Below are 56,855 nucleotides of genomic sequence, written 5' to 3'. Positions count from 1 at the left end.
GAAATTTATCCGGATAATCCCTTGGCGCATGGCTGGGCGATTTTCTCCTGGGAAGAGATTTGACAAAGCCAAGCCTTGTTTCCATAGTAGGTCAACGCAAACGTTTGCGATCCGATAAAAAACACAAGATTCGGAGTCATATCAATGAAACTGCCGTTCCCCGGTCGTCTGCTGACCCTCGCTGTCGCCTCCACGCTTTGTTTTGCTCTGCCCCTCGCTGCCCACGCCGAAGAAAAACCCAAGGTCGCCCTGGTGATGAAATCCCTCGCCAATGAATTCTTCCGCACCATGGAAGACGGCGCCAAGGACTACCAGAAGCAGCACGCCGCCGACTTCGACCTGGTGGCCAACGGCATCAAGGACGAGTCCGACACCAGCAACCAGATCAAGATCGTCGAGCAGATGATCGCCACCGGCGCCAACGCCCTGGTCATCGCCCCAGCCGACTCCAAGGCGCTGGTGCCGGTGATCAAGAAGGCCATGGACGCCGGCATCACCGTGGTCAACATCGACAACCGCCTCGACCCCGACGTGCTCAAGAGCAAGAACCTCAGCGTGCCCTTCGTCGGCCCTGACAACCGCAAGGGCGCACGCCTGGTCGGCGACTACCTGGCCAAGGAAAAGCTCAAGGCCGGTGATCAGGTCGGCATTATCGAAGGCGTGCCGACCACGACCAACGCCCAGCAACGCACCGCCGGCTTCAAGGACGCGATGGACGCTGCGCAGATGAAGGTCGTCTCGGTGCAGTCAGGCAACTGGGAAATCGACAAAGGCAATGCCGTGGCCGCCGCCATGCTCAACGAATACCCCGAGCTCAAGGCGCTGCTGGCCGGCAACGACAGCATGGCCCTCGGTGCGGTATCGGCCGTGCGCGCCGCCGGCAAGACCGGCCAGGTACAGGTAGTGGGCTACGACAACATCAATGCCATCAAACCGATGCTCAAGGATGGCCGGGTGCTCGCCAGCCTCGACCAGGACGCCAAGAAGCAGGCGGTGTATGGCATTCAGGCGGCGCTGCAGATGATCAAGGGCGAAAAGACCGACGTCGATGCCGACAACGTCATCCAGACCCCGGTCGAATTGATCACCAAGCCTTAAGCCTGCGCAGGAGAACCGGCCATGTCCGCATCGGCCAATACCACCGTGCTCGCCGTCAGCGGGCTGGGCAAGACCTACGCCCAGCCGGTGCTGGGCGATGTCAGCCTGAGCCTGCACGCCGGTGAAGTGCTGGCCCTGACCGGCGAGAACGGTGCTGGCAAAAGCACCTTGTCCAAGCTGATCAGCGGCCTCGAGATTGCCACCACCGGTCATATGACCTACCTCGGTCAGGCCTACGCCCCGGGCAATCGCAGCGAGGCCGAGCGGCTCGGCGTGCGCATGGTCATGCAGGAGCTGAACCTGCTGCCGACCCTGACCGTCGCCGAGAACCTGTTCCTCGACAACCTGCCCAGCCGCTTTGGCTGGATCAACCACAAGCGCCTGCGCCAGTTGGCAATGGCAGCGATGGCGCAGGTCGGCCTCGACGCGATCGACCCGGATACGCCGGTCGGCGAACTCGGTATCGGCCATCAGCAGATGGTCGAAATCGCCCGCAACCTGATCGGCGACTGCCGGGTGCTGATCTTCGATGAGCCCACGGCAATGCTCACCGCCCGTGAGGTGGAGCTGCTGTTTACCCAGATCGAGCGGCTGCGCCAGCGTGGCGTGGCCATTGTCTACATCTCCCATCGTCTCGAAGAGCTGCAGCGTGTTGCCCAACGCATCGCCGTATTGCGCGATGGCAAGCTGGTCTGCGCCGAGCCCATTCAGCGCTACAACAGCGCGCAACTGGTCAACCTCATGGTCGGCCGGGAGCTGGGTGAGCATATCGACCTGGGGCGCCGCGAAATCGGCGGACCACTGCTCAAGGTCGACAAGCTCAGCCGCGGCGACAAGGTTCGCGAGATTTCGTTTGAAGTGAGGGCAGGGGAGATCTTTGGTATCTCCGGCCTGATCGGTGCTGGCCGTACCGAGCTACTGCGCCTGATCTACGGCGCCGACCGTGCCGACAGCGGCAGCATTGCCCTCGGCCAGCCGCCAGTGGCGGTGACCATCGACTCGCCCAAGGCCGCCGTGCGTGCTGGCATCGCCCTGATCACCGAGGACCGCAAGGGCGAAGGCCTGCTGCTGACGCAATCGATCAGTGCCAATATCGCCCTGGGCAATCTGGCCGCCGTGTCCCGGGTCGGCGTGCTCGACGCCGCCGCCGAAAAAGCCCTCGCCGAGCGCCAGATCAACGCCATGCGCATCCGCAGCGCGAGCCCCGCCCAAGCGGTCGGCGAGCTGTCCGGCGGTAACCAGCAGAAAGTAGTGATCGGCCGCTGGCTCGAGCGCGACTGCCAGGTGCTGCTGTTCGACGAGCCCACCCGCGGCATCGACGTTGGCGCCAAGTTCGACATCTATGGCCTGCTCGCCGAGCTGGCGCGCCAGGGCAAGGCGTTGGTGGTGGTGTCGAGCGACCTGCGCGAGTTGATGCTGATCTGCGACCGCATCGCCGTGCTCTCTGCTGGTCGCCTGATCGACACCTTCGAGCGAGACGCCTGGAGCCAGGACCAATTGCTCGCCGCTGCCTTCGCCGGCTACCAGAAACGTGACGCATTGCTGCACGACGCAGCTCCCAGGACGGATGCATGAAGACCACCCCTCTCGAAACACCCGTGCGCCGCGGCGGCAGCTACCTTGGCCTGGGTACCTACCTCGGCCTGGCCGGCGCCTTGCTGGCGATGATCGTGCTGTTCTCGTTGCTCAGCAGCCACTTTCTCTCCTACGCGACCTTCAGCACCCTGGCCAACCAGATCCCCGACCTGATGGTGCTGGCGGTGGGCATGACCTTTATCCTGATCATCGGTGGCATCGACCTATCGGTCGGCTCGGTGCTGGCCCTGGCCGCGTCGGCGGTCAGCGTGGCCATTCTCGGCTGGGGCTGGAGCGTACTGCCGGCAGCCTTGCTGGGCATGGCCGTAGCAGCCTTGGCAGGGAGTATCACCGGCAGCATCACCGTCGCCTGGCGCATTCCATCGTTCATCGTCTCGCTCGGCGTGCTGGAGATGGCGCGCGGCCTGGCCTACCAGTTCACCGACTCGCGTACCGCCTACATCGGCGATGCCTACGCCTGGTTCTCCAACCCGATTGCCTACGGCATTTCACCGGCGTTCATCATTGCCTTGCTGGTGATCATCGTTGCGCAACTGGTGCTGACCCGCACCGTGTTCGGCCGCTACCTGATCGGCATCGGCACCAATGAAGAAGCCGTGCGCCTGGCCGGTATCGACCCGCGTCCGTACAAGATCCTGGTGTTCACCCTGATGGGCCTGCTCGCCGGGCTGGCCGCGTTGTTCCAGATCTCGCGCCTGGAGGCGGCCGACCCCAATGCGGGCTCCGGCCTCGAGCTGCAGGTGATCGCCGCCGTGGTGATCGGCGGCACCAGCCTGATGGGCGGGCGCGGTTCGGTCATCAGTACCTTCTTTGGCGTGCTGATCATCTCTGTGCTCGCTGCCGGCCTGGCGCAGATTGGCGCTTCGGAACCGACCAAACGCATCATCACCGGGGCGGTCATCGTCGTCGCCGTGGTGCTCGACACTTATCGCAGCCGGCGCGCGAGCCGGCGGAACTGAAACCATGGCAACCATCAAAGATGTCGCGGCATTGGCGGGTATTTCCTACACCACCGTGTCGCATGTACTGAACAAGACCCGCCCGGTCAGCGAGCAGGTACGGCTCAAGGTCGAGGCTGCCATCATCGAGCTCGACTACGTGCCCAGCGCCGTGGCCCGCTCGCTCAAGGCGCGCAGCACGGCGACCATCGGCTTGCTGGTGCCCAACAGCGTCAACCCGTACTTTGCCGAGCTGGCCCGTGGCATCGAGGACGGTTGCGAGCGCAACGGCTACTGCGTGATCCTGTGCAACTCCGATGACAACCCGCAAAAGCAGCGCAGCTACCTGCGGGTGCTGCTGGAAAAGCGCATCGACGGCCTGGTGGTCGCCTCGGTGGGCGAAGACAGCGACCTGCTGCAAAGCCTGGCCTGCGTACGGACGCCGATGGTCATCGTCGACCGCGCCCTTGAGGGGGTTAACGCCGATATCGTGCGCATTGACCACGAACAGGGCGCCTACCTCGCCACCCAGCACTTGCTGGAGTTGGGCCATCGCGACATCGCCTACATCGGCGGCCCGGCCGACACCGGCGTTACGCAACTGCGCCTCACCGGCTATCGCCGAGCGATGGCCGAAGCGGGCGCCACCATCGTCGACAACCGCGTGCTGCACTGTGACTTCACCAGCCCCGGTGGCCATGCTGCCGCAGCACAGCTGCTCGACGGCTCGCGCCCCACGGCGATTTTTGCCGGCAACGACATGATCGGCTTCGGCGTATTGCGCGCCGCCGCCGAGCGCAATATCAGCGTGCCTGGCGAGCTGTCGGTGATCGGTTTTGACGATATCGAGCTGAGCCGTTACGTCTACCCGCCACTGACCACCGTCGGCCAGTCGATCCGCGAGCTGGGCGAAAGCGCCGCTGAGCTGCTGCTGTCGCGCATCGCCCAGCCCCGGCAGGAGGCGGTCGCGGCCGAGCAGCGCATCGTCGCCCCGCGCATTGTCATGCGCGAATCCACCGGGCCGCGCCCAGACTTGTTCAATGATTACCGCTAAGGAATTCCCATGCATGCCAAGGTCGTAGTGGTCGGCAGCCTCAACATGGACCTCGTCGCCCGCGCGCAGCGCTTGCCGCGGGGTGGTGAGACGCTCGCCGGCGACAGCTTTTTCACCGTGCCGGGGGGCAAGGGTGCCAACCAGGCAGTGGCGGTGGCGCGCTTGGGCGCAAGCGTGGCGATGATCGGTAACGTCGGTGATGATGCTTATGGCCAGCAGTTGCGCCAGGCGTTGCAGGTCGAGGGAGTCGATTGCCAGGCGGTCAGCGTGTGCGAAGGCGTGTCCAGCGGTGTCGCCCTGATTGTGGTGGATGCAGCGAGCCAGAACGCCATCGTGATTATCCCTGGTGGCAATGGATTGCTGACGGCGCAGTCGGTCGAGCGCTTCGATGCGTTATTGCAGGCCGCAGACATCGTCATCTGCCAGCTGGAAGTGCCGCTGCCTACCGTCGCCTGGACCCTGGCCCGCGCCCGCGAGCTGGGCAAGACCGTGATTCTCAACCCGGCACCGGCCACCGGCCCGTTGCCCGCTGAGTGGTTTGCCCATATCGACTACCTGACTCCCAATGAAAGTGAAGCGGAAGCCCTGACCGGCCTTCCGGTGACTGATCAGGCCAGTGCGCTGCGTGCGGCTGAGCAGTTGCTTGCCTTTGGTGTGAGCAAGGTGATCGTCACCTTGGGGGCGCAAGGGGCGTTGTTTGTCAGTGCGCAGGGCAGTCAGCACTTCCTCGCGCCGCAGGTCAAACCGCTGGACACCACCGCGGCCGGTGACACCTTTATTGGCGGCTTTGCCGCAGCGCTGTCGCGTGGGTTGGGCGAGGCTGAGGCGATTGCTTTTGGTCAGCGAGCTGCCGCGCTGTCGGTGACGCGTGCTGGCGCGCAGCCTTCGATTCCTTATCTGGCGGAGTTGCAGTCGTGAAGAAGACAGCGTTGTTGAATATCGCTCTGTCGCGCACGATTGCCGGGCTGGGTCACGGCGATATCCTGCTGATCGGCGATGCCGGGCTGCCCGTGCCGGCGGGGGTTGAGCTGATAGACCTGGCAGTGACGCCAGGCTTGCCGGATTTCGCCAGCGTGTTGCGGGTGGTGGTCAGCGAGATGCAGGTTGAGCGGCATGTGTTGGCTGAAGAAATATTCCAGGTAGTACCGCCAGGGCTGGCCGAGGTCGAAGCGTTGTTTGACCAGAGCCTGCTCGGTACCCGCGAGCGGCTGCCGCACAGCGAGTTCAAGGTATTAAGCCGACAGGCAAAAGTCATCGTACGCACCGGAGAGTGCCAGCCCTACAGCAATATCGCGCTGATCGCTGGCGTCACCTTCTGACCCCGTCCAGCATCCCCGCAACCCTGTAGGAGCGGGCTTGTCCCGCGAACACCGGCGAAGCCGGTGCCATCCACCATCATTCATCATTGCCTGGGCCGGCCTCTTCGCGGGGCAAGCCCGCTCCTACAGGGACGGAGGAGGGCTTGATTCTACTTTTCTAACAAGGCACAGGAGTGCCCCCATGCTCAAACGTCTGCTTCAAGGAGTCATCCTCATGTCCGCCATCGCCACTAGCGCCCTGCAGGCCGCCCCGCGCGACCTGATCATCGACACCGACCCCGGCGCCGATGACCTGGTGGCGCTGTTCCTGGCCATGGCCTCACCCAACGAACTGAACATCCGCGCCATCACTACAGTCGCCGGCAACGTGCGCCTTGAAAAGACCTCGCGCAACGCCCGCCTGGCGCGCGAATGGGCTGGCCGCGAAGATATCCCGGTGTACGCCGGCGCCGGCCGGCCGCTGGTGCGCGCACCGATCTACGCCGCCGAGGTGCACGGTGAAGAAGGCCTCACCGGCGTCGCCGTCCACGAACCGAAGCAACCGCTGGCTCAAGGCAATGCAGTCCAGTACCTGATCGACACCCTGGCCACTGCTGAACCCCACAGCATCACCATCGCCATGCTCGGCCCACAGACCAACCTGGCGCTGGCGCTGATCCAGCAGCCGGGCATCAGCCAAGGCATCAAGGAAGTGGTGGTCATGGGCGGCGCCCACTTCAACGGCGGCAATATCACCCCGGCCGCCGAGTTCAACCTGTACGCCGACCCACACGCCGCCGAAGTGGTCCTGGCCAGCGGTGTAAAACTCACCTATCTACCGCTCGACGTTACCCACAAGCTGCTGACCAGCGACGCTCGCTTGCAGCAGCTGGCCGCCGTCAACAACCGCGCCAGCAAGCAAGTGGTGGATATTCTCAACGCTTACATCAAGCACGACATGGACCTGTACGGCATGCCTGGAGGCCCGGTGCACGACGCCAGCGTCATCGCCTACCTGCTCAAGCCTGAGCTGTTCAGCGGCCGCCAGGTGCACATCAGCATCGACAGCCGCGAAGGCCCAAGCTTTGGCCAGACCCTCGCCGACTGGTACGGCGTGCTCAAGCAGCCGGCCAATGTGCTGTGGATCAATGAGGGTAATGCCCAGGGCTTGTTCGACCTGCTCAGCGAGCGCTTGGCTCGATTGCAATAGCCGCCTGCGGCGCGTAGCGCTCGAGCACCTGCTCGATAAAGCTGCGCGTCGCCTCGCTGCCGCGGTCGCGCACCAGCAGGTCGACCGCAATCAGCAGCAACTCCTCTGGTGTGCCAGGGCTGTACGCGCTCTGGCCTTCGGCCCATTTGACCTTGATATCGGCATCGATGGTGTGGCTGCTCATGGAGAATTCTCGTTACGGCTCGGGCTTGTGAGGCGAACACCTGACCCTGGTATTCGTAGGGAGGCATAGTGCGCTCCACTTATTGCAGTAAATCATGCCTGCGCGTCAAGAGCCCTGCGACTTAGGCATAACAGGCCCGTCACGGCAAACTATCGGTGCGATGCAAAATCCGGTCACGATTGCCGATTCGCTTCAAGTGGTTGATTCAGGCAGACTCGGACGGTTTTGCAACGAATATTGCGTGGAACTGTCGCATTAAGCAGTTCCCATGATGATTAGGAGGATTCATGTTCCGTACCCGTGCTTCCCTGGCAACCCTGCTGGTGGCTGTAGTCCTGACAGGTTGCAGCACTGGCGGTTCTTCGGGCGGTGGCAGCAGTGCCCCGGCTGCGTCGGCTGATAATGATGGCCGTTGCCAGGCCAGCGGTGCTGATTTTGCGGTGGGCAAGCCGGGCACTCCGGCGCTGCTCGAGCAGGCGCGCACAGCCAGTGGGTCGCAGATGGCGCGCATCCTTACCCCGCATGATGTGGTGACCCTGGAGTATCGCTCCGAGCGTTTGAACCTGAATGTTGACGAACAGGGCAAGGTGGTTCGCGTCAACTGCGGTTGAGCAGTTGATTGGGGAGGGTGGGTGTCAGGGCCGGCCTCTTCGCGGGGCAAGCCCGCTCCTACAGGATCACCGCAATTCCTGCAGATCAACGCAATCCCTGCAGGATCACCGCAATCCCTGCGGGATTACCGCAATACCTGCAGGATCACCGCAATCCCTACGGGGTTACGCAACCCCTGTAGGAGCGGGCTTGCCCCGCGAAGAGGCCCTCCCAGTCACCACAAAAGCCAAATCCCAGGCATAAAAAAACCCGCCACAAGGGCGGGTTTTTTTAGACTATCCGAATTACTCCGGACGAACCTGTGCAGCCTGCATACCCTTCTGGCCGCGCTCGGCGACGAAGGAAACAGTCTGACCTTCTTTCAGGCTCTTGAAGCCGTCGGATTCGATGGCTTTGAAGTGTACGAACAGGTCGTCGCCGCCGCCTTGAGGAGTGATGAAGCCGAAGCCTTTTTCATCGTTGAACCACTTGACGGTACCGGTTTGGCGATTGGACATGGGGTGAATCTCCAGAAACATGATTTTTTATCGGTGCTGATGCGGCCGAAGCTACGAGCGCCTGGTACATCATAGTCTAATTCTGCGGATGTCGCGCCTTTTACATTCGGTTTCTGCTGATCCAACGCAAATAAAAATGCCGCAGCCCGCAAAATCGCCGGTTTACTTGGCCTTGCAGGCCGTCTGAACCACGCTTTGCGCCTTCTGCATCAGCTTGGCGTCGACCCCATCCTTGCTATCGAGGTCCTTGATTTCCTCGTCAGTGAAATTTTTCTTGATGGCCGTTGCACCGCAGGTGCAGTGATTTTTCGCCGTGGCGGCGTCTACGCCCTGGCCGGTAGCCACCTGCTGGCATTGAGTCATATAGGCAGCTTCCTTGCCGGCCGGGAAATCGCCAGCGGTCGCGGCCAGGGGCAGCAGCAGGGCGCCAGCGGCAGTCAGGGCCAGAAGAGACGGAAATCGCATAACCAGACACTCCTTGGGTTAGGTGTCATAAAGAGTAGGATGCCTCAGAAAGTCTGATAGGCATTTTTCCGCACAAGTTCACCCGCAAAACGCACAGGCCAAATATTTCTGCCTGGGGTGCAACCCGCGTGCTAGCATGCTCGGCTTGCGATTGGCCGTGTACGGCCCGCATCCGCTTTTTATTTCCAGCACTTTTATTTCCAGTCACTCTGGTTCGTCCCTGGCAAGCCGAAAGGCTTCTGCCACTGTGAGGCAGGCTTCTCCCGCGGGAAGGCAGGTCGGATCTTGTACTGGCTCATCCCAACCCACGTGACCTTTGGTAGGGGTCACCACTAGGAGAGGAGGCGCCATGCCCACCATTACTCTTCCCGATGGCAGTCAACGTTCGTTCGATCACGCCGTATCCGTAGCCGAAGTCGCTGCTTCTATTGGCGCAGGCCTGGCCAAAGCCACCCTGGCCGGTAAAGTCGACGGCAAACTGGTCGATGCGTGTGATCTGATCACCCACGATGCCACCCTGCAGATCATCACCCCTAAAGATGAAGAGGGACTGGAGATCATCCGTCACTCGTGCGCCCACCTGATCGGCCACGCGGTGAAGCAGCTGTATCCGACCGCCAAGATGGTCATCGGCCCGGTGATCGACGAAGGCTTCTATTACGACATCGCCTACGAGCGTCCCTTCACCCCGGACGACCTCGCCGCCATCGAAAAGCGCATGCAGCAGCTGATCGAGAAGGACTACGACGTCGTCAAGAAGATGACCCCGCGCGCCGAAGTCATCGACGTGTTCCAGAACCGTGGCGAAGACTACAAGCTGCGCCTGGTCGAAGACATGCCGGATGAACAGGCCATGGGCCTGTACTACCACGAAGAATACGTCGACATGTGCCGCGGCCCGCACGTGCCGAACACCCGCTTCCTCAAGGCATTCAAGCTGACCAAGCTGTCCGGCGCCTACTGGCGCGGCGATGCCAAGAACGAGCAGCTGCAACGTGTGTACGGCACCGCCTGGGCTGACAAGAAGCAGCTGGCGGCCTACATCCAGCGCATCGAAGAAGCCGAAAAACGCGACCACCGCAAGATCGGCAAGCAGCTCGACCTGTTCCACCTTCAGGAAGAAGCGCCAGGCATGGTCTTCTGGCACCCGAACGGCTGGACGGTCTACCAGGTGCTCGAGCAGTACATGCGCACCATTCAGCGCATCAACGGCTACCTCGAGATCAAGACCCCGCAAGTCGTCGACCGCATCCTCTGGGAGCGCTCCGGCCACTGGTCGAACTACGCCGAAAACATGTTCACCACCTCGTCGGAAAGCCGTGACTACGCGGTCAAGCCGATGAACTGCCCGTGCCACGTGCAGGTGTTCAACCAGGGCCTGAAGTCGTACCGCGACCTGCCACTGCGCCTTGCCGAGTTCGGTGCCTGCCACCGTAACGAGCCGTCCGGCGCCTTGCACGGCATCATGCGCGTGCGTGGCTTCGTCCAGGACGACGCGCACATCTTCTGCACCGAAGATCAGGTCAAGAAAGAAGCCGCCGACTTCATCAAGCTGACCCTCGACGTCTATAAAGACTTCGGTTTCACTGATGTCGCCATGAAGCTGTCGACCCGTCCGGCCAAGCGCGTAGGCTCCGAAGAGCTGTGGGACCGCGCCGAAACCGCCCTGGCCGACGCCCTCAACGAGTCGGGCCTGGAGTGGGAATACCAGCCGGGCGAGGGCGCCTTCTACGGTCCGAAGATCGAATTCACCCTGCGTGACTGCCTCGGCCGTAACTGGCAGTGTGGTACCCTGCAGTACGATCCGAACCTGCCTGAGCGTCTGGACGCCAGCTACATTGCCGAAGACAACGCCCGCAAGCGTCCGGTAATGCTGCACCGCGCCATCCTCGGTTCGTTCGAACGTTTCATCGGCATGCTCATCGAGCACTACGCCGGTGTGTTCCCAGCTTGGCTGGCGCCAACCCAGGCGGTGATCATGAATATCACCGACAAACAGGCCGATTTTGCCCTCGAGGTGGAAAAAAACCTGACCAATAGCGGTTTCCGTGCCAAGTCCGACTTGAGAAATGAGAAGATCGGCTTTAAAATCCGCGAGCATACTTTGCTCAAGGTCCCGTTCCTTTTGGTTATAGGGGACCGTGAAGTCGAAACGCAAACCGTCGCTGTGCGTACTCGCGAAGGCGCAGACCTGGGCTCCATGCCCGTCGCCCAATTTGCTGAGCTCCTCGCGCATGCGGTTTCCCGGCGTGGTCGCCAAGAATCGGAGTAATGACTATTAAGCGTGATATGAGAAACGATAAACGAGCTGCACCGAAGGCCCCGATCAACGAGAATATCTCGGCACGCGAGGTTCGGTTAATTGGTGCTGACGGTGAGCAGCTGGGCATCGTCTCGATCGAAGAAGCGCTTCGTATCGCTGAAGAAGCGAAGCTGGATCTGGTAGAGATTTCTGCTGACGCTGTACCCCCTGTCTGCAAGGTCTTGGACTACGGCAAAAGCCTGTTCGAGAAGAAAAAGCAGCAGGCTGCGGCGAAGAAGAACCAGAAGATCATCCAGATCAAAGAAATCAAGTTTCGTCCAGGGACGGAGGATGGGGATTATCAGGTAAAACTACGCAACCTGATACGTTTCCTTAGTGATGGGGACAAGGCCAAGATCTCTCTGAGATTCCGTGGTCGTGAGATGGCCCACCAGGAGCTGGGCATGGAGCTGTTGAAGCGGGTTGAAGCTGACCTGATTGAATACGGCACCGTTGAACAGCATCCGAAGATGGAAGGACGCCAGCTTATGATGGTCATCGCCCCCAAGAAGAAGAAATAACTACCAGGGCACGGCAGGCCTTGCAGTTATGTTTATCCACCCAATGCGGAGTTCCGAACATGCCAAAAATGAAAACCAAGAGCGGTGCAGCGAAGCGTTTCCTGAAAACTGCTTCCGGCTTCAAGCACAAGCACGCTTTCAAGAGCCACATCCTGACCAAAATGTCGACTAAGCGTAAGCGTCAACTGCGTGGTAGCAGCCTGCTGCACCCGTCTGACGTGGCAAAAGTCGCGCGCATGCTGCGCGTTCGTTAATTCTGGTCTAGATAGAGGAAATTACTCATGGCTCGTGTAAAGCGCGGCGTAATCGCTCGTAAGCGTCACAAGAAAATTCTGAAACTGGCCAAAGGCTACTACGGTGCACGTTCGCGCGTATTCCGTGTTGCCAAGCAGGCTGTCATCAAGGCTGGTCAATACGCCTACCGTGACCGTCGCCAGAAAAAACGTCAGTTCCGCGCTCTGTGGATCGCTCGTATCAACGCTGGTGCTCGCGTCAACGGTCTGTCGTACAGCCGCCTGATCGCTGGCCTGAAAAAAGCGTCGATCGAAATCGACCGCAAAGTTCTGGCTGACCTGGCAGTGAACGAAAAAGCGGCGTTTGCTGCGATTGTCGAGAAAGCTAAAGCCGTTCTGGCTTAAGTACCCACGACAATCATCCGGCGGCGCTCGCGCCGCTGGGTGTTGAACGTCATCGATAGGGGAAGAGCCTTCAAAGCTCTTCCCCTATTTTCGTATCTGGAGTCTGTACATGGAAAACCTGGATGCGCTGGTCTCCCAAGCCCTGGAAGCCGTGGAGCGCGCTGAAGACATCAATGCCCTGGAACAGATCCGGGTTCAATTTCTCGGCAAGAAGGGCGAGCTGACCCAGGTGATGAAGACCCTGGGCAACCTGCCAGCCGAAGAGCGCCCCAAGGTCGGTGCGCTGATCAACGACGCCAAGGAACGCGTCACCGTAGTGCTCAACGCACGCAAGGCAGCCTTTGAAGAGGCCGAGCTCAGCGCTCGCCTGGCCGCCGAATGCATTGATGTGACCCTCCCAGGTCGTGGCCAGACCACCGGTGGCCTGCACCCGATCACCCGTACTCTCGAGCGCATCGAGCAGTTCTTCACCCACATCGGCTACGGCATCGCCGAAGGCCCTGAGGTCGAAGACGACTACCACAACTTCGAAGCGCTCAACATCCCCGGCCACCACCCGGCCCGGGCGATGCACGACACCTTCTACTTCAATGCCAACATGCTGCTGCGTACCCACACCTCGCCGGTACAGGTACGGACCATGGAGTCGACCCAGCCGCCGATCCGCATTGTCTGCCCGGGCCGCGTCTACCGCTGCGACTCGGATATCACCCACTCGCCGATGTTCCACCAGGTCGAAGGCCTGCTGATCGATCGCGATATCAACTTTGCCGACCTCAAGGGCACCATCGAAGAATTCCTGCGGGTGTTCTTCGAGAAGCAACTGGACGTGCGTTTCCGTCCATCGTTCTTCCCCTTCACCGAGCCGTCCGCTGAAGTCGATATCCAGTGCGTGATGTGTTCCGGCAAGGGCTGTCGCGTCTGCAAGCAGACCGGCTGGCTCGAAGTCATGGGCTGCGGCATGGTCCACCCGAACGTGCTGCGCATGTCCGGCATCGACCCTGAAGAGTTCCAAGGCTTCGCCTTCGGCATGGGCGCCGAGCGCCTGGCCATGCTGCGCTACGGCGTCAACGATTTGCGTCTGTTCTTCGACAACGACCTGCGGTTCCTGGCGCAATTCCGCTAGGCCACACCTCGACGCAATTTTCAGGAGAACAGCATGAAATTCAGTGAACAGTGGCTGCGCGGTTGGGTCAACCCGCAAGTCTCCCGTGACGAGCTGGTCGCTCGTCTGTCCATGGCCGGCCTCGAAGTCGACAGCGTCACCCCGGCGGCTGGCCAGTTCAGCGGCATCGTCGTTGGCGAAGTCCTGAGCACCGAGCAGCACCCCGACGCCGACAAGCTGCGCGTCTGCCAGGTCAGCAACGGCCAGGAGACCTTCCAGGTCGTCTGCGGCGCCCCCAATGCGCGCCCGGGCATCAAGATCCCGTTCGCCATGATCGGCGCCGAACTGCCCGGCGACTTCAAGATCAAGAAGGCCAAGCTGCGCGGCGTCGAGTCGTTCGGCATGCTCTGCTCGGCGGCTGAACTGCAGATCAGCGAAGAAAACGACGGCCTGCTCGAACTGGCTGCCGACGCCCCGGTAGGCGAAGACATTCGCCAGTACCTCAATCTCGACGACGCCAGCATCGAGATCGGCCTGACCCCGAACCGCGGCGATTGCCTGTCGCTGGCCGGCCTGGCCCGCGATGTCAGCGCCCTGTACGACGTCCCGGTCACTCGCCCGGTCGTACCGGCCGTGCCGGCTGCGCATGACGAAGTGCGCTCGGTCGAAGTCTCCGCTCCGGCCGCGTGCCCACGCTACCTCGGCCGCGTGATCCGCAACGTCGACCTGTCCAAGCCAAGCCCGCTATGGCTGGTCGAGCGCCTGCGCCGCTCCGACGTGCGCAGCATCGACGCCGCCGTCGACATCACCAACTACGTGATGCTCGAGCTCGGCCAGCCGATGCACGCCTTCGACCTCGCCGAAATCAACGGCGGCATCCGCGTGCGGATGGCCGAAGAGGGCGAGAAGATCGTCCTGCTCGACGGTCAGGAAGTCGCCCTGCGTGACGACACCCTGGTCATCGCCGACCACACCCGCGCCCTGGCCATCGCCGGCGTGATGGGTGGCGAGCACAGCGGCGTCAACACCGAGAAGACCCGCGACCTGTTCCTTGAGAGCGCCTTCTTCGAGCCGATTTCTGTCGCTGGCAAGGCCCGTTCCTACGGCCTGCACACCGACGCCTCGCACCGCTACGAGCGCGGCGTCGACGCCCACCTGGCCCGCGAAGCCATGGAGCGCGCAACCGCCCTGGTGCTGGAGATTGTCGGCGGCGAAGCTGGCCCGATCATCGAGAGCGTCAGCGAGCAGCACCTGCCGAAGATCGAACCGATCACCCTGCGCGCCGAACGCATCACCCAGATGCTCGGCATGGAGATGGACCCAGCCCAGGTCGAGCAACTGCTCAACGCCCTCGAGCTGACCACCACCCGCAGTGGTGAAGGGCAGTGGACCGTCACCGTCCCAAGCCACCGCTTCGACATCAGCCTCGAAGTCGACCTGATCGAAGAGCTGGCCCGCCTGTACGGCTACAACCACCTGCCGGTTCGCTACCCGCAAGCCCGCCTGGCGCCGAAAGCCGCCCCGGAAGCCCGCGGCGAGCTGCCGACCCTGCGCCGCCTGCTGGTGGCCCGTGGTTACCAGGAAGCCATCACCTACAGCTTCATCGACCCGAAACTGTTCGAGCTGTTCAGCCCTGGCGTCGAGCCGCTGCTGCTGGCCAACCCGATCTCCAGCGACATGGCCGCCATGCGCGCCTCGCTGTGGCCGGGCCTGGTCAAAGCCCTGCAGCACAACCTCAACCGCCAGCAGGACCGCGTCCGCCTGTTCGAGAGCGGCCAGCGCTTCGTCGGCCAACTCGGCAACCTCAAGCAGCAGCCGATGATCGCCGGCGTCGTCACCGGCACCCGCCTGCCGGAAGGCTGGGCCAACGCCCGTGATGGCATCGACTTCTTCGACGTCAAGGCAGATGTGGAAGCACTGCTTGGCTACTCCGGCGCCCTCAACGAATTCACCTTCGTTGCCGGCAAGCACCCAGCCCTGCACCCCGGCCAGACCGCCCGCATCGAGCGCAACGGTAAGGAAGTCGGCTACCTCGGCGCCCTCCACCCAGAGCTCGCCAAGACCCTCGACCTGGACCGCCCGGTATTCGTGTTCGAGTTGGTACTCGAAGACGTCGTCGAAGGCAGCCTGCCGAAGTTCAGCGAACTGTCCAAGTTCCCCGAAACGCGACGTGACCTGGCGTTGATCGCAGGCCGTGATGTCGCGTCGAGTGCGGTGCTTGAATTAATTCGTGACAATGCAGGCGAATGGCTCACAGACCTCAGGCTGTTTGATGTCTACCAGGGTAAAGGCATTGATCCTGATAGAAAAAGCCTGGCGGTCGGCTTGACCTGGCAGCATCCATCGCGCACTCTTAATGACGATGAGGTGAATGCCACCCTGCAATTGATCCTCACCTCGCTCGAACAAAGGTTGAACACCACGTTAAGGAAATAACGGCATGGGTGCTCTGACGAAAGCTGAGATGGCCGAAAGGCTGTACGAGGAGCTGGGGCTCAACAAGCGAGAGGCGAAGGAACTCGTCGAGTTGTTTTTCGAAGAGATCCGCCACGCGCTTGAAGACAACGAGCAGGTCAAGTTGTCCGGTTTCGGCAACTTCGACCTTCGCGACAAACGCCAGCGGCCGGGCCGCAACCCCAAGACAGGGGAAGAGATCCCGATCACCGCACGCCGCGTCGTCACCTTTCGTCCAGGGCAGAAGCTGAAAGCCCGGGTAGAGGCCTATGCTGGAACCAAGCCATAACGACGAGCTGCCCCCCATACCGGGCAAACGCTACTTCACCATTGGTGAAGTCAGCGAGCTTTGTGCAGTAAAACCGCACGTGTTGCGGTATTGGGAGCAAGAGTTTCCTCAGCTCAACCCGGTCAAGCGGCGGGGCAATCGGCGGTATTATCAGCGGCAAGACGTGCTGATGATCCGCCAGATTCGTGCGCTGCTGTATGACCAGGGGTTCACCATTGGCGGGGCGCGGTTGCGGCTCTCCAGTGATGAGGTGAAGGATGAGTCAAGCCAGTACAAGCAGATGATTCGGCAGATGATTGTCGAGTTGGAGGATGTGCTGGTGGTGTTGAAGAAGTGAGCTGATCCGACGAGTGGAAAGTTTTTTGAAAAAAAGCTTTCATTAATCAAAAGGTTAGGGTAAATTCTTCAACGTTCTCGGCAAGATTGAGAACATGCTTCAAAGCCCAGTCGGGGCGTAGCGCAGCCCGGTAGCGCACTTGCATGGGGTGCAAGGGGTCGAGTGTTCGAATCACTCCGTCCCGACCATTATTTGAACGACTAAGCCACCTTCGGGTGGTTTTGTTGTTTCTGGGGTTTGAGGTTTTAGGAATAACTCGAGTTTCTGCACTTGTGGATGAGATAAGAAAGCCCGAGAGGGCTAAATCTCTGAAATCCCTACTAGCTGATCAATCTGACGCCCATCAAGAGCCTGGCGGGTCTAGGGTGTTAGTTGCGCGCGTGTCTCTAGGATGGAATGCTTAACTGGCCTGGATGTGTGCTTTTACTTTTGGAATCCATCACGTGCCGGGGTAATTTGAATCCGCTTAGTATGTTGATTCATAAGATTAATATCGATTTTTATTTTTGGTTGGAATACCAATTGGAATACTGCGCTCCACTTGGCCCCCCATTCAATCTGCCCAGCACGCTTCGTTACCCTGATTGGCAGTGAACTGCCCTCTGCGCTTAGCTAAAACGTGCTACCCCCACTAAATCTCAGAAATGGGTTAAGTTTTTCTTCTGTCACTGCTGTGGTCCAGCTGCAATGCGGTCATCGCCGCTCTAGGTTTTGTACGAAAAGTATTACAGCATACGACGTAGGCTACAGGCCAGCGTGATCATGGCTGCAAAGCTCCTGGCCAGCTTGTCGTAGCGAGTCGCTATTCTGCGGTTCTCTTTTTTGCCAGCCAAATATCCGCTCAATGATGTTCCGCTGCCGATACTTAGGACGATCAAAGAGTCGGGGCAAGCCTGGCCGGGGGTTGCCTGGCATGGCGCGTAGCGGAATCACCGGCTGCATTCGGTAACGATCACAGTAGTGGCGCAGGTGTTCTGCGTCATAGCCTTTGTCTGCCAGTAACCTAAGACTGCGTTTGCGTGGTCGCCCCGGCTTGCCGGGAATTCGTACCTGATCCAGTAACGGCTGGGCGTGGGTGATATCGCTGGCTTGTCCGGGTGACAGGATGAAGCGTAAGGGAACGCCATTGGCGTCGCAGACCATGTGAATCTTGGTTGTCAGGCGGCCTCGACTGCGACCTAGGGCATGGTCTAGCGGTTCTTCAGGCCGCCCTTTTTACCGGCGCCTGAAGAGGCTCGGGTTGCACGTACCGCCGTGGAATCGATCATCCAGGTGTCCAGATCGATCAGCCCTTCCTGGTTCAGCCGAATGTGTAAGCGATCAAGCATTTGGCTGAACGTGCCGTCGTCGCGCCAGTCACGAAAAACGCTGATACACCGTTGACCAAGGCCCAAAGCGTTCCGGCAGGTCACGCCATGCAGCGCCCGAGCACAGAGTCCACAGGATTCCATGCAGTACCAGACGATCATCACTGTGTGGGCGACCCATTTCTGTTCTGGAGAAGCAAGATCTTTGATCAATCCCCACGATGCGTCGGAGAGTTCGTAACGCTTTGTCATGCGGGCCTCCAGCCAATCATGGCGGCAATTCTACCCGCACCGACAAACCTAGTAGTTCCGCTGTCACCATACGCGATACGATCTTGTTCGAGGCTATCGGGTTATCATGTGTCAGGCCGTGGCCGGCACGAAGGTTGAAGCACTCAAGTGGCCTAGTCATCATCCGCAAAATCAACGGCTTAATTCGCCGTACTCGTTCATACGCGATCTGGACAGTGGTAAATCATGAATGCAGTAGAAATTGAGTCCGCTATTTCGGACCTGGCCCTTGAGCCCTTTGACGCGGTGGAATTTCCGTTTGTCTTCCTGGCCGCTTTTGGCAATAAGGAAACAGCCCTCAAACGCTTGCGTGCCGGCAACAACAACGCTTCCGACGTGCCTGGCGGCGTGCTACTGCGCAACAACATTCATATCGCCGCATGCGAATCTGGTAGCGTGGGCGAAACGCTCAAGGCATTGCGCGCCAGCCCGGCTACCACAAAGGGCAAAGCAAAGTTCATCCTTGCCACAGACGGGCAAACGCTGGAGTCCGAAGAGCTCATTACGGGTGAAACCATCGCCTGCGACTACCCGGACTTTCCCAACCATTTCGGCTTCCTGTTGCCCTTGGCCGGTATCTCCACCATTAAGGAGATCAAGGACAACCCCATCGACGTGCGCGCTACCAGCCGCCTGAATAAGCTATACGTCGAGTTGCTGAACGAGAACCCTTACTGGGCTAAAGACGAACGCCGTGCCGACATGAACCATTTTATGGCGCGGCTGGTGTTCTGCTTTTTTGCTGAAGATACCGACATTTTTAACGGCGATGGCCTGTTTACCAAAACGGTTGAGCAGTACAGCGAGCGCGATGGCTCCAATACCCATCAGGTGCTGTCTGAAATTTTCCGCGCTATGAATATCAAGCTGGCCGAGCGAGCCACTGTTCAGCCTCGCTTGCCCAACTGGGCCAACAGCTTCCCCTACGTGAATGGCGGCCTGTTTTCAGGCAGTACCGAGGCACCGCGTTTCACACGCATGGCACGCACTTACTTGTTTCACGCCGGCAAACTGAACTGGAAAAAAATCAACCCAGACATATTCGGCAGCATGATCCAAGCCGTAGCCGACGATGAGGAGCGCGGCTCACTGGGCATGCACTACACCAGCGTACCCAACATCCTCAAGGTGCTGAATCCGCTGTTCCTTGATGACTTGCGTGCTCAGCTCGATGTGGCAGGAGACAACAAAGTCAAGCTGCTCAACCTCCGCAAACGTATGGCGCGTATCCGCGTATTTGACCCAGCCTGCGGCTCCGGGAACTTCTTAGTCATCGCCTATAAGCAGATGCGCGAGATCGAGGCAGAGATCAATCGCCGCCGAGGGGAGGCCAACAACAGGTCTGAAATTCCGTTGACCAACTTTCGGGGTATTGAGTTGCGCGACTTTCCGGCAGAGATTGCCCGCTTGGCGCTGATCATCGCCGAGTTCCAATGTGATGTGCTTTATCGCGGCCAGCAGGATGCTCTGGCGGAGTTTTTACCGCTGAATGCGCAGAACTGGATTGTTTGTGGCAACGCGCTGCGAATGGATTGGTTGAGTGTATGTCGGCCTACAGGTACGGCGGTCAAGATAATTGCGGATGACTTATTTGGCACGCCACTAAATCAGGCGGAAATCGATTTCGAGAACGAAGGTGGCGAGACCTACATATGTGGTAATCCGCCTTATCTTGGTTCAACTTGGCAGACTGATGAGCAGAAGGCAGATTTGGAAGCCATCTTTGCCTCCCGCACAAAAAACTGGAAATCGCTAGACTATGTGGCGGGCTGGTTTATGAAAGCTGCCGACTATGGTGTCAAAACCAAGGCAAAAGCTGCTTTTGTATCTACCAACTCCATTTGTCAGGGTCAGCAAGTACCGATTCTCTGGCCGTTAATTTTTGCAAAAAACTACCAGATCGTATTTTCATACACCTCATTTAAGTGGGAAAATCTTGCAAGTCACAATGCAGGTGTGACCGTTGTGATTGTCTGTATTTCAAACGACCCTGAGAGGAGTCGGCGGATATATTCGACCAATAGCAATGGAGAGGTGGCGGTTAAAGAAGTCGATAGAATCAATGCTTATTTGGTATCCGGCGCAGACATCATAGTCGAAAAACAAACGTACCCCGCCGATGAAAGAAGCCAGATGGATGCCGGTGGTAAGCCGGTCGAAGGTGGGAATTTGCTTTTCGCAGAGGAGGAAAAGCAAAGGCTAGTAGAAGGTAATGTGGATGTGGTTAAATTTCTTAAGCGCGTATATGGTGCAAGTGAGTATATTCGAGGTGAAGTTCGTTTCTGCTTGTGGATTTCTGACAGCCAAGAGCAAGAAGCTAAGTCTAATCGTGACATCAGTTGCAAACTAAATGCGGTTGCTGCTTTTCGATCAAAAAGCCCAAAGGCTGCTACTAAGAAAGGTGCCGCATGGCCTCACAAGTTTGAAGAGGTTAAACAAGTAGGCAATGAAGTCGTAACGATTGTTCCGAAGGTTTCGTCGGAGTCCCGTGAATATCTTCCCGTTGGATTACTTCCCAGAGGGTCAATCGTCACAGACTTAGCCTTTGCTCTTTACGATGCTCCTATTTGGAATATGGCCCTTATCGCTTCCCGTTTGCACCTGGTTTGGATCGGTACTGTTTGTGGCAAAATGAAAACAGACTTTCGCTACTCCAACACCCTCGGTTGGAATACCTTCCCGATCCCCCCGCTCACAGAGCAAAACAAGGCCGACTTAACCGCCTGCGCTGAAAACATCCTGTTGGCCCGAGAGGCGCACTTCCCCGCCACCATTGCCGATCTGTACAACCCCGACAGCATGCCGGACAACCTACGCCGTGCCCACGAGCGCAACGATGAAGTGCTGGAGCGCATCTATATTGGTCGTCGCTTCAAGAACGACACCGAGCGGCTGGAAAAGCTGTTTGACCTCTACACCAAGATGGCGGAAAACGCAGCGAAGGCCGCGCCGAAAAAGCCACGAGGGATAAAGGCATGAGCGACACCCCTGTTAGCCTGAGCATGCCACCCGAAGGCTACGGCGACTGGCTGGCCGACCTTAAAGGCCGCATCCATAATGCTCAGCAGCGCGCCACGCTGGCGGTGAACCGCGAACTGGTGCTGCTCTACTGGCAGATCGGTCACGATATTTTGACCCGTCAAGCACAACAGGGCTGGGGTGCCAAGGTAATCGAGCGCTTGGCGCAGGATTTGCACGCAGCCTTTCCCGATATGAAAGGGTTTTCGCCACGCAACCTCAAGTACATGCGCGCCTTTGCCGAGGCGTGGCCGGATGCGGAATTTGTGCAGCAGGCTGCTGCACAATTGCCTTGGGGTCACAATCTGGTGCTGCTAGACAAACTGCCTGGCCCCGAAACCCGCCGCTGGTATGCCGCCAAGGCCATCGAGCACAACTGGTCGCGCAACATTCTGGTAATGCAGATCGAGACTCGTCTGCTGGAGCGCAGTGGCAAGGCAGTCAGTAACTTCGAGAACCACCTGCCCAAACCGCAGTCCGACCTGGCCCGCGAGTCGCTGAAGGATCCTTACCGCTTCGACTTCCTCGGCCTGACCTTTGATGCGCAGGAGCGTGAGATCGAAAACGCTCTGGTCAAGCATGTCACCGAGTTCCTGCTGGAACTGGGCGCAGGTTTTGCCTTCGTTGGCCAGCAAGTGTTGCTGGATGTGGGCGGTGACGAGTTCTTCATCGACCTACTGTTCTATCACCTCAAGCTGCGCTGCTATGTGGTGATCGAACTCAAGGCCGGCAAGTTCAAGCCCGAGCACCTGGGCCAGTTAAGTTTTTACCTCACCGCAGTGGATGCCCAGCTCAAGCACCCACAGGACGGTCCCACCATCGGCCTGCTGCTGTGCAAGAGTAAGAACAAGGTAGTGGCCGAATACGCCCTGCGTGATAACGCCCGCCCCATCGGTGTGGCCGAATACCAATTGGTGGAGTCCCTGCCGGCAGAGCTGCAAACCAGCCTGCCCAGCATCGAACAGATCGAGCGCGAGCTGGCAAGTGATGACGCATCCATGGACGACGACTCGCAATGACCGAACAGAACCACAACCCAACCAACACTTACACGGTGCCATCGGTATCCATCACCACGGCGCACACCGGGGCTTCCAGCAAAGCCAATGAGCTGGGCATGCGTACCATGCAGGAGCGCGCCTATACCAAGCGCGGCGAACAGTACCTGCTGATCAAGTCGCCCCCTGCATCAGGTAAGTCCCGCGCCCTGATGTTTATCGCGCTGGACAAGCTGCATAACCAGGGCTTGCAACAGGTAATTGTCGTGGTGCCGGAGCGCTCCATTGGCGGCAGCTTCGCCGATGAGCCGCTGAGCAAGTTTGGTTTTTACTGGGACTGGCAAGTGGCTCCGCAGTGGAACCTATGTAATGCTCCTGGCATCGATGAGCCGCGCGTGGCCAAATCTAAGGTGGAAGCCGTACGCGCTTTCCTGAAAAGCACCGACAAGACACTGGTATGCACCCATGCCACCTTCCGTTTCGCCGTAGAAGAGCTAGGTATCGAAGCTTTCGACAACCGCCTAATCGCCATCGACGAATTCCACCACGTTTCCGCCAACCCGGACAACAAGTTGGGCGGCCAACTGAGTGCGTTTATCGGCCGCGATAAGGTGCATTTGGTGGCCATGACCGGCTCTTATTTCCGTGGCGACAGCGAGGCCGTGCTGGCCCCGGCGGAAGAAGCCAAGTTTGAGACGGTGACTTACACCTACTACGAGCAGCTCAACGGCTACCGCTGGCTCAAGTCGCTGGACATCGGGTACTTCTTCTATACCGGCAAGTATGTGGATGCCGTCGCCAAGGTGCTGGACCCAGCACTGAAAACCATCATCCATATCCCCAATGTGAATGCCCGCGAAAGCCTCAAAGACAAGGAGCGCGAGGTCAACGAAATCATGAGTGCGCTGGGCGATTGGCAGGGTGTCGACCCGGCCACCGGCTTCCACCTCATCAAAGCCAAGGACGGTCGCACGCTGAAAGTGGCAGACCTGGTGGATGACAGCGACACGTCCAGGCGCTCCAAAGTGCTCAGTGCACTGAAAGACCCTGCGCAGAAGAACAACCGCGACAACGTGGATGTGATCATCGCACTGGGCATGGCGAAGGAAGGCTTCGACTGGATCTGGTGCGAGCATGCGCTGACCATCGGCTACCGTTCGAGCCTGACCGAAATTGTACAAATCATTGGCCGCGCAACGCGTGATGCCGAGGGCAAGGAGCGCTCGCGCTTCACCAACCTGATCGCTGAGCCTATGGCCGACCAAGTGGCTGTAGCCGAGGCAGTGAACGATATGCTTAAGGCCATTTCCGCCAGTCTGCTGATGGAACAGGTGCTCGCCCCGCGCTATGAGTTCAGTCCGAAAGATACCGGGCCGAAAGACGGTTTCATTTACAACGGTGGCGAGGGCTATCAATCAGGTGGCACCAATCTGGGCGTGAATGAAGCCACAGGCCAGTACCATGTCGAAATCAACGGTCTGACCACGCCGCAAAGCACAGAAGCCTCGCGCATCTGCAAAGAAGATTTGAACGAAGTGGTAACCAGCTTCCTGCAGGACAAAACCGTGCTGGAACGCGGCCTATTCGACAAGGAAAACACCCTACCCGAAGAGCTGACCCAAATGCGCATGGGCAAGATCGTGCGCGAGCGTTACCCCGACTTGAGCGACGTCGACCAGGAAGCAATCCGTCAGCATGCCATCGCAGCCATGAACATTACCCAACAGGCCAAATTGATGTTGGCTCAGGCCGATGCCAGCGAAAGTGACAGCTCACAAGGCAGTACGGCCCTGCTGGAAGGCGTGCGCAAATTCGTTAACGTGCGCGAGCTAGACATTGATCTGATCGACCGCATTAACCCCTTTGATGCCGCCTATGCGGTGCTGGCGAAGGCGATGGATGAAAAGTCCCTGCGCCAGGTGCAGGCCAGTATTGCAGCCAAGAAGGTGAGCATTCCTGAAAACGAAGCACGAGACCTGGCAATGCGCGCCCTGCAGTTCAAAAGCGAGCGCGGCCGGCTGCCAGACATCAACTCCGCCGATGCCTGGGAGAAACGAATGGCTGAAGGCGTGGTTGCGTTCGCACGTTACCGCGCCCAAGCTAAAGCGGCGCAGGGAGAATCCGCCAATGGCTGAAATGAATGATGATGACCTGCTAAATGCGCTAGGGGTAGAAGTACCCTCGCTTAAAACAGCCACTCGAACCCCTCGCGAAGAACGCATCATCGCTGGCTTCGAGGACATTCAGCGCTTCTATCAGACCCATGGCCGCGCCCCACTACATGGCGAAGACGGCGATATCTTCGAGCGTTTGTACGCCGTGCGCCTGGATCAGCTTCGCAAGTTACCGGAAATACAAGCCCTACTGGCAGGCTTGGAGAGTCACGACTTACTGTCAGGTGCTGCGGTAGCCATGGTAAATGTGGATGACCTGGATGAGGACGCCTTGCTCGCCGAGCTGGGCATCGGCAGTGAGTCCGTCGACCAGGACGACATCACCGTGCTGCGGCATGTGCGTTCCAGTGCGGCAATAAAGGCGGCAGAAGAAATTGCCGCCCGGAACCCATGTAAAGACTTCGAGAGATTTAAGCCACTGTTTGATGAGGTGCAAGCAGGCCTCAAACAAAAACTATGGGTAACCAAGCCCTTTGGCAAGAACGCCAGCATCGAAGTCGGGGACTTCTTCATTCTGAGCGGACTCATTGCCTATGTCGCCGAGGTGGGAGACACCTACAAGACGCCGAATGCGGAGACGAATGGGCGTTTGCGCGTCATCTACTCCAATGAGACAGAAAGCGATCTGCTATTACGATCCTTGCAGCGGGCGCTCTACAAAGACAGTGACGGGCATGCAGGGTCTCGGATCATCAAGGTGGATTCCGGCCCACTGTTCAGCGACATAACCGAACCGGATGACATCGAGACTGGCACCATTTATGTGTTACGCAGCCTGTCCAACCATCCCTACGTAGCCGAGCACCGCGAGCTGATCCACAAGATCGGCGTAACCGGCGGCCGAGTGGAAACTCGCATCGCGGCCGCGGCGAAAGATGCCACCTACCTGCTGGCCGATGTGGAAGTGGTCGCAACTTACAGACTTCACAACCTGAACCGCACCCGGCTGGAAAACATCTTCCATCGCCTGTTCGGCGCAGCGCAGCTGGACTTGACCATCGAAGACCGCTTCGGCCATCCAGTCAAACCTAGGGAGTGGTTCCTGGTGCCGCTGCATGTGATCGATGAAGCGGTTGAGCGCATTCGGGATGGGTCGATTACCGATGTGGTTTACGATCCCCACTCGGCTCGCCTGGTCAGCTAAAGACACTGATGAGGTAAACGATGACTAGGTCGTTGTCTCGCGCTTGCACGCGACATCGATCTAGTCTGATCCCGAAACTCCTCTGGGCGTCCGCTAAATTGTTCTGCTTACTGCAAGTGGCGCTACTGCCGATGTCAGTATGGTATGCACGATATCTACAGATCCCGGCTTTCATGCTGCCGCTCGTTCTGCTTTACGTTTTCTCTTCCTGAGCTTTTGCCTACGACGTTACGTAAGCGTCCGGCGAACTCACCTTCCGAACTCCAGCTTTAAGGGCGATGGTGTCCGCGTATTTTTAAGCGGACGCGATCGCCCTTATCGCCAGGATTTCCATGCGCCAACGAAGCTCTTATCCGAAACCATTTAAAGCCCAAGTCGTTCGGGAATCCCTGCAACCTGGCGCAACGGTGTCCAGTGTCGCCATCAGCCACGGCATCAATGCCAACGTCATCCGCAAATGGATGCCGCTCTATCGAGACCAATCCGCAGCAACCTCGCTACCGGCATTTGTTCCGTTAAAGGCCGCACCTAAAACGGCCAGCCGAAGCGTCAGTGATCATTGAGGTGCCCGTGGCCGGGCAATTGATAACGGTGAAATGGCCAGCCTCGGATCCTGAGGTCTGCGCACAATTCATTCGGGCTGTCGCTCAATGATCCGCATCGATGCGATCTGGCTGGCCACCGAGCCGATGGACATGCGCGCCGGCACCGAAACGGAATTGGCCCGAGTGATCACGGTGTTCGGTGCGGCGAAGCCGCACTGCGCTTATCTGTTCGCCAATCGCCGGGCTAATCGAATGAAAGTGCTGGTGCATGACGGCGTGGGCGTCTGGCTTGCAGCGCGGCGCCTGAATCAAGGCAAGTTTCACTGGCCCGGCATTCGCCATGGCTGTGAAGTCGAACTCGAAAGCGAACAACTTCAGGCGTTGGTATTGGGCCTGCCGTGGCAGCGGGTCGGCTCTGGCGGTGTGATCAGGGTGCTCTAACCACCGGCCATTTGGCCGGTCTGCTTGTCGTCGTTTCGTGCCTGCTCTGGCACAATCGGCGGCATGACTTTTTCGCCCAACCTCGACCAGATGACTCCGGAACAGCTTCGTGCCTTGGCGGCACAGGCGTTGCAGTTGCAGTCCCAAGTCGAGGCGATGAGCCGGAAGATCCAGAACGACGAAATCCTCATCGAACAGTTCAAGTTCGAAATCGCCCTGCTCAAACGCCACAAGTTTGCCAAGCGCAGCGAGCAAATCAGCCCGGCGCAAGGCAGCTTGCTGGATGACCTGCTCGATACAGACCTTGAAGCTATCGAGGCCGAGCTGAAACAGCTTCTTCCCGCTTCGTCACAGGCCGAGCCACGGCAATCGCCGAAACGTACCTCATTGCCGCCGCAGTTTCCACGCACTGTGATTCGTCACAAACCAGAAAACACCCAGTGCGCTTGTGGCTGCCAGCTTCAGCGCATCGGTGAAGACGTCAGCGAAAAGCTGGATTACACGCCAGGCGTGTTCACGGTCGAACAACATGTGTGTGGCAAATGGGCCTGCCGTCAGTGCGAAACACTGATCCAGGCGCCGGTGCCGGAGCAGATTATCGACAAAGGTATCCCGACCGCAGGCTTGCTGGCCCACGTCATGGTGGCCAAATTTGCCGATCACTTGCCGCTGTACCGGCAGGAGAAGATCTTTGGCCGCGCCGGATTGGAAATTGCTCGCTCGACCTTGGCCCAGTGGGTAGGACAAACCGGCGTGCGGCTCCAGCCGCTGGTCGACGCTCTGCGTGAAGCTGTGCTGAAGCAGGGCGTGATTCATGCTGATGAAACGCCCGTGCAGATGCTTGCGCCGGGCGAGAAGAAAACTCACCGGGCCTACGTCTGGGCCTACAGCAGCACGCCGTTCTCGGCACTGAAAGCAGTTGTGTATGACTTCAGCCCAAGCCGTGCCGGCGAACACGCGCGTAACTTCTTGGGCAAGTGGAATGGCAAGTTGGTCTGCGACGACTTCGCTGGCTACAAAGCTGGTTTTGAGCAAGGCATTACAGAAATCGGCTGCATGGCCCACGCCCGTCACAAGTTTTTCGATCTGCATGTCGCGAACAAAAGCCAGTTGGTCGAACAGGCGCTGCACTCGATTGGCGGTTTATATGAGATCGAACGCAAAGCGCGGGACATGACCGATGAAGATCGGTGGCGAATACGTCAGGAGTTAGCGGTACCGATCAGCAAAACACTGCATGAGTGGATGTTGGCCCAGCGCGACCTAGTGCCCAACGGATCAGCCGCGGCCAAAGCCCTCGACTACAGCCTGAAACGCTGGGTAGCGCTGACGCGCTACCTGGACGATGGAGCTGTGCCTATCGACAACAATCAAGTCGAAAACCAGATACGGCCATGGGCGCTCGGACGCTCGAACTGGTTGTTTGCCGGGTCGCTGCGCAGCGGTAAGCGGGCGGCGGCCATCATGAGTTTGATCCAATCGGCACGCATGAATGGGCATGATCCGTATGCCTATCTCAAAGATGTGCTGACGCGGCTGCCGACACAGCGGGCCAGTGAGATTGGGCAATTGCTGCCGCATCAGTGGGTACAGGCTTAGCTTCAACGGGGTGATCTTCCAAGTGGACAATAGCTCGACAATCCAAGCCATTATTTCGGATGACCACATTCGGCGAAGAATGCTCGAAATAGTGCGTTCCTTGAACTTGCCCGACTGCTGGATAGGAGCAGGTTTCGTCCGGAACGCGGTTTGGGATCATCTGCACGGTCGCAGCTCAACAACGGTCACAACAGACGTTGATATCATCTGGTTTGATGCAACACGTTGCACACCCGAGCAAGATGAAGCGCTGGAGGCAGTCCTCAGAGACCTAGACCCGAACGTACTGTGGTCTGTGAAAAACCAAGCGAGAATGCATATTCAGAACGGCGACGAGCCCTATCAGTCGGCGACCGATGCAATGCGTTACTGGCCAGAAACTGCCACAGCGCTAGCGATAAGACTGCGGGAGGACGGCACATATGAAATCGCTGCACCGTTGGGCTTTGATGATCTTTTCGACTTGATAATCCGGCCAGCAGGAAGGTTCGCTACGGATAAAAATGCTATCTATCAAGACCGCGTCACGTCCAAAAACTGGTTGAAGGTCTGGCCAATGCTTACGCTCTCGGAGCTACCTCCCAGCCCTTGCGTCAAGGTGACTTAACCGGACGCTTACGGGACGTTACGGCCCGACTGACTGATAGGAAGGGGCGTTATTCACTAGATGTCGAAATAGTGGCACTGAATCGCTTTTTAGCGAATGATAGGGATATGAAGGCGATGCTGCGTGTCTGTGGCAGAAAGTCCAGCTCGTAAGCGAGGGATGGTCCGCAAGCAAGGAGGCTCAGATGTGGGCTGATGTCGATACAAAAAACGATTTTCTGAATTACTCAGAAGTGGCGGATCTGGTTGTGGACGTCATCCGTGATCCGTCCATGCGTCCGGTTACAGTAGGCGTGTTCGGTTCCTGGGGTACTGGGAAGTCCACGCTGCTCAACCTGATCGAGCATGGACTGAAGCCCCCTCAGGGAGCATCTGAATTCGTCGTCGTTCGTTTTGACGCCTGGTTGTATCAGGGCTTCGACGACTCCCGCGCCGCGCTGATGGAGGTCATCGCCTCCACCCTTATCGACGCTGCCGAAGAAACCAGCTTTCTACCTGAGGCGAAGAAGCTTTTTGCGCGGGCTAACAAGATGCGAATGCTTGGTCTCATGGTCGAAGGCGGAGCGCTTGCTTTTGGTATGCCTGCTTTCGGTTTTGGGGCGAAAGGGGTGGAAGCTCTGGGGAAGCTCTTTTCCGGTGAAGCGGATAATGACTCGTTAGGAATTCTCAAAGATGAAGGAGGTAAGGCGAAGGACAGCTTTACTGGGCTGCTTGGCCCAGAAAAGCAGCAAACTCCCCCCAAACAGATTGAGGCGTTCCGGAAGGAGTTTTCAGATGTCCTCATCGGTCTCGACAAAACGTTGGTCGTTTTTGTCGACAACTTAGATCGCTGTTTGCCCAAGCAGACGATCCATACCTTGGAGGCTCTGCGTCTATTCCTCTTCATGAACCATACGGCTTTTGTCGTGGCGGCAGATGAGGAAATGGTTCGCCATTCGGTCAGTGAACACTTCAAAGATCCTGGTGATCGTCATGTCACTGATTACTTGGACAAGCTTATTCAAGTTCCTGTTCGTGTGCCAAGGTTGGGCGTTCAGGAGGTTCGGGCTTACCTATTCATGCTTTTTGCCTCGGCCGGTAACAAGGTACCTGGCGAGCGCATCGAGGCCTTGAGAGTCGGACTTGAAGATAACTTGCGCAAGGCATGGAGAGACGAGCCCATCAGCACAGAGAGGGCCTTGGAGCTGCTGGGCTCTAGTGTGCCAGTGGAAGTTGCCGAAGCTTTGCCGATTGCTGATCGAATTGCACCAATGCTCGCAAGCTCCAGCTCCGTGTTGGGTAACCCCAGAATTGTGAAGCGTATGCTCAACGTCGTCCGAATGAGGGTACGGGTAGCAGCACTGCGTGAAATGCCTGTAAACGAGGCCCTAATCGCCAAGGTAGCTCTTTTTGAGCGTTGCATGGAGGAGAAAGCGGTCGCCCATCTTTACTCTATGATAAATGGTGCTGCCGGCGGTAAACCTGAAGTGTTGGCCGAACTGGAGGTACTACTAGAAGACCCCGAGAAATTTGCGCAGGCTTGTCCGGATTTATGGACCAAAGTAGACTTCGTGCGAGACTGGATCAGGCTCGAACCGCAGCTTTCGACTGTAGACCTTCGTCCGGTCGTTTATCTGAGTAGGGAAACCACTCCCTTACGGGTATTGCGCGCAGGTCTTTCTGCTGATGCGGCTGAAGCGCTTGCTGTGCTCAAACGGACGTCCAACACTTCGTCACCTTCTGCAAAAGCTGCTCTACAAACCATATCCGGTGGTGAGCACGCGGCCGTCATGACCCAGTTAATTGAATCGATGCGGTCGCATTCTGAGTGGACAAGCAAGCCTATTGGCTTCGACGGTGCGCAGCTGCTTGCCGAAAAATCGCCAGAAGCCGGTGCACTGCTGTCGGACTTCATTCACACCGTTATGCCGGACAAAATTCGGCCTTGGCTCAGCAGCAAGCTCAAGGGCGCGAGCTGGTACAAGGAGCGGGAGAAGAAATAATGGGAACCTCTACGTCAAGCAAAGGGCCTGGGGGCAATTCTCCGTTTGTGCCAGGATGGGTGGACACCGAGGGGCAGCAGGCACCGGAAGCTCCTCCGCAGCGATTTAAAGACTTCCGTACAAATCTGGGGAGATTCGTCTCAACAGGCGACGGTGATTACCTTCGGTCTGCGATAAGCAGCTATGCAGGCGGTGCAACCGGCGGCAGTGCCATTGGTCCTGCCCGGTTTGGCTCCATGGCCGGAGCTGGTGGAGCCTTATTTGGTGCGATGGCCACACTGAGGGAAGGGCAATCCCCGCCGGGGCTGGATCTCGCTGCGTTGAACGGCCAGGACACGGACATTGCTATCGACATGCTCGTGCAGGTGCTTGCCACCGAGGACGGCGATTCTGATCGCGTTCGGGTTGCGATGAACGAGGCGCTCTCTCAATGCCTAGAGGGTTACCAAGAGTTTGATTTCGCGAGCATCACTGACGAGATGCTTGTACAGATGATGCTGGTGTACGTCACCAAATGCGTGTTTGGGCAAGTGGTGCTCGATTCGAACGATGCGTTCGCAAAAGCTGAATCACCTGGCCAAGTCGAGCAGGCCGAAAAGGAGCTGTACTCCCTCGTTGAGTCGGTGACTGACAAGCACATGCGTCCCTTGTTTGGAGGCAGTCTGAAAGCCCTCTCCAGCACTCAAATTGAAAAAATCCAGATGGCCGCCATCCGCGAAGTGTGGAGAGAATGGGAGGCGTACCAAGAGTGACAGACCTCTTTTTCCATCACGAAGCGGATCAGCTTCGCTCGCTAACGGCTAATGGAATTCCCGTATTGATGTACGGCAGTCGCCCACCGGCGCGGGGCACTTGCTCTATCGGGGGGCCGGTTCGCGCTGCGGTGAGGCGTTTGGGTGCTCCGGTCAGTAGAACCGGATTCGACCTGTTGACCATAGCCATGGCTGTAACAGCCGCAGATACCTTTGTCGATAAAGCAGAGGCTGATGATGGTTGGGCACGGAACCTTCGTTTATTCATCCCTATCGCTGATCCGCAACTTTGGAAAACCGCGATACCGCTTTTACAGAAGGCTCTGCATTTCTTAAGCGGCGATCTTTGGGAGATCATCCTATTGCCTGACGGACCCAGGCAGCTCACGTCTCAGAACCGTGGGCGCATCACCGTCATGGCTGGCCACGATTGCGTCAGTTTGTTCTCGGGTGGTATGGATAGCGGCATTGGAGCGTTGAATTTATTAGCAGGGGGCAGGCGCCCATTGCTGATAAGTCATGCATATCGAGGTGACTCGGAAAAGCAAATCATGGTTCGGGATCATCTTCCGGTGGAGGTCTCAAGATTCGCGGCGGTGGCAAATCCGGTGTCCTTGACTGGGAGAAAAACCGATGTGCAGATGCGGACTCGAAGCTTCAATTTCCTCGCATATGGTGCATTGGTTGGGGCCACACTGGCGCAGCTACGAGTCACTGGCACACCAGTAGAACTCTTCGTTCCCGAGAACGGGCTCATTGCGCTGAATCCTCCAATGACTGCTCGCCGCATTGGCGCGTTGAGTACCAGGACGACTCACCCACATTTTTTGGGTCTATTCCAGCAAATCCTGGATACGGTCGGCCTGCCTGTACGAGTCGAGAATCCGTACGCGCTTCAAACTAAGGGAGAGATGCTTTCAGGGTGCTTAGATCAAGAGAACTTGAGAATCCTGGCATCGGAAACGGTATCGTGTGGTAAGTGGAAGCGGACACACCAGCAGTGTGGTAAGTGCGTGCCGTGCATCATCCGACGCGCCTCGTTCCACGCTGCTGGGATGGCGGACGGCACCGCGTACCATGCCAAAGGAGCGGATCTGACTTCAGTAATTCGGGATGCGAATGCCAGAGATGACCTGATGGCCATGATCCTGGCAGCCCGCAGATTGCCCGCAGAGGATGTCGCGAAATGGGTGCGTCAATCAGGCCCGTTACCACTCCACCGACATTCCCGTGATTATTTGATAGGTGTGGCCAGCAGAGGTATGGGAGAGGTAAGAAGCTATCTATGTTCTCTCGGTCTACTCTGAAGGGGATGCCATATCATCTCGGGCTGCCAGATCAGAATTTCTCGGCCATTCCCTGATCGCCCCCGCAACAATCGGGCGGAAAGCCAATAGTTGATGCCGGGTCTCTCGGAATAGTCTTTAAGTAACGGGTGGGAAGTCAACGCACGTGCTTCATCTGGCTCAGGGGCAGCGTCACATCGAAGATCTTACTCATGCTCTGCCCCCAATGTACGCCGAAGCTACATCGATCCGATTATGCCCAAGCCCAAGGTTGATCTGTCGGCGCGCATATTGATCGAGGTCGCGGTCTGCGAAAAGGGGGCACCATAGACTGGTGCGGCGTGGCCCGTGATTTGCTGATAACGCTTGCGAACGTAAACTCTGGTGGTTCACAGAACTTTTTCAACCCGAGTTCGTGCAGTGTTTCGCGGGCGGGAAGTACGATCTGTTGCGGGAATACGGCATAGCTTTCATCACGGGCCAGCAAGTTGCGGCTACGGGTCGACGACGCATGACGAGCTAACTGCAGCGCGATCTTCACCTCTTCACTGGCAATGATCCAACGCGGCGGTGATACCCCTGAGCGTCTACCTATTGTACCGTCCTGAACACACCGGCAATGCGCCCTACGGCAGGACCGATAGAGCGCCGAGCTCCGACCGGGTAGGGGAGGGGAGTACTCTGCTATTCCAACAATGGATGTGGCGGTCCTTGAACTTCGCGCAGTTGTATAGCCGTTCTCCAAAAATTACCGATCTTCCCCTCACTTGATCCCGCCAAGATTCAAAGCCCCTGCGATCTTTGAGAATGTCCACTGAAGCGGGACTGGCGGTTAATCACGAACGGGAGCGAGGGCATCTCATGAGTTGGTCTCATTAGCACTGTTGGCGGTGGCGGCTGAACTGGCTGACGAGACCAGCGCTTCGAGATCCTTAGCCAGGTGAACGCTGCGATTGGATGACCGGGGCACGCCTGATTTTCGACCAGGTACAGAGCATTTCCTCATCTGCGGCACCATCACCACCACTGCTGGTGACATCGGCGTTTGTCACCCATTGTCACGAAGGGAGGTGCCGCAAAGCCTTGCCAATTGGGGTCGCAGCAGCATTGGGGGCGCTTGTCTCTTTTCTGGAAAAGGAAAGGGGCGCAGGTTGGCCTAAGGCTCGGCTGAGCGATTAGGTTGCTGCAGGGCTGCACAGTACGGTGTAGCTGGTGTAATAGGGGCATGAGGTTAGAGAGCCCTCGTCACCATCGAGCGGCGACACTTTGAAGATTAGGGTCTCTTGGGAGCTGCTAACGGCGGCGCTTCGAGGCTTCTTTCTAAGGCCGGTTTGAGGGGCGGCTCAACCGAAGTTCGTACCCCTCGTTGAGACAAATATCGATGGTGGAAAGTGGTGGCCCCTTGGTGGTAGCGAATGGAGGGCATGCCGTTTATCGCCTCTCTAATGCGAGTCTCCGAGCATAGTTACCCCATTACGGATGAGCGCGTGCCTACGACCTGAAATTAGCGATAAAAGGTGGGGGCTTGGCTTTACCGATACCCTCCCAGGGGATAAGGTGACTGGCATTGCAAAATGATGGCACTTCGGGGTGTTCCAGGGATGATGCTCCAAAGCCCCGGCGCGTTAAATGCTGCTTCATGCCCTTTCTGGATTTGCCTCGATTGTTTGACACTCGTTTTAGCATTGGATGGCCCACCCGGCAGTGAGCAGCGTTGGGAGAGCTACGAGTGAGTGAGGTGGTCCATCCTAGCTGGCTGCAGCGAAGGAAGATGGCTGTCAGCGTGTTGCCACGGTTTAAGTTACTTGATCCGATAGGGGTAGTTAAGGTGTTCCGCAAAGATCCAGCGTTCGACATTGGAGTAATTGAATGATTGGGAGTTTTCTCGAGAGCGTGCTGACTTCTGCCTCGGCAAGCGCTGTGACTGAGATCTTTATCTGGCTAATGCTCGGCATTGTTGCGATGGCAGTGCGCCAAGGAAAGAGCGGCAGGCGAGGGCTGTTTCTGGAGCACGCACCGGCAGTGCTTGTCTCACTGGGCATTCTGGGGACTTTTGTCGGCATCGTGATCGGTTTGCTGGGCTTTGATGCCCATGACATTAAGGGCAGTATTGAGGGTTTGCTGGATGGACTGCGCACGGCCTTCATCACGAGTCTTGTTGGTATGACCCTTTCCATCGTCCTCAAGGCACTGGATGCCTATTGGTTTGCTCCGGCTCGGAGCCGCTCTGAGCTGCCGGATAGTATCACTCCAGAGCATATCCACGGCGTGCTGATCCAGCAGGTCAAGCTGCTGGAAGGACTTAACCATTCGCTTGCTGGTAATGAGGAAGGTTCGGTGGCGGGCCAACTTAAGCTGATGCGTAGCGACGTTAGCGATTTTCGCAGCGCCCTAGATCGCACCCATCGCGAGTTTCAGGACAAGCTTTTCGTACAGCTCAATCAGTTTGGCGAGATGCTGGCCAAGTCAGCCACAGAGACGGTGATCGAAGCACTTCGTCAGGTGATTCAGGATTTCAACAAACACTTGGTGGAGCAGTTTGGCGATAACTTCAAGGCGCTGAATGAGTCAGTCGTTAAGATGAATGAGTGGCAGGAGCTCTACAAACAGCACGTTGAATCGCTGGAGGCGCGCATCGAGCTTGCGATCAACGAGCTGGAGCGGACCGCAACAGCCAATGAAGCCATTAGTCGTTCTCTATCCACTTCGGAGCAGTCTATCGGCACCATTGAGGGTCATTGCCAGAGCATTCCTATGGCCATCGGCCAATTGGAGCCAGTATTGCAAGCCAACCAAAGACAGGTTGGAGTGCTTGAGGAGCATCTCGGTACATTTGTCACGATGCGCGACCAGGCCATTAGCGCGGTACCGCAGTTGCAACAGCACATGGAAACTCTCTCCGGCCAGCTTGCTGAGGGCGTGAAGAGCGTTATGACTACCATGCATGAGGGCGCACAGGAATTCGGCCGTTCGGTTGATCTCACTAATGCCGCATTGACGGAGTCTGCCCATGTTGTGAGTAGCAAATCTGAGCAGATCGCCGAGAACATGCAGGATGCCGCTCAGGAATTCGGCTCAACGGTGCGTGGCACAATGGACAGTATGCTGGACACTTCCAAAACGCTGGAGCAACAGATGGGGCTAGTAGTCGAGAAAGCGGCTAGCTCCATGGCAGAAGCGTTCCGCCAGGCAACCGGCAAGATTCAGGAGGGGCTGACCGGATCGGTAGAGGCCACCATGAATACTTTGCGTTCTAGTGTAGAAGGCAGTCTAAGCCACACGGAGGCGCAGATTCAGGGCTCGGCCAATCGCACCATGGGCGCCGTAGAAGCGCAAGTGCGTGAAGCCACTGAGCGAGCCAGTGCCTCGCTGCAAATCCAACTCAACGCTATGGATCAGGCTATCGGTCGCGAGTTGGAGAAAGTCTTTAAAGAAATGGGCTCGGCACTGGCCACCATCTCACGACGAATTGCCGATGATCATGCTGAGTTCACGCAACGAGAACGTGCCTGATGGGGAGTCTGGATAACCTTTTTCGCAGCAGTGGCTCGAAGAATGATGATGCCGAGCACTGGATTGGCATTTCTGACTTGATGTCCGGATTGATGATGATGTTCCTGTTCATTGCCGTGGCCTATATGTACTACGTGCAGGTCGAGAGAAACAACATCAAGGAGATCGCAGTTACTTACAAGGATACTCAGGTCGCGATCTACAACGACCTGGTCAGCGAGTTCGCATCGGATCTGTCTCGTTGGAATGCAGCCATTGAGCGTGACACCCTAGAAGTCACCTTCAATAATCCAGAGGTACTGTTCCGTTCCGGGTCGCCCGATCTTAACCCGCAGTTCAAGATGATCCTGGCCGACTTTTTTCCGCGTTATGTGACGGTGTTGTCTCGTTACCGCACGGCCATTGAAGAGATTCGTATCGAAGGTCATACCAGCAGCGACTGGGGAAACCTTCACGGTGAGCAGGCATACTTCCCCAACATGGCGCTTTCTCAGGACCGTACGCGGTCTGTGCTGCAGCATGTATTGTCGCTGCTGACGGCAGGTTCTGATAGGGAGTGGGTACGTTCTAGCTTTGCTGCGGTGGGCTACTCCTCGTCTCGGCGCATTGTTGATAGCGATACCCAGCAAGAGAGCAGCGCCCGGTCGAGGCGTGTGAATTTTCGAGTGATCACCAATTCTGAACTGCAGATTCGTAAGATAATTGAGAGGCTCGATGGAAATCAGGGCTGATTTTTCCGAGCTGTGGAAGCAAGTGAAGCGGCTTAGCGCTGCCCCAGTTGAGTTCGACTGGGTCGCAGCGGCGCAGCTTGATCCCATCGATATTGAGCTGCTGGGAGGACGTGAAGTTCGCCTTGAAGATCTGGATGTCATCAATGGGTTGCTGAGCGTCGATGGTCGACAGGTACTGCTCTATATTCCTGACCAGTTTTCTCCGGTTGATGTGGTGCAAGCTTCTCCCGATAAAGGAAAAAGGTTCCATGTGGCGGACTGCAAGACTCTAGCGGACATGCGTGCAAAAGGGCGATTCGAGAGGTATGTGGTAACCAATAACCTGACGGGTATCTTTCCGATCAGCGGCAAGAGTAGTCGCGGAATTTCGGAAGAATTGGACTCGCGCTTGATGGTCTGCAAGAACTGCCTAGAAAAACTCAATTATCAGAATTATTGCCATGACCCCACGCGCTCACATATTTGGCAAAGCTTTGAAATCGCGCGCTTCTTTGAAACCTACAGCACTAGCTTCACCTATCGGCCTCGTAATATTACGCAACGCGCCATTGGCAATGATTACACTGAGGATTGGGCCGAGATGTCGACCAATGTGCGGCGGCGCTGTGGTTTTAAGTGCGATGGCTGTGGTTTGAGTCTGGATGAACACCGGCATCTGTTGCATGTACACCATGTCAATGGGCTGAAACAGGACAACAGTAGTGTCAATCTCCGACCATTGTGTGCGGATTGCCATCGCAAGCAGCCGTTACATGATCATATGTTCATATCTATAACCGATATGCAGTTGCTGACACGCCTGCGTCGTGAGCAATGCATCCTCACAGGTGATTGGACGCTAGTGCTCGAGCTCGCGGACCTTTCTGTACTTGGAGCCTTAATGCATGCGAAGCACAGAGGTTTTGAGGCTCCGGAAGTCGGCTACGGGCTGGTGAGCCAGGACCGGGTCACTACTTTTGAAGTGGAGGTGGCCTGGAAGAAAAGGCGTGTCGCCATCAGTGTTACTGATGCTCCTGTAATGGAAGATTGGACTATTGTTAGTCCAGCTGATTTTATACGGAGTTATTCTTGAAAATTAGACCTGCTGGCTCGCGTCGTAGTCAGAGAGAAAGCGATTTTGTGAATTCATTTTGAGAAATTATCGCGCGTCTTATGGGCGAGAAAGGTACTAATTTCGTATCGGTTGGTGCTGTAGGGTGTAGGCATAGCTATAAGGCCTTAATATTGCTCAATGACGCTCGTCGGTGGTTGTTCGTAGAGGTCCAGTGCGAGCGACCGCCAAATGTCCTCGGAGTAGGCAGGGGTGACAGCGTCTTTCGAGCTCGAACTAGGTGGTGGCCACGTTCTCGAAGGGTAAGCGTCCGGCGAACTCACCTTCCGAACTCCAGCTTTAAGGGCGATGGTGTCCGCGTATTTTTAAGCGGACGCGATCGCCCTTATCGCCAGGATTTCCATGCGCCAACGAAGCTCTTATCCGAAACCGTTCAAAGCCCAAGTCGTTCAGGAATGCCTGCAACCTGGGGCGACTGTCTCAAGTGTCGCCATCAGCCACGGCATCAATGCCAACGTCATCCGAAAATGGATGCCGCTCTATCGAGACCAGCCCGCAGCGACTTCACTACCGGCATTCGTCCCGCTAAAAGCCGTACCTAAACGGCCAGCCGAAGCGTCAGTGATCATCGAGTTGCCCATGGCCGGCCAAGTGATCACAGTGAAATGGCCAACCTCAGATCCCGAGGGCTGCGCGCAATTTATCCGGGCTGTCGCTCAATGATCCGCATCGATGCAATCTGGCTGGCCACCGAGCCGATGGATATGCGCGCCGGCACCGAAACCGCATTAGCCCGGGTGATCGCAGTGTTCGGTGCGGCGAAGCCGCACTGCGCTTATCTGTTCGCCAATCGTCGGGCTAACTGGATGAAAGTACTGGTGCACGATGGCGTGGGCGTCTGGCTTGCGGCGCGGCGACTGAACCAAGGCAAGTTTCACTGGCCCGGAATTCGCCACGGCTGCGAGGTCGAACTCGACAGCGAACAACTCCAGGCGTTGGTACTGGGTTTGCCGTGGCAGCGAGTCGGTACGGGTGGCGTGATCAGCATGCTGTAATCGCCGGCCATTTGACCGGTCTGCTTGTCGTCGTTTCGGGCCTGCTCTGGCACAATCGGCGGCATGACTTTCTCGCCCAACCTCGACCAGATGACCCCGAAACAGCTCCGTGCCTTGGCGGCACAGGCGCTGCAGTTGCAGTCCCAAGTCGAGGCGATGAGCAGGAAGATCCAGAACGATGAAATCCTCATCGAACAGTTCAAGTTCGAAATCGCCCTGCTCAAGCGCCACAAGTTTGCTAAGCGCAGCGAGCAAATCAGCCCGGCGCAAGGCAGCTTGCTGGATGACCTGCTCGACACAGACCTTGAAGCTATCGAAGCAGAACTGAAACAGCTCCTTCCAGCTTCGCCACAAGCCGAGCCACGGCAATCTCCGAAACGTGCGCCATTGCCGCCGCAGTTTCCACGCACAGTGATTCGTCACGAACCCGAAGAGACTCAGTGCGCCTGTGGCTGCCAACTTCAGCGCATCGGCGAAGACGTCAGCGAGAAGCTGGATTACACGCCGGGCGTGTTCACTGTCGAGCAACATGTGCGTGGCAAATGGGCCTGCCGTCAGTGCGAGATACTGATGCAGGCGCCGGTGCCGGCGCAGGTTATCGACACAGGCTTGTTGGCCCACGTGATGATGGCGAAGTTTGCCGACCACTTGCCGCTGTACCGGCAGGAGAAAATCTTTGGCCGCGCGGGGCTGGCAATCGCTCGTTCGACCCTTGCCCAGTGGGTCGGACAAACCGGTGTGCGGCTCCAGCCGCTGGTCGATGCACTGCGTGAAGCCGTTCTGAACCAGGGCGTGATTCACGCTGATGAAACGCCGGTGCAAATGCTTGCGCCGGGCGAGAAGAAAACCCACCGAGCCTATGTCTGGGCCTACAGCACGACGCCGTTTTCGGCGCTCAAGGCGGTGGTCTACGACTTCAGCCCAAGCCGTGCTGGCGAACACGCGCGTAACTTCCTGGGCGACTGGAACGGCAAGCTCGTTTGCGATGACTTCGCTGGCTATAAAGCTGGTTTTGAGCAAGGCATCACTGAGATCGGCTGCATGGCCCACGCCCGTCGCAAGTTTTTCGATCTGCATGTGGCGAACAAAAGTCAGCTAGCCGAACAGGCGTTGCACTCGATCAGCGGCCTGTACGAGGTGGAACGCCAGGCGCGGGACATGAGTGATGAAGATCGCTGGCGAATACGTCAGGAAATGGCGGTACCGATCAGTAAAAAATTGCATGACTGGATGTTGGCCCAGCGCGACCTGGTGCCCAACGGATCAGCCACGGCCAAAGCCCTCGACTACAGCCTGAAACGCTGGGTAGCGCTGACGCGCTACCTGGACGATGGTGCTGTGCCCATCGACAACAACCAAGTTGAAAACCAGATACGGCCATGGGCACTCGGGCGCTCGAACTGGTTATTTGCCGGGTCGTTGCGCAGCGGCAAACGAGCAGCTGCAATCATGAGCCTGATCCAATCGGCGCGCATGAATGGGCATGATCCGTATGCCTATCTCAAAGATGTACTGACGCGGTTGCCGACGCAACGGGCCAGTGAGATCGGGCAACTGTTACCGCATCAGTGGGTGTCTGCCTAACATACGCAAGGTGAGTTGGGCGGACGCTTACAGCGTAAGTGCCTTGTATTCGAGTCAGGAAGCAGTAAGAATTTCAGGGTTGAACCTGATGATTTGGCACCGCATTATTTACCAGGAGCGCTTACTCAAATTAACTGTATTGAAGAGGTCTCCGCGCGGTCGATCCGAGTCATTGCGACGATGATAGGCGTTCGGGCCAAGTGTCCAGGCGTGATCGATATGCTCAAGATAAGTCTTGAACAACGGGCGCAGTTCTTCCTGAAGGTCGAAGAGGTAATCCTCTTCAAGCATTATCTCTACTTTGAACTGATCGCCCGTAATGACCTCATCGCTGACGCGCTGCCATAAACGGGACTGGCGTTTCCTTTCAGCCTTGTCGAAGTCGTTATTGGTGATCACTGCTACGTGACCCTTGTGCTCAGCGAGATAGAGGATTCCAGGTGCAAGCAGGCCTTTGAAATAGGCAGCTTCCAGTAAAGTGATGACACGCTCATCGTGGTCTTGATCCCAAATTACGGCCAGGCGCTGCAGCTCTACAGGGCTATCGGGCTTGGAGATCAAGGGGAGGCGGAGAATGGAGTAGTGGGCGCCGAGGGCACCAACATTCTGTTGCTGGTCGTACTCAGTGCGGAAGAATTCGGAATATTGCGGAAGAGCAACGCGAGAGCTAAAGCGCATCATAGGGCACCAATTTTAGTAAGGGTCAGTTACAACGCCGCTCCTTTCGAGAGCGGCGCAATCGAGGTGAATTAAAATTCTTTTTCTTCAACCTTGAATAGTCTTTTTACAGCGCCTGGAAAATCGGCTTCATCCCACCGCAGGTTTACGCACGGAGAGAAATACGAGCGTTGGGCTTACCCCTCAAGATTTTGTCCAGCCCGGCTTTGGCTTCCTTGATGATACCGTCGATAACGTCGTGAGCCAGGGGGTGTAGTTTCCACGATGACCAGGCTCTGACGAGCCCGAAGAGCAGCTTCAAAGTCTCTCCGATCCATGCTTCACTACCGCCCAACATAGCGCTCAAGGAATGCTCCGTGCCCATCAAAACCGACGTTTGGACCGTTGGCTCTGCACCAAAAAAGCTGTACCAAAGCCAATTGCCAAGTGAGCAGCTTTTAGAGGAAATGATCGTCAACTCGCCGAGCATTCTGTCTGAAGAATGGATGCTCATAGGACGGCAGGAGCCTACAGATGCGGGTGGGCGCATTGACCTGCTCGCTGTCGCCCCTGACGGCAGCCTTGTCCTGATTGAGCTCAAACGAGACCGTACGCCTCGCGAGGTGGTTGCTCAAACACTCGATTACGCTGCCTGGGTAGATGGCCTGACGGAAAGCGATATCGCTGCGATTTATCAACGTTTCCGTCCAGGGCAAAGCCTCTCTGTTGACTTCCAAACACGTTTCGGCCGTGTGCTGGATGACGATGAGCTGAATGCCAGCCATCAGTTGATAATCGTCGCCACAGAGTTGGATGCGAGTAGCGAGCGGATCGTGCAATACCTCAGCAAGCGCGACATTCCGATCAACGTGCTCTGCTTCCAGGTCTTTCAGGCAGGCGAGCAACAATTGCTGAGTAGGTCCTGGTTGCTCGATCCAGTGCAGACCCAAGTGAATGCCGCGTCTGCCAGCCAAGGGCTGAGTGAGCCTTGGAATGGCGAGTTTTACTGCTCATTTGGAGACTCGAATTCACGCTCATGGGCCGATGCTGTGGAGTTCGGGTTCATATCCGGCGGTGGAGGTCCCTGGTACAGCAAGACGCTCCAGCTGTTGGCCGCAGAGGATCGTGTGTGGATCAATATTCCCCAGCAAGGTTATGTGGGGGTTGGTCGCGTGCTCGGCCGTGCTGTCGCAGCAAATGAATTCAGGGTGATGAAGGATGGCGAGGAGCGGCCGGTAATGGAAGTCGCGGTCCGCGCCAGCTATCACGCCGAATTCATTGATGACCCTGAGCACTGCGAATATTTCGTCCCGATCCAGTGGCTACAAACAGTTCCGATTAGCTTGGCGGTTCGTGAGATTGGAATGTTCGGGAATCAGAATACGGTTTGCCGGCCCAAGACGCCGAAATGGAGAGCAACTATCGAGCGATTGAAGGAGCGCTTTCCTCATTTCGATGATATGGACGCTAGTGAGGTTATGTAGTGGGGGGTATGCTTTGGGCTCGACTCGAGCTCAGCGCATCACCCCCAGCTCCGTATCATCCAGCAGCTTTACCCAGCGCGCATAGATATTGCTAGCCCAGTTAAACGCTGGCTTACCCTCAATCAAACCATCTGTGGTCAAGTCTCGAGCGTAATCCATCAGCTCTGAAGCCTGTTCCCGATCCCGCTCGCAGGGGATGCCGAATTCAATACGCAACAGTGGTTGAGTTCGGTTTTCACCATGATAGAGCACGGTTTCACCGACCGTGCATGATGTCTTCATTGGGCATCGATCAATCACCCCTGGTTGAAAGGCTTGAGGAGATTTTTGGCCACAAGCTGACGCCCTTTACGACCACGTCAGCGTCATGGCCAAACCCTCCCACCAGCATGCCCCAGGAAATCGAGTATAACCGGCGACTCCGGAGCACTTTGTCACTGTCCGTGGGGCTGCAGCTGCGGTCGTCCCTGACTCATCTAATGGCGACTAGGCGGAGTGTTCAGCGCCACCAGGCGGTAGCGATCCTAATTCAAACGCTGGTAATAACACGAACATCCGAGCCGGACACGCTCTTGATGTACGCGTAACTGGTACCCAGCACGGCTAACTGATCAGCGGAGACCTTACCTGCCGAAATAGCGGGTTGGACGATCACAAAGCGGAATACCATCTCGTGGTCGTGGCACTTATTACGCAGCAGCTCCAAATCCATGGGCTCACCCTTTAGAATCCTGTCAAAGCCTTTGGGCAGCGATTGCTGGTAGCGCTGCAATAAGCGGTTGAAGAACTTTTCTTCCGTGTGCAACCACTTCACCGAGCGTGATGCCTGGCCGCAGACCTCGTAGACATCGGAAACGCGCGCGCCCGGTCGCGCTTCGCCACCTTGTTGAGGGCAATATTTGCAGTGGTACAGGTCGACAAAGATAGCGTCCTTGCTTTCCTTGATCGCCACTAGGTCGGCGATTTCACCGGCACCATCATCGTTGAAAATAAACGTGTAATCGTTCTCGATTCGACTATAGGTGAACCCCTGAACGGTGTCCGGATTGCGGTCCGCCCGCATCGACTCACTGTGGATCTTAGTCGTGCCCCAATCCCAGGCTTCGATCAGGGTGACCGGCAGCCTCAGGCCCAAACTGTTGGGGGAGAAGTAGCGGTAATTGCCTTCGACAATCGAACCGTCGACGGCAAGCAGCACCAGTGGGTTAGTATCCAGGTACTGCTCGAACGAGCTCTCTTCAGCGAAGACGATCTTGACCCCCGGGCAGGAAAATTTATAAGCGTCATCCAACAGCCGGATCGTGATATCAGGCAGGTGGCGCTCCGTGCCATCGATTGCCGTTGTGCTGACGGGCACCTCCAGAGTCAGTGCATCGATCCTTCTGGGTTTGCCCAATTCAACATCCAGCAGGTTGAACACCTCAGCCAGGTACGCCAACGAGATCTTCTGTTCATTTTCGATCAGGATCGACGTCGGCCAATCGGCATAGAACAGTCCCTCGGGCCACTCCCGCTCGATCTTTTCTGAGCGAATCACATCTTTTAGCACTTCAGAGGGGTTGATCGTCGCGTCGTTGAGCTTCTGCGAGGCGCGCTTGCACCACTCGATCCAGTCATTGATGCTCGACGCGTTCATTTCCCAGATCTTGCCCTTGTGCGAGCAACCAACGGTGGTGCGCCGGCCATCTTCGTAGCCGGTTGCGAAGATGTTGGACTTCCTCGCCGTACCGTTCTCGATTTCACTGATGACGGTATTGATGTCGCGCCCAACATGCATGGTGAAGCGCAGATCCTTGCGCATGCGCGACAGGCCCACGTTCTGCAGCTTCATGAGTTTGATGCCGTGCAGGGGGCGGAAGGTCGGCTCGCCGCTGATGCGCCGGGCATCCTTGGCGATCAGGCTCAGGAATCGGTTGGTTTGCGATTCATCCCCGGAAGAGTGAACGAACAGCGTCTTGTCGGGCGCATGGTAGTACGCCAAATAGAGGATCCAGTTGGTGTCCAGGATCGACGACGTCTGCGCCCAGCCTACGGGCGTTTCGCGCCGCGTTACCATTATGATGGTGTCGGCTTCGTCGTTGATGGACAGTAGCTGCAGCGGCTCCCTCTTCTGCGAGAAGTGCTTGGCCTTCTCGGGTCTCCAGTCGTTGCGCTCTACATGATAGGCGATCGCACTGGTCTTGGGGTTGGGGTTCAAGCCGAAAATGTCCTCAGCATCGGCATCCTCCGGAAACTGTTCGGTGAACGTCTCCTTCTCGATCTCGCGGGCGATCTTGTTCTGGCTGACATCGCGGATCACCGCACTCCAGTCGGCACTTTCCTTGTACAACACCGCCATCTGGTAATCGACTTTCTGGTTGGCGATGTTCGAGACGAACTTGGCGTCACCGAGCGAATCATCGACTCGCGTCAGGCGACCGATAAACTGCAGGGTGACGGCGGGACTGCGGTGCTGGTCGTGGATAGCCGCAATCTTCAGCTCCGGCAAATCGAAACCTTCCCCCAGCATGTCCACGCAGACGATGATCTTGTATTTCTTCTCGACGATTTCACGCAGTAGCTTGGCTCGATTCGGCACCTTGCTGTGGATGAGGATGGGCGAAAGATCCTCATGCTGTTTATATAATTCAAAAAGTGCGGCGGCACGCTTCTGCGACCTTGCACGTACCATCAGCAGGTGGTTGAACCCTTGCGCGCGGTCGTTTCGCAACAGCTCGACTGCCTTGTCAGCCACCACCTGGTCCGCCAGTTCCAGGTTGTACTCGCGCACGGGATGGAACTCGATCGCCTTGAAGTAGCCATCGATCTGGGCATCCTTCAGCGGGTAGTTGTAAATGATCTTGCCATCAAGCGGCTGGTTGTCCTCACGGAACGGCGTGGCCGTGAACTGCAGGCAGGGCTTATCCTTGAACGCGTTTTTGACCCGGTCCCAGGTCAAGGCTGCCACATGGTGCGCCTCATCAATTATCAAGTGGCTGCACAACGCGGCCATAGTCTCCAAGGCTGGCTGGTCAAAGCGTTGCAGCGCTTGCGGCGTGGCAACGATGACGTTGGCCTCGGCTAGCTGTTGGACCCCGTCAGCCGAAAGGCCTGAACCGATCGCCTGCACGGTTCAGTGCGGTGGTCGAAACGGCACCGATCTCCCGTAGCTTCTTCAGTTCAAGGCATTTCTCGACCAGTTGCGAACGCAACGGATCGGATGGCACTAGCACCAGGGTCCTGGGCAATCGACCTGCGACCAGTAGCCCGAGCATAGTGTCGGTTTTCCCGGTGCCGGTCGGCATCACGATAGTGGCAGTCGTGGCGGGTGCCATCACCATGTGCCCTAGCGCGGCATACAGCGCGGCCAGTTGCGGCTTGCGCAAACCCGGCGTCTGGGTATCCCGGACGGCCAGATTGAAATTGAACAGATGCTGCTGCCAGCTGCGATAGACGTCTGTGTACTTCCCTGCTTCAACGGCCATTACGGGTACCAGGTGGAGGATGAGGATTAGCCTACCTAGCTAATGGCCACATGCTACCAGCGAAGCGCTGGAAGGGTGTAGCCCTGCCAGGCGCGCCCTCCCGACCTGGGTAACCTATCATGCAAGCATCTCCCCCTGTAAGCCGAGAAGGTCGTACACATACACTTTCGCTATAGAGTTGAGTCGTTAGTTCGATCCCTAGAAGTAAGACTCATTGCCATCACGAAATTTGGTCGTGAGGGCCGGGTGTACTGAACGTCCTCTGCGGGCCGAGAACTGTCCTCCGCTATGGGCAGCTAAGGAGTGAGAGCACGCCCTCGCAAAACGCAGCTTTTGATTCAAGGCGGACTGTAGCCACGCGGTTTCTATCAACTCACTGCGACTATGCCGCGGAAGGTTCGGGAGTCTCCGGGTCCGTTACCTCCAAGCCAGAAAAGTTAGGAGCACAGTCCAAGGTTTCCAGGACATCAATCAATTCATGCTTAGCAGTCTCAGCTGTTAGCAACACCGAATCACTTAACTCAGCATCAACGTTGTGCACAATGATATCTCGGGACAGCTGGAGCTTTACCAGCTCTTGAGCAAGTTCTACTGTAATCACAGATTGATTGACAAGCTTGTCGATTATCATGCGTGTAGAAGTTTTTTTCTTGATGAGATCGCGTGCTTGCACATGATCCAGCGCGTTCATCGCTATTTCAATGAGTAGTTGCTGTATTGAAATCCAGATGCCAATCAATTCGGCGTGTGTGCTGTTCACTGTTGTAGCAATGTTTTCTGCAACTTCCTCTTTCTGCTCAGCAGACATATGAATGTTGTCGAGTTTGCTCAGTGCTTCGCTCAGTTTCTCTTTAACTTCTCCTGATATTTTGAGGATATTATCAAAATCCTCATGGCCGATAAAGTTGTTATGGGCCACTAGGCAACGCAGGTCATACAGCCTTGCCCATCGAGTTTGTAGGTATTCACTCTTACAGCTCACGATGGGCTGAAAATATCTTTCCCAGTTTGAGGTGGGTACCAGCTCCTTGAGCTCTTCTATATTGACGTCACTGGCTGAAAGCGCTGAGCGAAGTTTGTCCAAGAGCTTCGAAGAATTTGCTGTTGAATACGGTCTGAACAGAAAGTCTGAAAGCTGGATGAAGTCGGTCTCGAACAGATAATTATTCCCAGCCGAACTCTTCTTTGTTCGAATCGATTCGGAAACTTCCTTCGGCACCGCCTCTTTGGTCCAGCCCAAACCAATTTTTGTGAGCATAAACTTGGTAATAAGCTTACGCATCATGTTCTCAATTTCATGAATCACTGGATAAGCTGCGTACGACAAGCTGCTGCTTACATCGTCCCACAATACTTCAACCGGCTTTTCGGAAACTTTGGCCAAAATCGTCCGAATCGACTTCAGCAAAGACAGGAAAATGGAGACATCTCTGTCGCTAGGGCAGCCAAGGCGTACGTGATAAAAAAGATGGCTGTTATTCTGGATTTCTCCTCGCTGTACGTCATAATCGAACCTTATGCCGTCAAAAATAATGTACTTATTCTTTATATCAACGCTGCCATAGGATTGAATGAGGTTGTTAAAAGAGGGGGTGGTGTTGCAAAAGCCCTCTTTAGAATTGATTATTGCGAGGTATTCAACTTTTAGGTTTTCCATGACCGAGTATTCCGATTTCTATTGGCGTCATGATATCATTTTGAAGTTGACGTGTCAGTCCTCGCTTTTTAGCTATTCAAGTTCTCGCGTTTTCCCTAGCCTCGAGACATCGTGCCCTCGAACCCGTTAAGGACTACTACTGTTACAAGTCCCTGGCGTCAAGACGCCAGCCAAGAACATTTCCATATCGAATGGCTTACTCATATACGCCCTCCGATTTAAGCCGCGATCACGTCGATTCGACCATGCCCCAGTTCATAGCAGATTTGCTTCGGCCCTCACAATCAAGGTACCAATCTACCCAGCAACATTGGCCGCCGTCGATAGGCGCAGAGTGCTGGATGATTTGTTCATAGCGTTCACATGCGTAGGCAGCTCGTAGCTCATGGTAGCTTGTGTCCATGCAGGATGTCTCGCGCAGGACGGATGATTTTATGCAGAAGATGTAGGTAGCTTTCGTGTGGCGCAATCAGGTTGTGGGTCGTGGCTACCCGCAGGTGACAATTTCTGTGCAAACCTAAGTGCATCACGAACATGGTCATCCACCGTAATCCAACGTGAGGCACCGGCGCGGCCGCCTTTGATGACGTCCTGGATGTTGATCATGCCTAGATCGTTAGCCTCACGGCTTAGCCGTGGCAGGTCAGCCAAGATAGCCTCACGCAAGCGTATTCCGGTGGCTCGCGCAACAGAGCATTCGCGCTTTGCAGCTGATGACAGCTGCAAAGCGCATCGACGATCTGTTTAACCTGTTCGCGGTCTTGGCCCTGTGATACAGACTGTCGAACCCCGGTGCGCCGCATACCTAAAGCCTTGCTCGGACTGGGCAACTTCACGTAGTGATCACCGTGTAGCGCTGCCATTGTCCTGTTAACGCTGAATAGCCGATTTTGTGCGGTGCTGACGGCGAGGTCACCGCGCCCAACCCCGAGCAATCTGCCGCGCATCATTAATACCGGCCCCCTGTTCGGATCGGCACCATTTCACGAATACCTTCCAACGATCACAGTGCGCTTTGACCGAGACATAGTGGCCACTGCCGAACATGTCCTTCAGCGCCTGTGGCCCTGCGTAGTGCAATTGCGTGCCCTAGCCGAAATTACGACCATAGCGTCTACCCACCAATGCCATGTAGGTCATCTCATCGTCTGCTCTCCGATCATCGCCCCACATCATCCCGCCAAGAATGCTGAGTGTTATCAGGGATCAAGGCTCCTGCGACCTGTGGGAGTGTCCCTACGCGGGACTGGCGGCTTCTTACGATCGGGAGGAAGGGCATTTCATTATCTGGCCACCTAAGCGCCGTCACCGGTGGGCGGGTGTAGGCAGCGCTGGCTGACGAAACCCGTACCTGAATATCCTGAGCCGGATGAATATAGCAATGCGATGACCGGGGCCATGCCTGACTGTCAGTCAGGTGCAGTTCATTCCGTGGTGACTTAGACATTTGTCACGCCGATTGTCACGAGGGGAGTTGCCGCAAAGCCAACTGCCATGAGGGATGCCGCAGTGCTAGAAGCGCCCGCCTCTTTCCCGAAGAAAGAGACGGGCGTAGGTTGGCGCAAGTTTCGGCCGAGCGGTATTAAACGCTGCCCCCTTGGCAGGAGTATCGGCGGGGAGCTCTAACGTAGCCCCTGTATGCCTTAGGGATGGAATGGTGCGGTGTCCGCAAGGCTGTCCCACATGCTCGCGCCCTTCGAAGCGGTCAGTCCTCAAACGCTCCGTGCATCAACAGGCGGCATTCATTTTTTACACTGTCCGTAGGAAATTTCCTTTTCTCTGGTAGGCTTTCGCCGAGTCTCCCGAGAGGAAAATGAAATGCCCGTCGTCATCGTCGAGAACGACACATCGCAGTGGGAGGACGAAACAGGCGCTGTCTATCACTTCCCTAAGCGCTACCAAACCTGGCTCGCCCAGGGCACCGAGGTGATCTATTACAAAGGACGCATCAAGGACAAATCTTTTGCCTCCGCCCGCCTCAGCGACAACCCGCATTATTTTGGTAAAGCCCGCATCGGTAAGGTCTACGCAGACTCGAACAGTGATAAGGGTGACCTTTACGCACTGATCGAAAACTTCATGCCGTTTGAAAGCGCTGTCCCTGCGAAAATTGGCGGGATGTACCTTGAGACTATCCCCGCCAACCGCGTGAAGAACTATTGGCGTGACGGGGTTCGGCCTATTTCTCAAGCTGATTTCGACTCCATTTTAAGTCATGCAAAGCTTCAGCCTCCGAAACCTGAAACAGAGGCGTTAGATATGGAAGGCGACCCATTTGTCTTTGAGTCAGCCAATGAAGGCAGCAAGTCAAGCTACTTTGGAACTCGCTATGAGCGCCGCAAAGATCTGAGGACGAAGGCCATCGCCATCCACGGTCTTGACTGCAAGGGATGTGGGTTTGGTTTCGAACAGGCTTACGGTGAACACGCCAAGGGCTTCATTCACGTACATCACGTGGTGCCGATCTCGGCGTTCGGTGGCGAGAAAACGGTGAACCCTGAGACTGACCTCGTCACGTTATGCGCCAACTGTCACGCAGTGGTCCATCGGAAGCGGGATATGACTCTCAGCGTCGATGAACTGAAAGGGATACTACGCGGGCGATGGGTATTCGACTCCTGAGAGCACATTCATTTTCGGCCGTGGTTGCTAGGTGATTAGATTCAGGCACCGTTGGCTTGCGTGGTGAGTATGCAGCGCCCCCCCAGCTTGCTTATGACCGTTCAACACGGCTTCAAGACTGAGGGCGTTCGTCCTCAAGCTGATCCACTAGCACCCGAACCATCGCATTGAGGTGGTGGGACGCTACGACCATTCGGTGATCACCCAGCATCACGCCCGTGTGATTGAGATAGCGGGCGCACTCAATCAGTTTCGAGGCTTGTTCTTTGGCTTGAGCGGTGGGTATCCCGGGGATGCTGGTGAACAACCGTCGCGACGGGCCGTAGCGATGGTCTGGATTGCATTCACTACCGCCGGTTACGATTTCGTCTTTTGGCATTAGTGGGTTCTCCTGGCAGTCTGCGGTGATGCTTGGATTGCTGGGGCCGCTATGCGGCCCTTTCGCGACACAAGGCCGCTCCCACAAAGGGGGGCGGCGTGGGACTGCTTAAGGGGAAGTGTTCAAGGGGTTTTCATCATGCCCAGTTCTGCATCATCGAGCAGGGCCTTGGCCAGGGCGCAGAGGTAGTGCGAGGCCCAGAGCAGTTGGGGTTTCTCTTCTATCAAGCCGTCGATGGTCAGGTCGCGCGCATAGCCCATCAGTTCCGAGGCTTGTTCGCGGGCGATTTGGCAGGGGATGCCGGGTTCGATGCGAAACAGTGGATGGGTTTGGTTTTCACCTTGGTAGAAGGTGGTTCTGCCGACAGTGAAACTGGTTTCTTCGGTGGCCATTGTTTGATCTCCCTGAAGCTGTAGATGCCTGGGCTGGCCTTATCACCGGCTAGCCGAACTCCCACAGGTTTCACCGAGCCCCCAAGAATCGTCTACAACCTCGGGGGGCGGTGCCGTGTGAGGGGGCTAGCTCTGTGAAAGAGCCAAGCCAGGCTTGTCATGATGCGACTCAGTGTCGAGTTCTTGGCTCACTCGGCATTTGCACTTGCGCCAACGCGACCTCGAGCAATTTGCGCAAGGTTTTTAGCTCGTGAATGGAGGTCATGATCAACAAGGAGGAGGGCGACTTGGGTTGCATCAACATCGCCTGCTGCGCGACGGCCTCGGCGCAGAGTGCGTAGTCGGCAGCCATCATCAGCGTGTCTTCGAGGGAGTGAAGGTTGTGGGGTGGATCGGGGACTATCTTCAACATGATTGCTTCCATTTCAGGGCTGTCACCTTCTGCTGTCAAACAGAGGGTGGCAGCTGTACGCGGGTTGACAGACCGGCGGAAACAACAAGTTCCGGCGCACGCAAGCGTGCCCACACGTACAGCCACCATTATGGTGAACCGTGTTGTTGTTTGCCGTCGCGACCTGTCAAAGTCATGTCGTTGAAAGTAACGACGGACCGAGACTAGAGCGCTTGCCAGATAGGCCGCAACGAAAAACAGGCGCCGGCAGTATCTTTGGGAAACGCCCTACAAGGAAGGGGCTAAATCTGATCTTTTTCGCAGTCAGGCGTAACAGCATGTATCGTGTGAGCCTCGGCAATACCGGTCCGAAGCCGTGCCGCGATGTTGAATAGCGCAGCGTCAACGCGGCCTTAGAGACGGTGGATGCGCAGCCACTCATCTGCAACGTCGCCCATGGTGGAAGGAACGCCGCTCTTGATCCAGGCCATGAAGGCACGGTCGAACTTGAAACCCTCCCCGCACTCAGTCACGAGAAACTGCCGCACCTTCTGCGTGTTCCGGTAGCCATTGTCTATCGGGGTAGCGCGGGTAATCGGTCCAGCATGCCAGTCAAAGCTCATTTCCATTTCCTTATCGAGCGTCCTGTCGTGACGCAGCACGATAGCAGTGTCAGACCATCGCCGGGTTTCATTTGTAGCTTGGGGACGACAGCACCCAATTGCAGCTGCGAAGTTTTTTTTGCTATAACGTTCGGCTCTCTCAATGGACTGAGCCAGCTTATGCTTCGCAAAACTCTGCTTCTGATTGCCACCGCCACGCTGCTGGCGGCCTGCGGCAACGACTCTGCCAACTACACAGTGACCGACGAGCACTGCCAGCCCCAGCACTGGAAGACACTGCCTGACGATGCCGACCGGGAAGCCCTGGTCGAGAAGTGCATGTCTCGATAGTCGCCAGTCGGTAAGCCTTGCTACCCCTGAAGAACATGGAAGCGCCCCTGTGCGTGGGGTCTTTTAACTAATGGACGTTTCAAACAGAGGTCTTTATGTACGCCAAGAAAATGCTGTTCGCAGGTTTGATCGCTACCCTGGCCGGTTGCGGCACGATCGGTAATAACATCGTTTCGGATGAAGAACTGGCTACCAAGGCAGCCTTTGCCCTGGATACGACTGCTGACAAGGTCACCATTTCCAATCGCTCTGGTGAGGTTTCTGGGGCTATCAACTTCGTTGCCGCTACTGGGGGACGTAAGCACCAGTGCTATATCACCACTGTGATGGGGGCGGTCAGCTCTAGCGCTATCTGCTCGGGAGCTAATTCGGTGAATAGCGATGGGGCGGGGGGCAAATCTGTTTCCAACAACTGCAATGCGCTGCTGAGTGCTGCGGGGCAGTGCCGTTGAGCTGAGGCTTTAGGGTTGGTGCCGTAGCGGGGAATTTTCTGTTACGGAGCTGGTTGGGAAAGCGCATTGATCTGAACAGCAATTGCATGATTTGCACACAGCAGGCGGAGCCGCTGCTCAAGCTGTTTGCGCAGCGTATTCTGCCGCTGGGTTCGCCACCCCATCGGCGCTTCTGCATGAGCGGGCAGGACATGCTTGAGTGCTCTGCCGCGCTCAATCTGATTGTGTACCAAACCACCGACGGTAAGCGTCGCGGCCTGACATGGCTGCAAGCGGGTGCACATCATGCTTCGGTCACTGGCTGGCATGACGGGCTTCGATGCAGTGCATACCCTGGCACCCCAGTACATACCCGCAGGCACCGATGTACCAGCAGAAGTCATACACCGACTCGAACAAGATGAGCGTTGGCGGCAATGGGGGTGGAGCAGTATCAACGCTCTCCAGCCTGAGCCATTTCCACCCAAGAGCATTTGGCTTCCGCGCCCATAACGCAGAGAGGCCAGCCCCTGGATACCCACCTTTGAGCAGCTGAGGGTTTCCCCACACGCATCTCTAGGTAGCCAGCACCTTGTCGGAGTGGCGCATGGCCGGTACATTGCGCAGCCATTGGCCACGCATGCTCTCGCGAGGCTCGTGTCAAAGGAATGAAATGCAAGACGAACCCCAAGGATCGGGCGTTTCGCCTGAGGTCGACACAGGACTTGCCTGTCTGGTCATGCTGGCGCGTTTTCATAACGTAGCCGCCTCCCTCGAACAACTCGCTCACGAATTCGCCGAAGATGGCCGCCGCTTCGGCCGTGCCGAACTCCTCCTCGCCGCCAAGAAGCTGGGCCTCAAGGCCAAGTCCGCGCGCAGCTCGCTTAGCCGCCTGGATACCACCCCGCTGCCCGCCATCGCTGCCGGCCGTGACGGCCGCTACTTCATCATTGCCCGGATCGACGATGGCAAGGCGTTGATCCACGATCCGCGTGCGCAACGTCCCGAAGTGCTGAGCTTCGAGCAACTGGAGCAACGCTGGACCGGCGAGCTGTTGCTGATCCGGCGCGGTGCTAGATTTTTATTTACTACGCTAGCCGTTCTTGTATTGATCTTTATTGGCTACATTGCCAGTGGCTGGGTTGAGCCAGGTAAATTTTTGCTTTCTGAAGGTGGCTGCAGGTCTTGCGCTACCGAAGATATCACTGGGGTGCTCGGCGGGATGAAAGTCAAGATCCCACGCTATTGCGCTGAGCTTGTGGAGTACGACGGTGATCCAGGTTTTGGAGAAAGACCGAGCGATGCCGCATCAAATAGAAATACGCGGAATATTCGTAGTTTGGGAATGGATGTGCGGCTGCCGGAGATGTCCTGCAAAAGCAGTAAAGAACTTAATGACGATTATCGATCAAATTTCCTGAATAAGCATAGCCTCTGGCTGAGCATTGGGGTCAATTCTGGAGAGATATACCCAGGCCCCCAGGCTGCTCAGCGCCAATTGGACGCTGTTTTAAGAAGCATAAAATCTCCGAATGAGTTTTGGCTTAATAATTACGAACGCACCCCTGAAATGATATATGGTCTAGATGCTTTTGTGGTTTCAGGGGCTGATCCACAACTGGGGGGTGCTGCAAAAGATAACGAAAGAGCAAACGATAAATTTTTTGGTCATAACGAATCTGACGCAGCTGACTTATATATCTCCTGTGACAAAACCTATGTGCCGAAAGGTGTCGCGACCTGCGTCATGAAATTCAGCATGGAGCCTAGTGCTAAGGCTATGCTCTCTGTTCGATTTTCTAGAGAACATCTATCGCAGTGGCGTGAAATTAGAAGTGCAGTAGTGGGTTTTGTTAGCGGACTTAAAACTGAAAATTGACCCTCGGCGAAGACGTAAAAAGTAATCGCCAGAGCCTGGTTGTGGGTGGGCATTTTTAGACCCTTTTGTTGTGCGGAACAGGTGCCGGGAGGGGGTTGCTTTATGAAGCCATGGCTTGGGCTGGGGGGCCGCTTTGCGGCCCTTTCGCGACACAAGGCCGCTCCCACAGAACAAACGCTAACTCATTGATTTAGCGGGGCCTGTAGGAGCGGGCTTGTCCCGCGAAGAGGCCGGTCCAGCCACCGTGGTGAATGGCACCGGCTTCGCCGGTTTCGCGGGGCAAGCCCGCTCCTACAGGGTGTGCGGTGTATTTACGGGCTTGTTCTCTGCGCGATTGCGCGGCTCGAAGGGCTGGGCAATTTCCCACAGTGCGGGCGCAGACATGAGGTTTTCTCGGTTTCTGTGGGGATCGCTTGCCCCGCGAAGGGGGCTGTCCGGCAATCGTGGTGGATGGCACCGGCTTTGCCGGTTTCGCGGGACAAGCCCGCTCCTACAGGGGGGCGTTGAATCAATGGGTTAGCGTTTGTTCTGTGGGAGCGGCGTTGTGTCGCGGAAGTAGGGTAAAGCTGCAGGCTGCGGTGCTGACGTGTCTACTTGGGCGTGGTCCTTGCAGACAGCCGGGCTGTGGACAGTGCGGTCAGATCCAGACGTCGTTCGTAGCTGTTCGCTCTCCACCTTCATGGCCGGTATTCAGAACGCCTCGCGGCTCGATCATCATCAGTTTTGCTTCTCCCTGCGCCGCTGTTCTGTGCTCCACGCCACGGGGCACCACATACAACTCGCCGGGGTTCACATATACGCAGCCCTCGGGTAAATCGATGCGCAAGGTGCCTTCGAGCACCAGAAACGCTTCGTCGGTCTCCGGGTGCGAGTGCCAGATGAATTCACCTTCGATTCGCACGACCTTGAACTGGTAGTCGTTCATTTCAGCGACCACCCTCGGGCTCCACTGTTGATCGATCAGCGAAGCTTTGTGGGCCAGGTTCACAGGGCATGCGGCGTGTTGCGGGCGGGAGTCGGACATGACGGATCCTCTTGGGTTGAAGGAGGCAGACTATCCAACCGGCATACGCCGTTCTTGTACGATCCTGCACGTCAGCGGGCAGGGCGCAAGCGCTCCAGCCAGCGCAACGGCGACACGCCATAGCTGCGGGTGAAGTGCCGGGTCATGTGGCTCTGATCATGAAAGCCTGCGGCCAGGGCTGCATCAACCAAGGTGAAGCCATCAAGCATCAGCCGGCGCACAGCGTCCAGGCGCCGCAGGGTGACAAAGCGGTAGGGGCTGGTGCCGTAGAGGGCGCGAAAGTCGCGGGACAGGCTCCATTGTTCGCGTCCGCTGGCCTGTTCGAGCATCTCCAGGGTAATGCCCAGGTGAATGTGCTCCATGATAAATGCCCTGGCGCGCTCGGCCGCGCGGTAATCCAGAAGTTTGCGGCCGCGTGGCTTACCGCCCACTGCTCGCAAGGCTATGGCCAGGTCATACACGGCGTCCTGTTCTTCCAATGTTTCCAGCGGGTGATCCAGGGCCTGTACGAAGGCTTCACTGGCGCGGTACAGGCGCGGGTCGCTGGATAGCCCGCCAGCAATGAAGGGCAACGGCTCACCGCCGAGCACGTTCTGGATCAGTGCCGGGTCGATGTAAGCCATGCGGTAGCGAAAGCCCGCATCCGTGCCGGCCATGCCGTCATGCACTTCGTCAGGGTGCAGGACCAGTGTATTACCCGGTACGCCATGGCACAGCGCCCCTTTGTAGTGAAAGCTTTGCACGCCGGCGAGGGTGCGGCCGATCGAGTACGTGTCGTGACGATGAGGGTCGTAGCCATGGCTGCCGAACCACGCTTCGATCCGCTCCACATTGCCAGGGTGGGCGC

General features: G+C 57.0%; 53 protein-coding genes, 1 tRNA gene and 3 pseudogenes (1 of these 57 cut by a window edge). 39 read left to right on the top strand and 18 right to left on the bottom strand.

Translation table 11 applies throughout. The annotated features are described in order from the left end of the window. Positions 1-144: 144 nt before the first annotated feature. The 7 genes from J3B00_RS19250 (at position 145) to J3B00_RS19220 (ending at position 7,194) form a co-directional block, all read left to right on the top strand. Positions 145-1,098, top strand: a complete 954-nt coding sequence (locus tag J3B00_RS19250; RefSeq protein ID WP_209870329.1) for a sugar ABC transporter substrate-binding protein — start codon at positions 145-147, stop codon at positions 1,096-1,098. Between the two features lie 21 nt (positions 1,099-1,119). Continuing rightward, positions 1,120-2,673 (top strand): sugar ABC transporter ATP-binding protein, encoded by a 1,554-nt coding sequence (locus J3B00_RS19245; protein WP_209870326.1) that lies wholly within the window; start codon positions 1,120-1,122, stop codon positions 2,671-2,673. Continuing rightward, positions 2,670-3,653, top strand: coding sequence for an ABC transporter permease (locus J3B00_RS19240; RefSeq protein WP_209870321.1), 984 nt, complete (start codon positions 2,670-2,672; stop codon positions 3,651-3,653). Before J3B00_RS19245 ends, J3B00_RS19240 begins: the two co-directional genes overlap by 4 nt. A gap of 4 nt (positions 3,654-3,657) precedes the next feature. Then, entirely contained in the window at positions 3,658-4,686 is a 1,029-nt protein-coding gene (locus J3B00_RS19235; protein WP_209870318.1) for a LacI family DNA-binding transcriptional regulator, read from the top strand. 9 nt (positions 4,687-4,695) lie between these two features. Further along, a complete protein-coding gene (gene rbsK / locus J3B00_RS19230; protein WP_209870314.1) occupies positions 4,696-5,604 on the top strand; it encodes a ribokinase in 909 nt (302 codons plus the stop codon). Further along, positions 5,601-6,005 (top strand): D-ribose pyranase, encoded by a 405-nt coding sequence (gene rbsD / locus J3B00_RS19225; RefSeq protein WP_209870310.1) that lies wholly within the window; start codon positions 5,601-5,603, stop codon positions 6,003-6,005. The genes rbsK and rbsD overlap by 4 nt, the downstream gene beginning before the upstream one ends. Positions 6,006-6,186: 181 nt before the next feature. Continuing rightward, positions 6,187-7,194, top strand: coding sequence for a nucleoside hydrolase (locus tag J3B00_RS19220; protein WP_209870306.1), 1,008 nt, complete (start codon positions 6,187-6,189; stop codon positions 7,192-7,194). On the opposite strand, the gene J3B00_RS19215 is transcribed toward J3B00_RS19220, so the two are convergent. Further along, a complete protein-coding gene (locus tag J3B00_RS19215; protein WP_209870303.1) occupies positions 7,166-7,378 on the bottom strand; it encodes a hypothetical protein in 213 nt (70 codons plus the stop codon). The genes J3B00_RS19220 and J3B00_RS19215 overlap by 29 nt on opposite strands. A 287-nt stretch (positions 7,379-7,665) precedes the next feature. Here J3B00_RS19215 and J3B00_RS19210 point away from each other — a divergent pair, with 287 nt between their 5' ends. Beyond that, positions 7,666-7,989: an I78 family peptidase inhibitor gene (locus J3B00_RS19210; protein WP_209870299.1), complete on the top strand. Its 324-nt coding sequence runs from the start codon at positions 7,666-7,668 to the stop codon at positions 7,987-7,989. A gap of 285 nt (positions 7,990-8,274) precedes the next feature. Here J3B00_RS19210 and J3B00_RS19205 read toward each other — a convergent pair whose 3' ends face one another. Both J3B00_RS19205 and J3B00_RS19200 read right to left on the bottom strand, forming a co-directional pair. Continuing rightward, positions 8,275-8,487, bottom strand: coding sequence for a cold-shock protein (locus J3B00_RS19205; protein ID WP_012273095.1), 213 nt, complete (start codon positions 8,485-8,487; stop codon positions 8,275-8,277). Between the two features lie 162 nt (positions 8,488-8,649). Beyond that, entirely contained in the window at positions 8,650-8,952 is a 303-nt protein-coding gene (locus J3B00_RS19200; protein ID WP_209870296.1) for a hypothetical protein, read from the bottom strand. Positions 8,953-9,301: 349 nt separating this feature from the next. On the opposite strand from J3B00_RS19200, the gene thrS reads away from it, so the two are divergent. The 9 genes from thrS (at position 9,302) to J3B00_RS19155 (ending at position 16,786) form a co-directional block, all read left to right on the top strand. Beyond that, positions 9,302-11,224: a threonine--tRNA ligase gene (gene thrS / locus J3B00_RS19195; protein ID WP_209870291.1), complete on the top strand. Its 1,923-nt coding sequence runs from the start codon at positions 9,302-9,304 to the stop codon at positions 11,222-11,224. Continuing rightward, the gene (gene infC, locus J3B00_RS19190) at positions 11,224-11,775 is read left to right on the top strand and encodes a translation initiation factor IF-3 (protein ID WP_209870288.1); all 552 of its coding nucleotides are present in this window, start codon (positions 11,224-11,226) and stop codon (positions 11,773-11,775) included. The genes thrS and infC overlap by 1 nt, the downstream gene beginning before the upstream one ends. A gap of 59 nt (positions 11,776-11,834) precedes the next feature. Then, positions 11,835-12,029 (top strand): 50S ribosomal protein L35, encoded by a 195-nt coding sequence (rpmI, locus tag J3B00_RS19185; RefSeq protein ID WP_008100408.1) that lies wholly within the window; start codon positions 11,835-11,837, stop codon positions 12,027-12,029. 27 nt (positions 12,030-12,056) lie between these two features. Then, entirely contained in the window at positions 12,057-12,413 is a 357-nt protein-coding gene (rplT, locus tag J3B00_RS19180; RefSeq protein ID WP_043860801.1) for a 50S ribosomal protein L20, read from the top strand. A gap of 109 nt (positions 12,414-12,522) precedes the next feature. Beyond that, positions 12,523-13,539, top strand: a complete 1,017-nt coding sequence (gene pheS, locus J3B00_RS19175; protein WP_209870285.1) for a phenylalanine--tRNA ligase subunit alpha — start codon at positions 12,523-12,525, stop codon at positions 13,537-13,539. 33 nt (positions 13,540-13,572) lie between these two features. Continuing rightward, positions 13,573-15,954, top strand: a complete 2,382-nt coding sequence (gene pheT / locus J3B00_RS19170; RefSeq protein ID WP_209870282.1) for a phenylalanine--tRNA ligase subunit beta — start codon at positions 13,573-13,575, stop codon at positions 15,952-15,954. Positions 15,955-15,958: 4 nt separating this feature from the next. Then, complete coding sequence (gene ihfA, locus J3B00_RS19165; RefSeq protein WP_009394049.1) at positions 15,959-16,261, top strand: integration host factor subunit alpha; 303 nt, start codon at positions 15,959-15,961, stop codon at positions 16,259-16,261. Then, positions 16,242-16,598 carry a MerR family transcriptional regulator gene (locus J3B00_RS19160; RefSeq protein WP_209870279.1) on the top strand — a complete coding sequence of 119 codons (357 nt, stop codon included), beginning with the start codon at positions 16,242-16,244 and terminating at the stop codon, positions 16,596-16,598. The genes ihfA and J3B00_RS19160 overlap by 20 nt, the downstream gene beginning before the upstream one ends. A gap of 111 nt (positions 16,599-16,709) precedes the next feature. Then, positions 16,710-16,786: transfer RNA gene (locus tag J3B00_RS19155), tRNA-Pro, on the top strand. Between the two features lie 537 nt (positions 16,787-17,323). On the opposite strand, the pseudogene J3B00_RS19150 reads toward J3B00_RS19155, so the two are convergent. Further along, a pseudogene (locus tag J3B00_RS19150) lies at positions 17,324-18,157 on the bottom strand (IS5 family transposase). 225 nt (positions 18,158-18,382) lie between these two features. Here J3B00_RS19150 and J3B00_RS19145 point away from each other — a divergent pair. The 11 genes from J3B00_RS19145 (at position 18,383) to qatC (ending at position 32,762) form a co-directional block, all read left to right on the top strand. Beyond that, entirely contained in the window at positions 18,383-21,175 is a 2,793-nt protein-coding gene (locus J3B00_RS19145) for a DNA methyltransferase (protein ID WP_209870276.1), read from the top strand. Continuing rightward, a complete protein-coding gene (locus tag J3B00_RS19140; protein WP_209870272.1) occupies positions 21,172-22,233 on the top strand; it encodes a PDDEXK nuclease domain-containing protein in 1,062 nt (353 codons plus the stop codon). The genes J3B00_RS19145 and J3B00_RS19140 overlap by 4 nt, the downstream gene beginning before the upstream one ends. Continuing rightward, positions 22,230-24,347, top strand: a complete 2,118-nt coding sequence (locus tag J3B00_RS19135; RefSeq protein WP_209870269.1) for a DEAD/DEAH box helicase — start codon at positions 22,230-22,232, stop codon at positions 24,345-24,347. The genes J3B00_RS19140 and J3B00_RS19135 overlap by 4 nt, the downstream gene beginning before the upstream one ends. Beyond that, a complete protein-coding gene (locus tag J3B00_RS19130) occupies positions 24,340-25,530 on the top strand; it encodes a GIY-YIG nuclease family protein (protein WP_209870266.1) in 1,191 nt (396 codons plus the stop codon). The genes J3B00_RS19135 and J3B00_RS19130 overlap by 8 nt, the downstream gene beginning before the upstream one ends. Positions 25,531-25,862: 332 nt before the next feature. Then, a complete protein-coding gene (locus J3B00_RS19125; RefSeq protein WP_209870262.1) occupies positions 25,863-26,093 on the top strand; it encodes a transposase in 231 nt (76 codons plus the stop codon). 87 nt (positions 26,094-26,180) lie between these two features. Beyond that, positions 26,181-26,516, top strand: coding sequence for an IS66 family insertion sequence element accessory protein TnpB (gene tnpB / locus J3B00_RS26745; RefSeq protein ID WP_245362591.1), 336 nt, complete (start codon positions 26,181-26,183; stop codon positions 26,514-26,516). 63 nt (positions 26,517-26,579) lie between these two features. Beyond that, a complete protein-coding gene (locus tag J3B00_RS19115; protein ID WP_209870259.1) occupies positions 26,580-28,115 on the top strand; it encodes an IS66 family transposase in 1,536 nt (511 codons plus the stop codon). A 22-nt stretch (positions 28,116-28,137) separates the two neighbouring features. Then, positions 28,138-28,722 (top strand): nucleotidyltransferase family protein, encoded by a 585-nt coding sequence (locus J3B00_RS19110; RefSeq protein ID WP_209870254.1) that lies wholly within the window; start codon positions 28,138-28,140, stop codon positions 28,720-28,722. 184 nt (positions 28,723-28,906) lie between these two features. After that, positions 28,907-30,703, top strand: coding sequence for a P-loop NTPase fold protein (locus tag J3B00_RS19105; RefSeq protein ID WP_209870249.1), 1,797 nt, complete (start codon positions 28,907-28,909; stop codon positions 30,701-30,703). Beyond that, positions 30,703-31,455, top strand: coding sequence for a hypothetical protein (locus J3B00_RS19100; protein ID WP_245362590.1), 753 nt, complete (start codon positions 30,703-30,705; stop codon positions 31,453-31,455). The genes J3B00_RS19105 and J3B00_RS19100 overlap by 1 nt, the downstream gene beginning before the upstream one ends. Continuing rightward, positions 31,434-32,762 carry a Qat anti-phage system QueC-like protein QatC gene (gene qatC / locus J3B00_RS19095; protein WP_348635965.1) on the top strand — a complete coding sequence of 443 codons (1,329 nt, stop codon included), beginning with the start codon at positions 31,434-31,436 and terminating at the stop codon, positions 32,760-32,762. The genes J3B00_RS19100 and qatC overlap by 22 nt, the downstream gene beginning before the upstream one ends. Positions 32,763-32,951: 189 nt before the next feature. On the opposite strand, the pseudogene J3B00_RS26740 reads toward qatC, so the two are convergent. Further along, positions 32,952-33,351 (bottom strand): annotated as a pseudogene (locus tag J3B00_RS26740) (integrase); the annotation flags it as partial. A gap of 1,259 nt (positions 33,352-34,610) precedes the next feature. On the opposite strand from J3B00_RS26740, the gene J3B00_RS19090 reads away from it, so the two are divergent. The 6 genes from J3B00_RS19090 (at position 34,611) to J3B00_RS19065 (ending at position 40,675) form a co-directional block, all read left to right on the top strand. Then, a complete protein-coding gene (locus J3B00_RS19090; protein ID WP_209870246.1) occupies positions 34,611-36,254 on the top strand; it encodes a hypothetical protein in 1,644 nt (547 codons plus the stop codon). Further along, positions 36,254-36,985 carry an OmpA family protein gene (locus tag J3B00_RS19085; protein ID WP_209870243.1) on the top strand — a complete coding sequence of 244 codons (732 nt, stop codon included), beginning with the start codon at positions 36,254-36,256 and terminating at the stop codon, positions 36,983-36,985. The genes J3B00_RS19090 and J3B00_RS19085 overlap by 1 nt, the downstream gene beginning before the upstream one ends. After that, a complete protein-coding gene (locus J3B00_RS19080; RefSeq protein WP_209870240.1) occupies positions 36,969-38,057 on the top strand; it encodes a hypothetical protein in 1,089 nt (362 codons plus the stop codon). Before J3B00_RS19085 ends, J3B00_RS19080 begins: the two co-directional genes overlap by 17 nt. A 381-nt stretch (positions 38,058-38,438) precedes the next feature. After that, positions 38,439-38,759, top strand: coding sequence for a transposase (locus J3B00_RS19075; protein WP_034111071.1), 321 nt, complete (start codon positions 38,439-38,441; stop codon positions 38,757-38,759). Further along, positions 38,756-39,091, top strand: coding sequence for an IS66 family insertion sequence element accessory protein TnpB (gene tnpB, locus J3B00_RS26735; protein WP_245362588.1), 336 nt, complete (start codon positions 38,756-38,758; stop codon positions 39,089-39,091). The genes J3B00_RS19075 and tnpB (J3B00_RS26735) overlap by 4 nt, the downstream gene beginning before the upstream one ends. Before the next feature lie 63 nt (positions 39,092-39,154). Then, complete coding sequence (locus J3B00_RS19065) at positions 39,155-40,675, top strand: IS66 family transposase (RefSeq protein WP_209870236.1); 1,521 nt, start codon at positions 39,155-39,157, stop codon at positions 40,673-40,675. Positions 40,676-40,783: 108 nt separating this feature from the next. Here the strand turns inward: J3B00_RS19065 and J3B00_RS19060 are convergent, their stop codons facing one another. After that, positions 40,784-41,356: a hypothetical protein gene (locus J3B00_RS19060; protein WP_209870231.1), complete on the bottom strand. Its 573-nt coding sequence runs from the start codon at positions 41,354-41,356 to the stop codon at positions 40,784-40,786. A gap of 353 nt (positions 41,357-41,709) precedes the next feature. Here J3B00_RS19060 and J3B00_RS19055 point away from each other — a divergent pair, with 353 nt between their 5' ends. Continuing rightward, positions 41,710-42,816, top strand: coding sequence for an endonuclease NucS domain-containing protein (locus J3B00_RS19055; protein WP_209870229.1), 1,107 nt, complete (start codon positions 41,710-41,712; stop codon positions 42,814-42,816). Between the two features lie 30 nt (positions 42,817-42,846). Here the strand turns inward: J3B00_RS19055 and J3B00_RS19050 are convergent, their stop codons facing one another. The 5 genes and pseudogenes from J3B00_RS19050 to J3B00_RS26725 form a co-directional block, all read right to left on the bottom strand. Further along, positions 42,847-43,098 (bottom strand): DUF3077 domain-containing protein, encoded by a 252-nt coding sequence (locus J3B00_RS19050; RefSeq protein ID WP_209870226.1) that lies wholly within the window; start codon positions 43,096-43,098, stop codon positions 42,847-42,849. A 247-nt stretch (positions 43,099-43,345) separates the two neighbouring features. Beyond that, positions 43,346-45,925 (bottom strand): DEAD/DEAH box helicase family protein, encoded by a 2,580-nt coding sequence (locus J3B00_RS19045; protein WP_348635964.1) that lies wholly within the window; start codon positions 45,923-45,925, stop codon positions 43,346-43,348. Further along, positions 45,894-46,280, bottom strand: a complete 387-nt coding sequence (locus J3B00_RS26845) for a DEAD/DEAH box helicase family protein (protein ID WP_281075874.1) — start codon at positions 46,278-46,280, stop codon at positions 45,894-45,896. Before J3B00_RS26845 ends, J3B00_RS19045 begins: the two co-directional genes overlap by 32 nt. A 382-nt stretch (positions 46,281-46,662) precedes the next feature. Continuing rightward, on the bottom strand, positions 46,663-47,937 hold the full coding sequence (locus J3B00_RS19040; RefSeq protein ID WP_209870223.1) for a HEPN domain-containing protein: 1,275 nt from the start codon (positions 47,935-47,937) through the stop codon (positions 46,663-46,665). Positions 47,938-48,155: 218 nt separating this feature from the next. After that, positions 48,156-49,017 (bottom strand): annotated as a pseudogene (locus J3B00_RS26725) (integrase). A 738-nt stretch (positions 49,018-49,755) separates the two neighbouring features. Between J3B00_RS26725 and J3B00_RS19035 the strand changes: the two are divergent. Beyond that, positions 49,756-50,559 (top strand): HNH endonuclease, encoded by an 804-nt coding sequence (locus J3B00_RS19035; RefSeq protein WP_209870220.1) that lies wholly within the window; start codon positions 49,756-49,758, stop codon positions 50,557-50,559. A gap of 112 nt (positions 50,560-50,671) precedes the next feature. Here the strand turns inward: J3B00_RS19035 and J3B00_RS19030 are convergent, their stop codons facing one another. The 4 genes from J3B00_RS19030 to J3B00_RS19015 all read right to left on the bottom strand — a co-directional run bounded on the left by J3B00_RS19030 (position 50,672) and on the right by J3B00_RS19015 (position 52,344). Further along, positions 50,672-50,938, bottom strand: coding sequence for a DUF3077 domain-containing protein (locus tag J3B00_RS19030; protein WP_209870217.1), 267 nt, complete (start codon positions 50,936-50,938; stop codon positions 50,672-50,674). A gap of 122 nt (positions 50,939-51,060) precedes the next feature. Next, positions 51,061-51,330: a DUF3077 domain-containing protein gene (locus J3B00_RS19025; protein WP_209870214.1), complete on the bottom strand. Its 270-nt coding sequence runs from the start codon at positions 51,328-51,330 to the stop codon at positions 51,061-51,063. A 169-nt stretch (positions 51,331-51,499) separates the two neighbouring features. Further along, a complete protein-coding gene (locus J3B00_RS19020; protein WP_209870211.1) occupies positions 51,500-51,742 on the bottom strand; it encodes a hypothetical protein in 243 nt (80 codons plus the stop codon). A 392-nt stretch (positions 51,743-52,134) separates the two neighbouring features. Beyond that, positions 52,135-52,344 carry a DUF6434 domain-containing protein gene (locus tag J3B00_RS19015; RefSeq protein WP_209870208.1) on the bottom strand — a complete coding sequence of 70 codons (210 nt, stop codon included), beginning with the start codon at positions 52,342-52,344 and terminating at the stop codon, positions 52,135-52,137. A gap of 159 nt (positions 52,345-52,503) precedes the next feature. On the opposite strand from J3B00_RS19015, the gene trbK reads away from it, so the two are divergent. Continuing rightward, complete coding sequence (gene trbK / locus J3B00_RS19010) at positions 52,504-52,674, top strand: entry exclusion lipoprotein TrbK (RefSeq protein ID WP_209870205.1); 171 nt, start codon at positions 52,504-52,506, stop codon at positions 52,672-52,674. Positions 52,675-52,769: 95 nt separating this feature from the next. Next, positions 52,770-53,126, top strand: coding sequence for a hypothetical protein (locus J3B00_RS19005; protein ID WP_209870202.1), 357 nt, complete (start codon positions 52,770-52,772; stop codon positions 53,124-53,126). Between the two features lie 41 nt (positions 53,127-53,167). Here J3B00_RS19005 and J3B00_RS19000 read toward each other — a convergent pair whose 3' ends face one another. After that, entirely contained in the window at positions 53,168-53,434 is a 267-nt protein-coding gene (locus J3B00_RS19000; RefSeq protein ID WP_209870199.1) for a hypothetical protein, read from the bottom strand. 344 nt (positions 53,435-53,778) lie between these two features. Here J3B00_RS19000 and J3B00_RS18995 point away from each other — a divergent pair, with 344 nt between their 5' ends. Next, positions 53,779-54,984: a cysteine peptidase family C39 domain-containing protein gene (locus J3B00_RS18995; protein ID WP_209870196.1), complete on the top strand. Its 1,206-nt coding sequence runs from the start codon at positions 53,779-53,781 to the stop codon at positions 54,982-54,984. A gap of 637 nt (positions 54,985-55,621) precedes the next feature. Here J3B00_RS18995 and J3B00_RS18990 read toward each other — a convergent pair. Together J3B00_RS18990 and J3B00_RS18985 are read right to left on the bottom strand one after the other, a co-directional pair. Then, positions 55,622-56,008, bottom strand: coding sequence for a cupin domain-containing protein (locus tag J3B00_RS18990; protein ID WP_209870193.1), 387 nt, complete (start codon positions 56,006-56,008; stop codon positions 55,622-55,624). Positions 56,009-56,079: 71 nt separating this feature from the next. Further along, positions 56,080-56,855, bottom strand: the 3' portion of a protein-coding gene (locus J3B00_RS18985; RefSeq protein WP_209870189.1) for an AraC family transcriptional regulator. Its footprint extends 49 nt past the window's final position; the window shows 776 of its 825 coding nt (coding positions 50-825); its start codon lies beyond the right edge, outside the window; its stop codon occupies positions 56,080-56,082.

It is taken from the genome of Pseudomonas sp. BP8 (genome assembly GCF_017875955.1).
Lineage (GTDB): Bacteria > Pseudomonadota > Gammaproteobacteria > Pseudomonadales > Pseudomonadaceae > Aquipseudomonas.
Note: the sequence above shows the minus strand (reverse complement) of the source record. Positions and strands in the feature narration are given on the sequence as shown.

Bases quoted from the DNA above. Each gene is read 5' to 3' on its own strand.
- J3B00_RS19090 (WP_209870246.1), top strand. From the start codon at position 34,611: ATGATTGGGAGTTTTCTCGAGAGCGTGCTGACTTCTGCCTCGGCAAGC.
- J3B00_RS19210 (WP_209870299.1), top strand. From the start codon at position 7,666: ATGTTCCGTACCCGTGCTTCCCTGGCAACCCTGCTGGTGGCTGTAGTC.
- J3B00_RS19025 (WP_209870214.1), bottom strand. From the start codon at position 51,330: ATGGCCACCGAAGAAACCAGTTTCACTGTCGGCAGAACCACCTTCTAC.
- J3B00_RS19240 (WP_209870321.1), top strand. From the start codon at position 2,670: ATGAAGACCACCCCTCTCGAAACACCCGTGCGCCGCGGCGGCAGCTAC.
- J3B00_RS19065 (WP_209870236.1), top strand. From the start codon at position 39,155: ATGACTTTCTCGCCCAACCTCGACCAGATGACCCCGAAACAGCTCCGT.
- J3B00_RS19140 (WP_209870272.1), top strand. From the start codon at position 21,172: ATGAGCGACACCCCTGTTAGCCTGAGCATGCCACCCGAAGGCTACGGC.
- J3B00_RS19075 (WP_034111071.1), top strand. From the start codon at position 38,439: ATGCGCCAACGAAGCTCTTATCCGAAACCGTTCAAAGCCCAAGTCGTT.
- J3B00_RS19125 (WP_209870262.1), top strand. From the start codon at position 25,863: ATGCGCCAACGAAGCTCTTATCCGAAACCATTTAAAGCCCAAGTCGTT.
- tnpB (WP_245362591.1), top strand. From the start codon at position 26,181: ATGATCCGCATCGATGCGATCTGGCTGGCCACCGAGCCGATGGACATG.
- J3B00_RS19135 (WP_209870269.1), top strand. From the start codon at position 22,230: ATGACCGAACAGAACCACAACCCAACCAACACTTACACGGTGCCATCG.
- J3B00_RS19200 (WP_209870296.1), bottom strand. From the start codon at position 8,952: ATGCGATTTCCGTCTCTTCTGGCCCTGACTGCCGCTGGCGCCCTGCTG.
- J3B00_RS19245 (WP_209870326.1), top strand. From the start codon at position 1,120: ATGTCCGCATCGGCCAATACCACCGTGCTCGCCGTCAGCGGGCTGGGC.
- infC (WP_209870288.1), top strand. From the start codon at position 11,224: ATGACTATTAAGCGTGATATGAGAAACGATAAACGAGCTGCACCGAAG.
- J3B00_RS19160 (WP_209870279.1), top strand. From the start codon at position 16,242: ATGCTGGAACCAAGCCATAACGACGAGCTGCCCCCCATACCGGGCAAA.
- J3B00_RS19085 (WP_209870243.1), top strand. From the start codon at position 36,254: ATGGGGAGTCTGGATAACCTTTTTCGCAGCAGTGGCTCGAAGAATGAT.
- J3B00_RS19205 (WP_012273095.1), bottom strand. From the start codon at position 8,487: ATGTCCAATCGCCAAACCGGTACCGTCAAGTGGTTCAACGATGAAAAA.
- pheS (WP_209870285.1), top strand. From the start codon at position 12,523: ATGGAAAACCTGGATGCGCTGGTCTCCCAAGCCCTGGAAGCCGTGGAG.
- J3B00_RS19060 (WP_209870231.1), bottom strand. From the start codon at position 41,356: ATGATGCGCTTTAGCTCTCGCGTTGCTCTTCCGCAATATTCCGAATTC.
- pheT (WP_209870282.1), top strand. From the start codon at position 13,573: ATGAAATTCAGTGAACAGTGGCTGCGCGGTTGGGTCAACCCGCAAGTC.
- rbsK (WP_209870314.1), top strand. From the start codon at position 4,696: ATGCATGCCAAGGTCGTAGTGGTCGGCAGCCTCAACATGGACCTCGTC.
- ihfA (WP_009394049.1), top strand. From the start codon at position 15,959: ATGGGTGCTCTGACGAAAGCTGAGATGGCCGAAAGGCTGTACGAGGAG.
- trbK (WP_209870205.1), top strand. From the start codon at position 52,504: ATGCTTCGCAAAACTCTGCTTCTGATTGCCACCGCCACGCTGCTGGCG.
- J3B00_RS19115 (WP_209870259.1), top strand. From the start codon at position 26,580: ATGACTTTTTCGCCCAACCTCGACCAGATGACTCCGGAACAGCTTCGT.
- rpmI (WP_008100408.1), top strand. From the start codon at position 11,835: ATGCCAAAAATGAAAACCAAGAGCGGTGCAGCGAAGCGTTTCCTGAAA.
- J3B00_RS19050 (WP_209870226.1), bottom strand. From the start codon at position 43,098: ATGAAGACATCATGCACGGTCGGTGAAACCGTGCTCTATCATGGTGAA.
- J3B00_RS19130 (WP_209870266.1), top strand. From the start codon at position 24,340: ATGGCTGAAATGAATGATGATGACCTGCTAAATGCGCTAGGGGTAGAA.
- thrS (WP_209870291.1), top strand. From the start codon at position 9,302: ATGCCCACCATTACTCTTCCCGATGGCAGTCAACGTTCGTTCGATCAC.
- J3B00_RS19040 (WP_209870223.1), bottom strand. From the start codon at position 47,937: ATGGAAAACCTAAAAGTTGAATACCTCGCAATAATCAATTCTAAAGAG.
- tnpB (WP_245362588.1), top strand. From the start codon at position 38,756: ATGATCCGCATCGATGCAATCTGGCTGGCCACCGAGCCGATGGATATG.
- J3B00_RS19005 (WP_209870202.1), top strand. From the start codon at position 52,770: ATGTACGCCAAGAAAATGCTGTTCGCAGGTTTGATCGCTACCCTGGCC.
- J3B00_RS19015 (WP_209870208.1), bottom strand. From the start codon at position 52,344: ATGAGCTTTGACTGGCATGCTGGACCGATTACCCGCGCTACCCCGATA.
- J3B00_RS19105 (WP_209870249.1), top strand. From the start codon at position 28,907: ATGTGGGCTGATGTCGATACAAAAAACGATTTTCTGAATTACTCAGAA.
- J3B00_RS19250 (WP_209870329.1), top strand. From the start codon at position 145: ATGAAACTGCCGTTCCCCGGTCGTCTGCTGACCCTCGCTGTCGCCTCC.
- J3B00_RS19000 (WP_209870199.1), bottom strand. From the start codon at position 53,434: ATGCCAGCCAGTGACCGAAGCATGATGTGCACCCGCTTGCAGCCATGT.
- J3B00_RS19220 (WP_209870306.1), top strand. From the start codon at position 6,187: ATGCTCAAACGTCTGCTTCAAGGAGTCATCCTCATGTCCGCCATCGCC.
- J3B00_RS19035 (WP_209870220.1), top strand. From the start codon at position 49,756: ATGCCCGTCGTCATCGTCGAGAACGACACATCGCAGTGGGAGGACGAA.
- J3B00_RS19020 (WP_209870211.1), bottom strand. From the start codon at position 51,742: ATGTTGAAGATAGTCCCCGATCCACCCCACAACCTTCACTCCCTCGAA.
- J3B00_RS19030 (WP_209870217.1), bottom strand. From the start codon at position 50,938: ATGCCAAAAGACGAAATCGTAACCGGCGGTAGTGAATGCAATCCAGAC.
- J3B00_RS26845 (WP_281075874.1), bottom strand. From the start codon at position 46,280: ATGGCCGTTGAAGCAGGGAAGTACACAGACGTCTATCGCAGCTGGCAG.
- J3B00_RS19145 (WP_209870276.1), top strand. From the start codon at position 18,383: ATGAATGCAGTAGAAATTGAGTCCGCTATTTCGGACCTGGCCCTTGAG.
- J3B00_RS19080 (WP_209870240.1), top strand. From the start codon at position 36,969: ATGGAAATCAGGGCTGATTTTTCCGAGCTGTGGAAGCAAGTGAAGCGG.
- J3B00_RS18995 (WP_209870196.1), top strand. From the start codon at position 53,779: ATGCAAGACGAACCCCAAGGATCGGGCGTTTCGCCTGAGGTCGACACA.
- J3B00_RS19235 (WP_209870318.1), top strand. From the start codon at position 3,658: ATGGCAACCATCAAAGATGTCGCGGCATTGGCGGGTATTTCCTACACC.
- J3B00_RS19215 (WP_209870303.1), bottom strand. From the start codon at position 7,378: ATGAGCAGCCACACCATCGATGCCGATATCAAGGTCAAATGGGCCGAA.
- J3B00_RS19100 (WP_245362590.1), top strand. From the start codon at position 30,703: ATGGGAACCTCTACGTCAAGCAAAGGGCCTGGGGGCAATTCTCCGTTT.
- qatC (WP_348635965.1), top strand. From the start codon at position 31,434: ATGGGAGGCGTACCAAGAGTGACAGACCTCTTTTTCCATCACGAAGCG.
- rplT (WP_043860801.1), top strand. From the start codon at position 12,057: ATGGCTCGTGTAAAGCGCGGCGTAATCGCTCGTAAGCGTCACAAGAAA.
- J3B00_RS18990 (WP_209870193.1), bottom strand. From the start codon at position 56,008: ATGTCCGACTCCCGCCCGCAACACGCCGCATGCCCTGTGAACCTGGCC.